Raw genomic sequence first — 57,671 nt, forward strand, 5'->3', positions numbered from 1 at the left:
CGACGGCACGACGGACGGGAAGTCCGTCGACAGCATCAAGCACCCGGACGGCAGCACCACCACGCTGAACCCGGACGGGACGCTGACCACGGCGTACCCCGACGGCACGATGTCGGTGCTCAATCCGGTGACCGGGACCCTGACCACGACCTCGCCAGACGGCAAGAGCACCACCAGCCCGGTCGACCGGGGCAAGCCGGTCACCAACCCCGACGGCAGCACCACGGTGATGAACCCGGACGGCTCGCTGACCACCAAGTACCCCGACGGCACCGTACAGACCATCGAACCGGACGGCACCGTCACCACCACCAAACCCGACGGGACCGTCGACACCACGCAACTGAACCCCGCGCAGGACACGGTCACCGGGCCGGACGGCTCCACCACGAAGCTGAACCCGGACGGCACACTGACGCGGACCTTCCCGGACGGCTCCACGGAGACCGTCGACCCGTCCAAGGGCACGGTCACCACCACCGCACCGGACGGAACGACCCACACCGACCCTCTCGGCACCGGCAAGCCGGTCACCAACCCCGACGGCAGCACCACGGTGCTGAATCCGGACGGCTCGCTGACCACCAAGTACCCCGACGGCACCGTACAGACCATCGAACCGGACGGCACCGTCACCACCACCGACCCCGACGGCACGGTCACGACCTCCGACCTCAACGGCACCCCGGCCGGCTCCGGCGACTCCGGCGACTCCGGGAAGACCGACACCGCGGGCGGCTCCGGTGCGGGCGGCGACACCTCCGGGCTGAACGACGGCCTGCCCACGTGGAGTCCGTCCAGCCTCGACGACCTCGGCTCCGGGCTTCCCGATCTCAGCGGCGGCGGGTTCTCGACCACTCCCCTGAACCAGGACCTGGCCGGTCTCGGCGGAACCGGTGACACCGCGGCCGGAGGCACCGGCGCCGACTCGTGGGAGGAGTACGACAGCACCCCGTACGACGGCGGCTCGCTCGGCGCCCCCACCGGTGAGGCGGCCGATGCGACGGGCGGCTCCACGGCCGGTCAGCAGAGCTCCGGCGGAGTGCCGCTGAACCCGATGGCGTTCGGCGGCATGGGCGCCATGGGCATGGGTGGCATGGGTGGCATGGGTGGCGGGGGCGGCACCGGCGGCTCGAACGGCGAACGCGTCCGCTCGGTGCTCAGCGACGGCGACGGCGCCGCGCTGCGCCGCCGGCCGAGGTCCCGGGCCGCGTCGGCCGACGACGAGGAGGACGTGGTCATCACCAGAGGCGGACGGCCCGTCACGACCTCCACCCCCTATGTCCCGATGGGCATGCCCGGCGGTCAGGGCGGCCGGGCCACCGAGTCCGGCGACCGCGTGCGGGCCAACTGGGAGACCGAGGAGGACGACGACGTGTGGGGCACGGACGAGGGAGGCGCTCCAGCGGTGATCGGACGATGAACGCGGACCGGACGAGGAACGGAGGCCGGGCGGTGAACCAAGACCGGACGGTGAACGACGGTCGTGGCAGAGACAAGCCCCAGGACCCGGTGGCGTCGATCGAGCAGCGGCTGGCCGAGGCGATGGCCGAACTCGAGGCCACCCAGGAGGCGGTGGCCAGGGCGGAGGCGGAACTGCGGGAGGCCTCCTGCACGGTGCGCTCCCGGGACCGCGCCGTCGAGGTCACGGTCGGCCACCAGGGTGAGCTGACGGGACTGCGGTTCCTGGACGGCAAGTACCGGACCATGACCGCCGGTGAGCTCGCCGGCAGCGTCCTGGAGGCCGCGGAGCGCGCCCGGACGCAGATGGCCCGGCAGGTGATGGAGACGTTCGAGCCCTTCACCCGGCCGAGCGACGCGGTACCGGAGATGACGGGGATGGACGTCGACTGGCGCGCGATCTTCGGCCCCGCCGTCCTGGAGGACGGGACGGAACGGCCGGGTCACCGGGCGTCCGACCGGCTGCGCGACGAGATCCACGAGGACGCGGAGGACGAGCACGGTGTCTGACGTGAGCGGCGGCTACACCGCCAACGCGGAGGAGGTCCGCAGGGCGGCCGAACTCATCAACAAGATCGCCGCCATGTCCGGTTCCATCGTCTCCGACTTCGCCGACGGCGCGGCCGCGACGAGCGGCTGGGAGGGCGACGACGACTACGGCAAGTCCCTGCGCCCGAACCTGGAGGCGGAGCGTACGTCGACGCTGGACACCGGCAGGGCGGTGGCCAAGGCGATCGAGGCCGCCTCCCACGGCAGCCTCGAGAACGCCCGGAACATCCTGCAGACGCAGGACGCGAACCTCGGCGCGATCCACCAGGCGAAGAACAACACCGTCAGCACGACCACCCGGCACTAGCGGAAAGAAACGATCCAGCGTGGCGATCCAGGCCTCGAACTCCGTCAACAACATGCTCTTCGTCCTCATCGGCGAGAAGCTGATCCAGGCGAACGAGGACCTGGCGCGGGGGAGCCACGCCCCCTACCGCAGGCTGGCCAGGAACCTGGAGGAACTGTCCGACCTGATCGAGAAGTCGATCGGCAGCGCCGCCCGGGCGCTGCCGCCCCAGGCCGGGCAGAACTACGTGCGCGCGATGCGCATGTTCGTGGACGAGGGCGGGACCGCTCATCTCAAGCAGTTCTCCAAGCAGCTGGACGACATCGCCGACGGCCGGGTCCGGACCTCGTACCAGATCATGGAGACCAAGTGGCAGATCATCGCCGAGGTGATCCGCCTGATGGCCGAACTGTTCGTGGTCTTCGCCCTGTCGGTGTTCAGCGGCGGGGCCGCGGCCGGCCGTGCGGCCGTGGCCAGGGCCCGCAGCCGCGTCGTGATCCTCACGCTCATGGAGACCCTCCTGCGGCGCACGCACATGATGCCCGTCCTCAGTGAGGCGCTGGAGGAGGCGTTCCAGTCGTTCGCGGTCCGGCTGGGCATGATCGCGCTGACCTCCGGCGAGTTCGCCCCCAAGGACTTCGACTGGAAGGCGATCGCCGCGGACGGCGTCATCGGCGGTATCGCGGGCGCCTTCATGGCCCCGATCGCCAAGGGGGGCCAGAAAGCCTTCGACGCGGTGAAGAAGAGCTTCAAGGGAAGCAAGACGGTCAAGAACGTCGCCGACGACGTCCTGCCCAAGGTCGGCGCGAAGACGCCCCCCACAGCGGTCAACCACCTGCCGGACCGGAAGAAGGGCTCCGGGGCCTGGGTGCCGACGCCTCCGCCGGGACAGCACCTGTCCGGCGGGAGCCAGGCCCTCGGCGAGGCCGGCGCGGAGTCCGTGGCCGAGTTCCTGGGCGGCGGCCTCATGTACGGCAACTGGTCAACGTCCTGGTCGTCGTTCGTCGGGGCGGGCCTGAGCAACAGGTCCGAGCACGTGCTGCACACCGGTGCCGTGGGCTCGGGTACGTGGATCAACAGCAAGTTCTCCGGCTCCCAGCCCGTCGGGCCGGTCAACGGGCCCGACGCCGGGCTCGACGCCGGGGGCGAGGACGAGCAGGGCACCGTCCCCGGGTCCCCGCTGGGCGGTACGCCCGCACGCACCGGCGGCGGATCTGGCTCCGGGTCCGGCTCCGGGTCCGGCTCCGGGTCCGACCCGGCGTCGGCCGTGCCGACCGTCGGCGCCGACTTGACGAACCCGGGTCACATCGACCCAGCGGTCCCTTCCGTCCAGGTCGGAGGCCCCGGGACCCTCGGCTCCGTCGGGGTGCCCGCGGGCGGCGTTCCCCAGGGCACCGCGCCCGGATCCCCCACACCGGGGACCACCACACCCGGTACGGCGTCGCCCCAGCCGGGTACAGCGTCCCCGCAGCCCGGTTCGGCGTCCCCGCAGCCCGGCACGACCGGCGGGACCGGCGGGACCGGCGGGAACCGGACACCGGCCGCGGGCGGCGCGGGCACGCAGCCCGGCACCGGATCCGACGAGGACACCGAGGGCACGCCGACGCACGTCACCGGACCCGCCGACAGCGCCGAGGACACGCCCACACCCGTCACCGGGCCCGACGGTGCCACTCCGGTCGCCCCGGCCGCGACGCCGTCCGGCGACGCGGCCCCCGGCCCCGATGCCGCCTCCCCCACGGCTCCGGCCGCCGCGCCGCACAGCACCGCGCCGGCCCCTCGGCCCGCTACGGTGACGGAACCGGCGGCGCCGCGCCCGGTCCGAGGCACCGCCGGTTCCGCCACCGATCCCGTAGTGACGGACGACGCCCCCACCACCGGGGACGACACGGCCACCGACGACACGCACACCGAACCGGCGCAGACCGAACCGGCGCAGACCGTCGGGCAGACCCCTGCCGACCCCGACGGCACCACCACACCCGCACCCGTCACCACCCAGGCCGCCACTCCGACCACCCCCATCGGCACACAGGGCCCCTCCGGCGTCCCCACCGCCGTGCCCACGACGGCCCCCGACCGCACCGCAAGCACCGCCCCGGCCGCCGCTGCCAACCCCACGCCCGCACCACCACGCCGGACCCCGCCCACCACCACCGACTCCGACTCCACGGCGAACGACCCGACGGCGACCGACCACCCCTCCACCGCGGACGACACCGTCACCGACGACACGCGCGCCGAACCGGTACGCACCGTCGGGCAGACCCCGGCCGACCCGCACGCCACCACACCCGAACCCGTCACCACCGAGACCGAGTCGGCCGACCAGGTCCACGACCCGGTCCCGGCTCCAGCCCGGGTCTCCACCGTCTCCGGCGGCGGCACCCCGGCCGCGAGCGGCTCCGCCTCCGAGGTCTCACCCGTCAGCGGGCGGACCGTGCCCACCACGCCGACGGCCGACGTGGCGCCGGCGGTGGACTACCACATGGTGAGCGGCGACGACTTCGACCTCTTCCCCTACCCGGAGAGCCGCGAGGGCGAGCAGGTCTGGCGGTTCTCGAACCTGCCGCCGGAGCAGGTGTTCCGGGAGGGGTTCCACCCGGACGACCCGGCCAACGTCGTGCCCGTCATGGACTGGGTGACCGAGAATCCGCCCGCGCAGTTCGTGGCCACCACCCGCAACCGCGAGCTCTGGTACGGCGACCGCCGCTACCGCTACCAGATCGACACCGCCCGCAACGCGGACCCCACCGGCGTCGACGTCGATGCGACGCTCGGCATGAACATCGGCGAACAGGAGATCGCGTTCACCGGCCCGATCGCCGGGCCTGCGGTCGTCAGCGTCTTCGACCGCGAACTGCACCGCACCGGCACCTGGAACACCGCCACCGAATCGGTCGACTGGACCACCGGTGAACTGCTGGCGTCGGGCGAGGTGGACACCGAGCGCTGGATACCCTTCGGAGGCGACGGGAACCCCGAGGCGTTCACCTTCACCCCCGCCACGCCCGGCACCCGCACGGTCAGCCGCCTCGTCGACGGCGAACTCGTCGAGTTCGACGCACCGTGGCAGGTGAGCCGCCCACAGGGATCGGGCGAGCGGACACAGGCCGGCTACACGTGGGCCCACTACCGCGGCGCCACCCCCATACAGGACACCATCCACCTCAGCCGCCGGATCCACCTGGCCGCCCAGGACGCCTCCCCCGAACAGCTCACCGCCCTGCACAACGGCCTGCGCACAGCCCTGGACGACCTGGTCAACCGACGCGACTACCGTCTGCCCGCCCTCCAGCCCGACCGGATCACCGGCCCCGCCCTGCCCGGTCCGCTGCTGCGCGTGGACGTGCGCTTCGTCGACTCCCCGGCCGACGCCGACTCCGTAGTCACCGTCCACGACGGCCTGCCCACCACCGGGCAGTCCATGGTCCAGAGCGCCTGGTACACCGGCGTCCACCCCGCCGCCTACGTCCACGAGATCGTGCACGGCCTCGGCGTCATCGACGACAACCCCGACCCCCGCGTCCTCCTCACCCCCGGCGGGCGCGGCGAACAACACCTCACCGAAGGCCAGTCCAGCCTCATGGACACCTTCACCGACCCCGCACGACAGGACTTCGTCCTCACCACCGACCACCTCCGGCAGATCGCCGACGTCCTCAGTCCACATCTGCACCGGAGCGCGAAGGGGACCGGGGCCGCTCCGGAACTCCCGGTCACCCAGGAGGCGGTCGCACCGTCCACCGAGCCGGAGGTCGTCTCCGAGCCGGTGGACGGGGAAGCGGCGCGGCACCCAGGCCCCGACGGGCTGCCGGCGGTGAACTACGCCATGGTCCCGGACCCGCGCCAGTTCGTCGTCGAGGTCCGCGGGGAACGCCTGTTCAGGTTCTCGGGCAAGGCGCCGGAAGTGGTGTTCGAGAACGGATTCTCCGCCGACACCTCCGAAGCCGGTCCGACGCTGATGAGGTACGCGCAGCTGAACGGCCCCGCTCCCTTCGTGTCCACAACGCGCGACATCGACCTGTGGTTCAACCAGCGCCGCTACCGCTACGAGATCGATTCGAGCCGCAACCCGGACCCGGTGGGCATCGACCTGAACGCCACCCTGGAGGCGGAGCGCCTGGGCGGTTTCGTCGCAATTCACCAGATGTCACCCTTTCCGCACGAACAGGAAGTCACCTTCACGAACGCGGTCGCACCGATGGCGATCGCGAGCGTCTACGACCGGGAGCACAGGCGCACGGGTTTCTGGAACCCGAACGCCAGACACGTCGAGTGGCTGCCGGGCGACCGTCACTCCCCGGTCCCGGTGGATACGTCCCTCCTCGACCCGGATGACCGTTCCTACGTGGTCACCAGCGCCATCGGGGAACGCCTGTGGCGGTTCTCCGACGAGGCGGAGAACCCGGAGCTGGTCCTGCGGGACGGATTCCGGGCCGCCGGCTCCGACGAGGCGCCACGGCTGGTGGACTGGGTGGAAGGGGACCGGTCTGCTCACTTCGTCCTGACCACGCGGAATCACGCACCGGGCCGCGGCACACAGCGCTACCGCTACGAGATCGACCCGACGTGGAACTCCGTACCCGTTGGGGTGGATGTCGCCGCCACCATTCGCAGGCAGCAGCAGGCGGGAGTGGTCCCGGCCGAGTGGACCCACCCCCGGCTGGCGGATGAGGTGGTCTTCCCCGACAGCATCGACTCCTGGGCCGTCCTCAGCGTCTATGACACGGTCGAGAACCGCACCGGCCGGTACGACCCGGACACGGACACCGTCGAGTGGACCGACGGGCAGCACCAGCAGGTGCAGAAGGGGCGGGTGCAGCAGCTGCTCGACGACCTGATGGGTTCTCTGCAGGCCATCTGGGAGGCGGTGCGCACCCGGGGCCGGGCCGCCCTCCAGTGGTTCACGGGGCTGCTCGCGGCCGTGCGCGAGCGTCTCCACGGGCTGACGCGCCCCCACGCCGTGGCGGCCTCGGGCGACGGGCCGGAACAGACCGACGGGCCGTCGCCGTCCCCGTCGGCGGGGCAATCGCCCGCCCCGGCTGCCGGCACCCCGCGTCCGACGGCCGCGGAGGACACGGGACCGGAGACGGCCGCCGACGGGCACACCGCACCGGTCGCCGGTCCCACGCCGGACGACCAGGAGACGCTGCCGGAGGGTCCCCGGCCCGAGACCGAGAGCCGGAACGCCGGCACCGCCGTGCCCGGTCCGCCGGCGGCCACGGGATCCACTCCCGTGGCGACCACGGAATCCACTCCCCTTGCGACGGCGACGAACGACCCCGACGTCGCGCCCGCTGTCGACTACCGGCTCACCGGGGACGGCACCCGGGCGGCGGACGGACAGCGCGGGGACGATGCCGTTCCCCAGGACGACGGACGCGACGGGTCCGCACGGGAGGACACCGCCCAGGCCGGGCGCGAGAGCGCCGTCACGGCCGCACCGCCTGCTGAACTCACCCGCGCGCGGGCCGCGTTCGAACAGCGCGTCGGGGCCCACCACCACGCCGATCCGGCGGCGCTCGCGGCCGCGCGCTCGGCCGTCGTGCGGCTGCGCGAGGTGCTGCACGCCGCCTACCCGTCTCCCCGGTACAGCGCCGAGGTCGTCGACTCGTCGTTCTTCACGACCGACCCGACCAGCGCGGGGCAGACGGTCCTGGCCGCGGCGACCTCCAGCACGGACGCCCTCGACCGCCTGGTCGCCGAGGGATCGGTGCGCGAGCTGATGACGGCGTTCTTCAACGCCGCCGGGAAGAAGGCGCTGTACGAGAGGGACGCGGAGGTTCCCTCGCTGACCGCCGTGCTGCGGTCGGTTCTGAGCCCCGGTGACGTTTCCTCCGCCACCCACACCGGCATGCCGCTGGCCGACCGGCTGGGTCTCGACCGCGACGCGCTGGAGACCTATGCCCGGTTCGTGCACAACGGTGCCCGGCACGAACTCCAGGAGTCGCTCGAGGCGGATCCCGAACTGCGCGGGCAGGCCTACCTGTTCGACGCGTCGGACCCCTTCGCCCTGGGCAGCCTGGCCGCCCACAGCACGACGGGCGCGGCCAAGGACCCCTGGGAGATGGTCCGCAGCCAGATGTCACGTGTCGCACGGCCGGCCTCGGAGCAGGAGACCGGACCGGCGAAGAAGACCCCCCGCGATTACACCTACCTCGGCGCCCGCCTGACGGACGGTGAGCGGACCTTCCTGAGCCGGAACGAGCGGCCGCTGTCCCTGGTCGGCTTCGACATCGAGGAGGTCCCTCTCGACACCCTCACCTTCGACCCGCTCACGGACGACCCCGACGTCACCGGCGTCCTGTCCCGCCCGGACGTCACCGCGGTCGAGATCCAGCGGGCCGCCGCGCCGGCGGACACGACGGCGGACCACGATCCCGGCGTACCTTCGGCGCAGCCGCGTCCTCCGGTGGAGCGGGTCTTCGCCGTCGTACGGAAACCCGTCACGGTCGAGGCACTCCGCGCCGGCGATCTGAAGGACGCCGACGAGCAAGGGCCGGAACTGCCCCTGAGCTGGGTCGAGGGGATCGCCTACTGGACCCTGGACGAGCGGTCCCGGTGGTACCGGCGCTGGCACGACGGGCAGGGGATGCCGCTGATCGCCGGCGTCTCCGGTACGACGCTGCGCATGCTCAGGGCCTTCCAGTGGCTGAACGTCCCGGCCACGAGCGCCGTCGACTTCCGCAAGGCCCTGATGGGCTGGATGCTCCCCGGCCAGGACCACTCGCTGTTCGAGATCGTGCGTGCCTCGCACCTTGCCGACGTCTCCTCGCCGCAGGAGGAGGCGGCGCTGGGCGCGGGCGTCACCGGCCTCTACACGATTCCCGGAGTCGTTCCCGCCGGGCTGGTCCCGCCCGGTGCCGGGGCGGCGACCGGGCCCGGCGATGTCCCGCCCACCGTGAGCATGGACATGGCGCACCCCGAGGACCGCCCCAACCTGCGCACCGCGGAGGGCGAGCAGGTGTGGCGGTTCTCCGGCGAGGACCCGGAGACGGTGTTCCGCGACGGCTTCCGCTCCGACGGACCCGTCGAGACCGGGCCCGCAGGGCAGGGTTCCGCCCGTCCGGGACAGCGGTCCGCTCCGTCGTCCCCGGCTGCCTCGTCCGCTGAGGCACCGGCAGGCAGCGAGGGGCCCACGGATACGGCGGACGCCTCCGGCACGGCCCAGGCCGGGGAGGACACCGACGGGGAGGACACCGCCGGGCAGGAAGCGGCCGCGGAGGAAGCGGAGACGCCGCGGGAGCGGTCGCTGCGCGCCATGGGACCGGCCGGGGACTGGGTGCTCAGGCGGGAGGCGGCCGGAGCGCACGAGGTGGAACGTCTGGAGGTGGGGCCCCCGGAGACGTCTCCCGACGGTAAAGTCCCGCGGCCCTGGGTGGGCGCGCTCGGTGGGGCGCTCGACATCAGGAGGTTCGAGGCGCGCCGGTACCGGCTGCCCTCGGGCGAGTTCGCGACCAGCGCGGTGGTCCGCGTATATCTGCAGAGGTCCTTCGGAGGCTCCTCCTTCGCCTCCGACGAGCAGTTGGAACGTCTGCGGGAGTCGGCCCGGGCAGGCGTCGACGCGATGTGGAACACCGGCCACCGGCTGCCCGACGGGGACGTCTTCCGGCTCGACCTGGAGTTCGTCGCCGATCCCGGCACCGCCCATCACACGGTCACCGTGTACGGCCACCTGGAGCGCGCGAACCACCTGGAGTGGGGAGCGAACACCAGGCCGCGCACCATCGCGCACGAGGTGGGGCACCTGCTGGGCCTGGAGGACGAGTACCGGGAGAGCGACGAGTACGGCCGGCGCGCCGTGTACCTCGACGGAACGCTGATGGGGGCGAGCCACATCGACCCCACAGGACGCTTCCTCGTGGACACCGACCTCATGTCCGAGGCCCGGCACTCGGGCCGGGGCGCGCAGCGGATCCCTCCCCGTCATCTGCGGCAGCTCGGTGCGGGCATCGAGCAGGCCCGGGAGCGGTGGGCCCGGGACAAGGCCTCGCTGGAGGGCACGCTCCACGACTGGGAAACCCCGGAACCCCCGGCCCGGGCCGAGGGGGCCGGGGACGACGCGACGCCGGACACGGCGGCCGTCCCCGGCGGTGCGGACCGGAGCAGGGCGGATCAGGACAGGTACCTGTTCCGGCCGGCTTCGCCGCCGGCCCGGGCGCGGTTCTCGCCGGATGTCCTGCGCGCGGTGCTGCACGGGGAGTCGCGTCCCGGACGCGGTGGCCGTCTGGCCCCGGGCGCCGGGTCGTCCCGCCCGAGGCCTCTCGTGCTGGACGGCACCACCCGTCCCAACGGCACCTACCGGGCCGAGTACCCGGGGGACGGCCCCTCGGGTGCCGAGGACCGCTGGCTTCCCGACGCCGGTGACCTGGCCGGGGTCCACCGGGAGCGCGGGCTGATGATGTTCCCCGCGCACTGGACGGAGGAGGACGCGGTCTACGCGGCCGAGCAGGCCTACCTCCACGCCCTGCGGGAGGGGGCCGTCCGGCCCGCCCCAGGCCGCGGCGCCACCCAGGTGTGGACCGGTGAGTACGCGGGCGTGCGGATCGAGGGAGACCTCGTCGGAGGCGTCTTCACCGGTTTCCGGCCCAGTGACGACCAGCCCGGCACGCCCGCCCCGGCCTACGCGCCGCCGGTGCCGCCCGGCACGCCGCAGAACGGCCCCCTCTTCGGGCAGCGGGTCGAGGACCTGGTCCGCTACGGCGACCGCCGCACCCTCAGCGGCGCCCACCACGCGCCCAAGGTCGACGAGACCCGGTACGGCCTGCTGATCGGCCCCGGTCAGGAGAACGGCAACGGCACCTACCAGGCCGAGGTCCGGTTCCTCGACCCCTCCGTGTCTCCGCACGACGCCGAGGGCGCGGCGGACACGAGCAACTGGCGCCCGCACCGGGACGGCGACCAGCACGTGATGTTCCCCGCCGACTGGGCGTCGCACGAGGTGCTGGACGCCGTCTCGGCCGCCCACGACACGGCCGTGGCGCGGGGCATGTCGAGGCCGGTCGACGACCGCGGCACCTATCACTGGGTCGGCACGGCCCAGGGGGTGCGGGTCGAGGGGCTGGTGCGTGACGGCCGGCATCTCGTGTTCCGGCCCACCGCGGTGCAGCCGTACCCGCGCTGGCCCGGCCGCGCGCCGGTCGGCGAGGCCCTGGACTCCGCTTCGGTTTCCGGTGCCGGGCGGTCCCTGCCGCTCGATGTCCGGCACGTGCTGTTGGACAACGGGCAGCAGGGCGTCGAGCTGGCGATCCGGTTCCACCTGGCCGCCGCGCCCGGCACCGACACCGCTCGGCTGGACTCCCTTTTCGACAGCCTGCGGAGGTCCACGGCCTCCTCCTACGCCCGGGCGTGGCGGAGGTCCGGGAGCGACGGCCCCCTGCTGCGGTTCGACCTCGTCCGGGTCGACAGTGCGGAGGAGGCACACCACTCCCTCCAGGTGGGTTCCGAGAACGTGGACGGCTTCTCACAGCAGCTCATGGAGCTCGTACCGGCATCGGCCGATCTGCGGCGACTCGCGGTCGACCTGCTGGACGACGGGGCGCCGGGCGCCGACCGGTGGCGGCTGCCGGCCGACACCGATCCGGAACTCGGACAGGAGGAACTGCGGCACGCCCTCGACGTGGCCGACCCCTTCGGCCGTCCCTCCACCCTGCATGAACCCGATCCCATGGAGCGGGGCGACTGGCCGTCGCCCCCCGTCCGGGAGGACCAGAGCGTGTCGGAGCCGGGCCGGCCCGGCTCCGACACGGCACAGGGCTGGCCCGGCTTCGACACGACACAGGGCTGGCCCGGCTCGGACACGGCACAGGGCTGGCCCGGCTCGGACACGGCACAGGGCTGGCCCGGCTCGGACACGGCACAGGGCTGGCCCGGCTTCGACTCGACGCAGGGCTGGCCCGGCCTGGTCACAGAACCCGGCTGGCCCAGCTCCGACACCGCGCAGGGCTGGCCCGGCTCGCAAGCGACGCAAGGCTGGCCCGGCTTCGACACGACACCGGGTTGGCCCGGCCTGGACCCGGAACCCGGCTGGCCCGGCTCGCAAGCCGCGCAAGACCGGCCCGGCTTCGACACGACACAGGGCTGGCCCGGCTTCGACACGGAATCCGGCTGGCCCGGCCTGGACACGAGCCGGCCCGGCGACGACAGCCCGCGCGGCAACGAGGGCACACCCGGCCTCAACGCGGGACGGATCTGGCGCTCCGGCGCGCGCTCGGCCCCCGTCGAGGGCGCACCGAGCGCGGCAGAGGACGCGGGAGACGCCGGGGACGCCGGGCCCGGGTTCGCCGGCGGTGTCGAGATCGGCCGTGCTGTGGTCACTCCGCCCCGCGAGCAGACGACGACCCTGGCCCCCTACATCACGCCCGCCCCGATCAGGCATTTCGAGGCGCGCCGGTACCGGCTGCCCGGCGGGGACTTCGGTACCAGCGCGGTGGTGCGTGTCTTCCTCGACCCCGCGGACGGCACGTCCGTGACCGAGCAGCAGAGGAACGAGGTCGCCCGGCGGGCGCAGCAGGGCGTCGACGCCCGTTACAACCGCGGCTCCCGTCTTCCCAACGGAGACCGGTTCCGGGTCTTCCTCGACTTCGTCGGGACCGCCGAGGAAGCACACCAGCACATCACGCTGCACCCCGAGATCAACCGGGTGGATGCCCTGAACTGGGCGCTCGACACCGATTCCGACGTACTGGCCCACGAGGTGGGACACCTGCTGGGCCTGCACGACGAGTACCGCGAGGTGGACGCCGGCCGGCGCCCGGTCTACGCGGACGGGGCGCTGATGGACGGCCCCGCGGGGGTGGACGAGTGGGGGCGTCCCGACCTGGACCTGGCGCACCCGCGTGAGGGCACGGCCGTCGGCCGCTGGTGGATTCCGCCGCGCCACCTGCGGCAGATCGGAGCGGCCGTGGAGAGGGCCCTCGCGGCCACCGGAGGACACGCCGCCGGCGATCCGTCCGCCGCCACGGAGACCGCGCCGACCGGAGAGGACGAGCTGCCGGAGCGTGCGCACTTCTCCCTCGAGGTCCGGCAGCTCGTGCTGCACGGAGACCTGCGACTGGACACGGGCGGTCATCTCCCGCCCAGCGGCATGTCGGAGCGGCCGGCCCCGGTCGTGGTGGAGGGGACGCTCAACCCGAACGGCACCCACCGCGCGGAGTACCCGGACGCCCCCGGGACCCGTCCCCGGCCGGCGAGCGGCGTCTCGCCGTACCTCGACGTCGCGGACCCGGCCGGCACCCCGCGGCGGCCGGGGGCCGGACACATGATGTTCCCCGCGCACTGGACGGAGGACGACGCCGTCTACGCCGCCGAGCAGGCGTATCTCGACGCCCGGCGGCGCGGCGGGGTCCACCGTGCTCCGGGCCGGCCGGGCAGCCATGTCTGGGTGGGTGAGTACGCCGGAGTGCGTATCGAGGGAGAGCTGCGCCACGGCGTCTTCACCGGGTTCCGCCCCTCGGACAGCCAGCCCGACGGGCCTGCCCCCGGCTACGTACCGCCGCCGGTCTCCGGCTCGCGGAACGGACCCGCCTTCGGGCAGCGGGTCGAGGACCTGTCCAGGTACGGCGACCGGCGCACCCGGACCGGCGTCCACCACAGGCCCGCGCAGGGCCTCGACCTGAATGGCCTCCGGATCGAGGACGGCCCACGGCAGGAGAACGGCACCTACCGGGCCACCGTCTGGTTCCTCGACCCCACCGTGCGTCCCGGCGACCCGCGGGCGGCCGTACCGTCCCGCTGGCGTATGCACTCGGACGGACCCGACCACGTCATGTTCCCCTCCGCGTGGAGACCCCGGCAGGTGCTGGACGCCGTGGCCAGGGCGCACGACGCGGCCGTGGCGACGGAGACGCGGAGGGAGCTGGAGGACGGCCGGACCTACCACTGGGTGGGCGAGGCCGACGGAGTCCGCATCGAGGGACTGGTCCGGGACGGGCGGCACGTCGCCTACCGGCCCACGCCCGTGCAGCCCCGCCTGAGGTGGCCCCGGCCCAATCCGGTCGCCGAGACGGCCTCCGTCCCTGCGGTCGTCTCCCGCGACGGGAGCGAGACGCGGTTCTCCGTCCAGCGGGTGCGGTACTCCGACGGTGCCCAGGAACACAACCTGTCCGCACGGCTCCATCTGGCTCCGGAGCCCGGTGTTCCGGCGCCCCTGCTCAACGCTCTGTGGACGTACATGGAGAAGGTCGCCGACAGGTACAACGACCTGTACTCGAGGATGACCCAGGCACCGGCGGTCCGGCTGTCGCTGCTGCGTGCGGACACCCCGGAGGGAGCCGATCACGTCCTGCGAGTGGCAGCCGACGGACTCGGGCAGCTGCTGGACGGGCTGCCGGGGCTCCTGGGCCTGCCGCAGACAGCCGCCGACCTCACCGCTCTGGTCCAGGACCTGGACCAGGTCGCGCCGGCCACGGCGTGGTCGCCACTCGGCGGCACCGAGCCGGCTACGGAACAACCGGTGGGCGAGACGGCCGCGGTGACCGTCTCCCTGCCCCGCGGCGGACGGACCGTCGACGCCGACGTCCGTCACGTGCTGTTCGCCAACGGGCAGCGCGGCCTCGACCTCACGGTCCGGATCCACCTGGACCCGGCGCACGGCACCGAGCCGACCGTGGCGGACCGGCTCTGGGACCGCATGCGCGCGGCCGTCGCCCGCGCCTACGGCGGCATCCGGCGGGCGGATCAGGCTCCGCTGGTCCGTGTGTCGTTGGCCCGCGTGGACAGCCCGCAGGACGCGCACCACGTGGTCCCGGTGGGGCTGGAGGGGGGCCCGTCGGCCGCGGACGACCTGCCCGGGCTCCTCGGTCTGCCCACGGCAGCCGGGGAGTTGGCGGGCGTCGTCCGGGCTCTGGATGCCGCCGCGCCGCCGTCCACCGAGTGGCTGCCGTCGGACGGCGCCGACCCGGCGCGGGCGCGGACCGCCCTCGCGCGAGCCCTGGAACTGGCCGACCCGTTCGGCGGGGAGAGGACGCTCCGTGAGACCGGCACCGCGGCGAACGGCACGCCGGGCGCGCGGGTCCCCACGTACATGCAGACCGAGATCGACGGGGTGCTGGCGAACGTCTTCGCTGCCGGGGCGCCGCTCACCGCGCACGACGAGGCGGGCTTCCCCGCCGGGTGGTCCCGCGAGGACGTGCGCTACGCCGCGTACATGGTCTCGAGGACCACGGACCCGCAGGCGGCCGTGCCCGACCCCGCGCACCCGGGGCGAACGAGGGTCCGCGGCTCGTTCGCCGGGGTGGAGATCGACGTCCTGTCCGAGAACGGCAGGATCGTCGACGTCCGTCCGGTTCCGGCAGCGGCGGAACCGGCCCGGAACGGCGAAGCCGGGCCGGACGCCCAGCAGCCGGAGGAGCAGGAGGCACCGGGTCCGGACGAGGAGACCGCGGCGCCCTCCACGGAGGCCGGCGGCCCGGCCGGGGAGACCGCCGCGGGTGCCGATGACGCGTCCGGCGGGACGCGGCACGCCACCGATGACGCCTCGGACCCGGACCCGGCATCCGCCGGGGTGGACCCGTCCGAGGCCCGGCGTCCGGCGGAGGACCGTCCGCCCCGCAACGACCCGTCGGACGGCACTCGGCGACAGCATCCCACCGCGCCCTTCAGCAGCGTCCTCAAACTCCTGTGGGCGAAGGAGCAGCAGAACCGGAACCCCTCTGCCGCCTGGGAGGCGTTGGCCGACGCGTTCAGCGACGGTGAGGTCGGGGTGAGCCCGGAAACGGTGCGCGACTGGCGGGACGGCAGGTCCTCCCCGGACCAGGCGATGCGCGAGCGGATCGCCGCGTACGCCGAACGCGTCATCCCCGAGGAACTCCACACCTACCGGACCACCCTGTCCCACCTGACCGAGCTGGTCCGCGCACTGGAGTCACAGACGGCCGTGGCCGGGCGACTGGGTGTGACCCGCCAGACGGTGGGGTTCTGGCTGGACGGCACGCGCATGCCGGACGCCGTTTCCGCCCTCAAGATCAACAACCTGCACCAGCAATTGCCGGCTCCCGATGAGGAGGTGTTGTCCGGAGGACGGCAGGAGGAGCCGTCCGGCGGTGTCGTCGCGGCCGATGCATCCCTCCAGCCACCGGCAGGCGGGTCCGTGAGCACACCGGACGCACAGCCGGAGGAGCACGAACCGGAGGACGGCGCCGCACCAGAGCCGAGCGCTGACGAGGAGCAGTCGGGAGCCGGCGACGAGGCCAGTCAGCCGCAAGCCGGCGACGAGGCCGGTCAGCCGGAACCGGAGGCCCACGACGCCGCCGCCCCGCGCGAGCGGACGCCGGGCCCCTCCCGTATCGAGACGCAACTCGACACGCACCGCCCGCCCCGCGTGGACCGCGCGATGCCGGCGCCGTCCGCCGAGGACGGACGGGTGGTCTTCACCGACGGCAGCCGGCTGCCCGAGTACCTGACGTCCGGATACGGCGAGGGGGACGACCGGTCCCGCAGCTACGGCCACAGCCGGGTCGCCCTGCGCGGTGCCGACCTGGTGGTGGCGGAGATCGCCGGGCGTCTCGGCGGACCGAACGCCGAGCCCGGCCTGCGCGCGGCGCTCGACGACCTGCGCCGGGCCATGGACGCCAGGCCGCAGGCGTTCACCGGTGACGGATACGAGTCACCGGCGTTCGGCGACGGGACCAGGACGGCGCTGCGGGTGGTCACCCGTCCGCACGGCAACTGGGAGCGGTTCACCGACGTCCACGCCACCCCCGTCAAGATCGACGCCGCCCACCGCAGCCAGACCGGCGACGGCCGGACCGGCGTGGGTGGCAGCAAGGCGAAGGCCGGGCTGGGCCTGACGGTCGGCCCGCCGTCGGGAGTGGCCGGGTTCGGCCGCGTCAACTTCTCGCTGGGCGTCGCCGAGTCCCACGAGCACGCCCTGCAGGACCAGACGCTCAGCCAGGTGGAGAGCCGGGCGGCGGAGAGCTCGCACCTGCACCTGGACGACGTGCGCTACGAGGTCTCCGTCGTCGGTGCGGCCGCGGACCCCCCGGCGGGGCAGAACCAGTTCGCCTTCTCGGTGCGCAACGGACTGACCGTGCGGCTCGCCGACAGCGCCACCTCCCCCGCCGAGCCGGGGCGGGTGCCGCAGCGGATGACGCTGGACGAGCACGCCGACTACCGGCTGGTGCACACGGAGGGCTTCGGACCGATCAGGCCGTTGCGGGACCGGCTCGTGGCGGAGATCGGCGCGGAGCCCGGCACCGCGGCCCACGCGTACCTCTCCGCCTTCTTCGGCGCGGAGTACTTCCAGCGGGCCGCCGACCGGCTGGCCAGGGGCGGCGTCGCCACGGAGGTGCTGTTCGGCGAGGACGGCGCACCGCTCGGCGCGTTCACCGTGGAGCGGGTCGAGCCCGGGGAGGCCGTCCTGCTCACCGAGAGCCAGGTCTTCGAGATGCGCAACACGCTCCAGCAGACCGCCAGGAACGAACGGACGTTCTCCCGCTCGGCCACCCTGGGCGTCGAGGTCACCGTCGGCCCCAGCGCGGAACTGGGGATCCTCGGGAAGGCCATGGCCGGAGGCGTCATCGGCCGGGAGCACACGGTCACGGACAGCAGCGCGTTCGGCGGCTCGGGCGCCCACAAGGTCGTAGGCCGGGCGAAGAACGTGCCCACCGTCCTGTACCACGTCCGCAAGACCGTCCACGTGCGGCGGAGCGGCAGCGCGGAGACCGTCCGGTTCGAGACCTGGAGCCTGGACCGGATGACCCACACCGAGGCCCGCCGGCTGGCCGGCTGGGACGACGGCACCACCCTGCGCGCCCGGCACGGCAACGAGCCCCGCCCCCCGGCGTACCTGACCGGCGACCGCCCCGCCCTGCTGGGCATGAGCAGGCCCGAGGAGTTCCGCTGGGAGGACGGTGAGGTCCCGGCGGGCGCGTCGAAGGGCTGGCTGGAGACCTTCGCCGACCAGGTGGTCCGGGCGGCCGCGGAGCGGTATCCGGGCGTCCTGGCACCCCTGGAGGAGTTCACCGATCCGGCCGACGCCCGCTGGCGCGACCGGGAGCACTTCGTCATGGCACTGCAGAACACCCTGCGGGTGCGCAACGCCCTGTCCCACCACAGCGTCGCCGGCAACCTCGGGGTGATCACCACCACCGGGCTGACCATCCCGCTGGACGTTCCGCGCGCCACCTGGACCCGCTCGCGGCTCACCCTCCGCGTCGGCGGCGAGCTGACGCAGCGGCGCTACGAGGGGACCCAGAACGACCTGATCCTGCGCACCAGCGCCCCGGGCACCGAGCGGCTGGACGGCTCCTCCGCGGTGAACGACACCACGAGCTGGGGCCTGGAGGCACGGAGCGGGGTCACGGACCACGCCACCGTCTCGGGCCGCGCGATCTGGGGGCGCAGCCGGGGCCGCGGCACGCAGTACGGGGCGAGCGTGTCCTTCGAACCGCTGGCCGCCAGCGCCCGCCCGTCCCACCTGCACAGCTACCGGCTGAGCCTGACGGTGGCCGTCGAGGGCTTCGCCCGCTACCGCTCGGTGCCGAGAGCGCTGTCGCTGGGCGCCCTCGGCGCGCGGCCCCAGGAGAGCCGGGACCTGATCGGGGGCGAGGCGGGTACGCCGTTCACCGGCCGCGTCGTACTGGCCGTGCCGGACGAGCACACGCTCCCCGCCCTGGACTCCGTACCGGAGGACCGGGCGGTGGAGGAACCCGCGCCCGTCACGCACGGTTCCGACTCCGTCGGGGAGAGCCGGCCGTCGGACGCCGGCACCGAGCCCGCGGCGGACGAGCAGACGGCGGCGGACGCGGAGTCGGCGGCGGACGCGGAGTCGGCGGCGGACGCGGAGTCGGCGGCGGACGCGGAGACCGCCCCGGACGCCGACTCGACACCGGACGCGGAGACCGCCCCGGACGCCGACTCGACACCGGACGCGGAGACCGCCCCGGACGCCGACTCGACACCGGACGCGGAGACCGCCCCGGACGCCGACTCGACACCGGACGCGGAGACCGCCCCTGCCGTCGGCTCGACGCCGGACGCGGAGTCGGCGGCGGACGCCGAATCGGTCGTCCCCTCGCAGGAGTTGAGCCAGGCGCGGGCGCGCGCCCTGCTGGACGGCGTACCGGACCTCGGTGAGGAGGCGGCGGGCGAGGCACGGGAGTGGGACGTGTTCCGCGGCCACGCCCATCAAACCGTCAGCGTGGGCTCGCCCCTGGCGCTCGCCGGTGCCGCCCAGGACCTCATGGCAGGGCTGTCCGGCGGCGCCTGGCACTTCACGCGGACCGGGGCCGTCCCGCACGACGCCATGGTGCGGCTCTTCCAGTCGCACGCCCTCACCAGCGGCTTCGACCAGGCGTCCGGTCCGGCCGGCTCCCGGGCGACGTTCTTCGCCGAGGGCCTGCTGCGGCACCGCGTGGCCGAACTGGTGCACCAGGTCCGGGTCCAGGACCTGCGCGTGATCTCCAAGCCCGCCAAGATGGGCACCGAGCTCGCCATCGGCAGCGACCTGAACATCGCGGGGTCGGTCACCACGGGCAGCAGCTTCGCGCTGGCCCTGACCGCAGGCGGCAAGTACGGCACGCGCCCGGGCGGCACCGAACTCACCTCGACGCACGGCCTGCGCTACGGCCGGGGCAGCTCGCGCACCGAGACCACCAGCGTGATCCGTACGGTCACCTCGGACGCCAACGCCGACGACGGCGGCCACAAGGTCCTGGTGGCCGGTGACACCCGGCACGACATCGCGGGTGCCGTCCGCCTCGAGGGGCTGCTCCGCCCGGTGCTCACGCCCTTCCACCGCGGCGGTCCGGCCGGCGTCCGGCTCATCCTCCCGGACAGCTACCTCGGCCACCTCGGGGAGAAGACGGCCCACCGGCTCGGACTGCTCCGGGACGGCCTGGGCACGGTGCCGCTGTACACGGCGCACGAGTGGACCGCCACCACGTGGTGGCACGACCACCCGTTCGGCTCGTACCCCGTCAACGCCCTTGACGCCACTCAGGTGCTGGCCGGGTTCGACCGGCAGCTGCGGGCCTGGCAGGTCGGGGACGCGGACCGGGAGCGGGTGCGCTCCCTGGTGACCCCCCGCGCCCTGCGGGCCCTGCGGGAGCAGATGACCAGCGGCGGCAGCACGGGACGTACCCGGGTCGGCCGCTGGATCATGGGAGTCCGCCTCGGCAGCCGCATGGGCAGCCTCCGCGTCGAACTGGTCGCCGAGGAGTCGCGGTTCGACGGCCTCGACCACGGTGTGAACATCGAGGACACCCGCGTCGCGACCGTGACGGAGTCGCGCGGCGGCTCGACGGGCAGGTCCAGGGCCTACGGGATCGGCATCAACGAGACCGTGCTGACGGTCCCGTCGAAGCGGGACCCGCGGCCGGGCGAACTCGCGTCGGTTCCGGCGACGTTCGACGGGTCGGTCGTCACCTCCGAGCAGACGTCGAGCGGCCTCTCCCGCACGCAGACCCGGACGCAGCGGTTCTACGCCCGCGAACCGCACGCCCAGTACCGCACCGGATACCGGCTCCGGCTGACGCTGGACACCGGGCAGGGCACGACGATCCACGAGGAGAACACGGTCGGGACGCTGCGCGAGTACGTACCGCTCAGCATGACCGCCCCGGCCCGGCAGTCGGCGCCGACGGACGACCCGCTCGGTCCGCCCGCCGTGGCCCGGCCGCCGCGGACCGTCACCCGGTGGACGCCCGGCGCCACCGTGGGCGAGGTCGAAACCTGGCGGTCCACCGGGCTCCCGGACGGCACCCGCGGCCCCTTCCGGCCGCCCGTCGTCGGCTGGATGGTGCGCAGGGTCGTGGGCCTGGACATCCTGCGGCAGGCCGCCACCCTGGCACTGGGCGAGGCGTACGGGACTTCCGTGGCCCCCGACGGCGACGGTCCGCGCGAGCTTTCCGGGGCGGAACTGGACGCGGCCGCGGAGCGTGCGTCCCGTACCGGGCTCACCCGCCCCGGTACCGCGGCGGCGCTCGCGCTCGACAACGCGACCCGGGACGCCGCGCTGGCGGCCTTCTTCGAGGAGAGCGGCACCGCCGAGGGCTACACGGTCCCCGGCCTGAACGCGGAGGGGAGCGCGCACGGCGACTTCCGTCTCTACTCCAGGCCGGACCTGGGCCGGGCCACCCTGCTCGCAGTGGTGCCGGAGAGCACGATGGAGATCGCGGAGCGGGACACGGGCGCCGCGAGCCAGGCCCGGTCCCGCACCAGCGGATACGACTCCGGCGTCGGCGCGATGGCGTCGGTGGCCGCGAAGACCGTCGGGTCGGTCGTGCCCTCCGGGAACCTCGCGGGACCCAACGTCTCCGCCACCGACCGCTGGACGCGGGGCACCGCGGACGGCGCCCAGCTCACCGAGAAGCCGGCCGGCCGGAGTTTCGTGTTCGCGGTGCCGACCGACTGGCTCGGCGTCGCCGAGGTGGAGCGCTCCCGTCATCTGTTCGGCCGGGTCCGCCGCGTCCGGGCCGTCGAGGCACGGACGCAGCTGATCACGGTGGTGCACGAGGACACGGCCCGCGAGCTGGGCCTGATCGACGACGCGAACTTCCCGTCCCGGGTCGCGGACGCCTGGACCCAGGTCACCAAGGCGTCCAAGGCCTGGATCGCCGCCGACGAGGCCTACTGGAAGAAGCGCCGCACGCTCGCCGACCAGCCGGAGACGATGCCGGGACAGGCCGGCGGCGACCCGGTGGACGTGGTGAAGCAGCAGCTCCTGCAGCCCCTCCTCGACGAGGCCGAGGCCGCCGCCGCGGAGTTCCACCGGGTCCGGGCCGCGGCGGACCGGCTCACCCGCTGGCACCAGCTGCCCGCGGAGCCGGTACGGTCCGGTGAACCGGAGCGGCGACAGGGCCTCACCGAGCCCCCGCCGGTGGTGTACCGGGCGCCCCGGCCGGCCGGTGAGGGCCCCGGTGCGCCGGCCGCCCGCTTCACCTCACCCGACGGGATGCCGGACCGGCTGGTTTCGCCCGAGGGCGTCTTCTACACGGTCCATGACGTCCCCGCCGACGGCGACGGGTTCTTCCACGCCCTGGCCGAAGGGGTGTACCACGCCTCCCCGGAGGAGTTCGGGCACTGGGCGACGGCGGCGGACCGTCAGGAGATCGTGCGCGACCTGCGGGGCCGGCTCGCCGACGAGCTGGACGACTCGCGCGACGACGACGATCTGCTGCACTTCACGTCTCCCGACACGAAGGACAGGTTCGACGACGCGGAACTGCGGGAGAGCGGGGTGGCCTTCGCGCCGGAATCGCCCGAACGCCGCGAGTTCGAGGCCTCGGGCCACATGCCGCTGCACGCCGAGCTGCCCGCCGGACAGCGCGCCGCCCTCGCACGGGCGCAGCTGCTGCGTTCCGGTGACGCGGCGAAGGACGCGGGCTGGGACCACGGCGCGGCCGACCTGCTGCCCGCGCTGGCCGCGCGGCACTTCGGGGCGCGGATCACGGTCGTCCGCGAGGACGGCACCTTCCAGGACTTCACGCCGCCGCCGTCCGGGGCGCCGGCCGCAGCGGACGCGGAGCGGGAGGAACTGCCGCGCGTCGTACTCCAGTTGAAGGACCGGCACTACCGGCCGGCGCTCCCCGCCGGAGAGGACCCGCGCACGCCCGCGCTGCCCGCGCCGTCGCCCGCGCCGTCACCCGCAGCGGACACCGTCCCCGAGGCCGTCGCGCCCCAGGCGGGCCGGCCGCCGCGGCCCGCGCACGGCTCCGTGCCGTGGACGGCGGGCTCCGGCGCCTGGCGCCCCGTCTTCACGCCGGGGCGGGCGCCGTCGCTGACCGGCCCGGACGGCACGGTCCACACCCTCGTCGCACCCGAGGGCGACGGCAACGGCTTCTGGTCCTCCGTCGCCGACGGCCTGCCGGGACTCACCGGCGAGGAACACGCTCTGCTGCCGGCCCGCCCCGAGGGCACCCCGGGCGCGATCGCCGGGAACGGGGTCTGGGACGACGCCACCGAGCAGGAGGCGGCACGGTACGCGGCAGACGTGCTCGGCGCCGACGTCACCGTGGTCGGAGAGGACGGCACCGTCCGCACCCGCGCCACCGGCGACCGAGCGGACGGGCGCTCGGTGGTCCTGTACCGCAGAGGCGGGGAGTACCTGCTGGCCCGACCGGACCGCGGGACCGGCGACGGTTCCCCGGCCGCGCGGCGCCACGGGACCGGTCACGCCGTCGGGTCCGACAACGGGTCCGAGGCCGCACGCGACTCGGCGGACGCCGCCGCGCTGGACGGGGCGGCGGAGGGTTCCGCTGCCACTCGGCCGGACGGCGACGCCACCGACACCGGACCCGGCGCGCGGACCCCGGACGCCCCCTCCGAAGCCGAAGCAGCCCCGGAGGCCATGGCCGCTTCCGAGCCCGCCCCCATGCCCGAAGCCACGACCGTCCCCGAAGCCGTGACAACCCCCGAAGCCATGGAGGCCCCGGAAGCCACCACGACCGCCGAAGCCGCAGACACCACCCAGGCCGAAGCAGCGCCCCAGACCACGGCGGCCTCCGAGGCCAAGCCCGTCCCCCAAGCCACCACAGCCCCCGAAGCCATGGAGGTCCCCGAAGTCGCGGAGGTCTTCCCGGTCAGCGTCGGCTCCGAAGCCACGGACGTCCACCGGAGCGCGGACCTCACGCAAGCCGCGAACGGCTCCGGCGGAAGCTCCTCCGCGCCGGAGCCCGACGCCGGGCTGGACGTCGCCGCGGAGCTCCGTGCGCTGCTCGGCTCCCCCGAGCTGCTGGCCACACCCGTGGGGCAGCACGACGTGGAGGGGCTGGCGTACGCGCCCAAGGCCGCGGCCTTCTGGCAACTCTCGCCAGGACAGCAGCGGCTTGACGAGCTCGGGCTCGGTCCGGAGGCTCTCGAACGCCTGCTGCGCCGTAACCCTGCTCTCTTCCCCCCTGAAATACAGGCCGCCTACACCCGGTTGAGCGCCCGCCGACAGCCCGGGGCGTCTCACCGGGACGGACCGGCGGACCCGGTCGAGCCAGCTGCCACACCGTCAGCCGTCTCCACACCGGCAGCCGCTGCCGCGGCGTCAGCGCAGGCGCCCGCCACCGCAGCTCCCCCAGCAGGCGCCTGACGGCACCTCGGCCACAGGATCGCCCTCGCCCTGCACACCGTCCCTGTCGTACCCGAGAAGGAAACATGACCCCTTCACAGCCCCAGGAACCGCAGAGAACCCCTGACCGGGCCGGCTCGCCGGCACAAGGACCGGACGCCGCCGTGGCCCGGACCGCCGAGGCCGGCGAAGCGACCGGGGCCGCGTCACCCCCGGCCGCCGCGGCAACCGCGGCCACCCCGGAGCAGTCGGCCGCCCCGGCCACCGCCGCCCTCGCCGGTCCCGGGCCCACGGCGCACGGCGCGTCCGGTCCGGCGGCCCGGCGCCCCGAGGCCACCGGCGAGGCCGCAGAGGAACCGGAGGCGGCCGGTGCCGCCCCCGAGCCCGGCGCCGCTCCCGAGGCCGGTGCCGCGGAGGCGGGGACCGCCGCCGCGTCCGGCGGCGAGGAGCCGGAGGAGGCCGAGGCGGCCCCCGCGGGGATGCCCGAGCCGGCGCCCGCCGCCCCCGCGGGACGGCCGCACAAGAGCCTGCTGGCCGGAGCCGCCATGGTCGGGGCGCTGCTGCTGGCCGTGCCGTTCCTGGTGGGCGGCGAGGACGACGGCAGCCGCGCCCAGGCGGCCGGAGCGACCCCCGGTACCGTGCTCGGCGGCCCCGGCGAGGACGGTTACGGTGCCATCGGATCGGCGTCCCCGACCACCGGAGCCGGACCTGCGGCGCGCGGCGCGTCCGGCAAGGACTCCGGGTCGCACGACGCCGGGCGCCCGGACACGCACGCCCAGGCCGACCAGGTCGCGTCCACCGGCGGAAAGGGCGCGCAGGGCGGCAACAGCGGCAGCGGCGGCAAGCACACGAGCGCCGAGAAGGCCACCGGCCACACCACGGGCGGCCAGGCCGGCGGTTCCACGTCCGGGAAGACGGACACCACCAAGACCACCTCGAACAAGACCTCGTCCGGCACGAGCGACACGACGTCGTCCGGCGGCGGTTCCTCGACGCCCCCGGGCGTCTCCATCCGGAGTTACGCCTCCGGCCGCTGCATCGACGTCACGGGCTCCGGGGGCGACGGCACACCGCTGCAGATCTGGGACTGCACCGGGGCCTCGCAGCAGACCTGGCGGTTCATGAAGGACGGCACCGTGCGCGCGCTGGGCCTGTGCATGGACGTCGCCTGGGGCGCGACCGGCAACGGCGCGGTGATCCAACTGGCCAGGTGCAGCGGCAACCCCGCCCAGCAGTTCCGGCTCAACGCCGCGCACGACCTGGTCAACCCGCAGGCGGACAAGTGCGTCGACGTGAAGGACCGCGGCACCGGCAACGGCACCCGGCTCCAGCTGTGGGACTGCAACGGCGCGAGCAACCAGAAGTGGAGCGCGGGCTGACCGGCCGTACCTGACCGGCCGTACCCCCCGATCGCCCGCCCCCACGGCACCACCCCGGCAAAGGAATCCGACATGACCGCATCGCAGCTCCGGGAACTCGTGGAGTTCGCCCGCCGGAACTCCCCCTACTACCGGGACCTCTACGCGCGGGTGAAGACGGACGAGAACCTGCGCCCGGAGGATCTCCCCGTCGTCGACCACTCCGGTTTCTGGGCGGCCAACACCACCCACGACAACCAGGTGCTGACGAGCCGCCAGCTGGAGGGCATCGTGTTCCGGACGGGCGGTACCACCAGCCGTCCCAAGCTCACCGTCTTCACCCGCGCCGAACTGCACGCCATGGCGCGGCTGTGGGCGGACGGCTGCACGGCGGCCGGCCTGCGTCCCGGCGACCGTGTCGCCAACCTCTTCTACGCCGGAGAGCTCTACGCGAGCTTCCTGTTCAACACGCTCGCCCTCCAGGAGGCCTCCGTGCCCGCGGTGCACCTGCCGATCGCGGGCAGCCCCTCACCCGAGATCGTGGCGGAGACCATGGCGGAGCAGCAGGCGACCGTCGTGCTGGCCACCCCTACGACCCTCACCCGCGTCGCGGCACACCTCGTCGCCCGCGGGGAGTCGCTGGCGTCGGTCCGCCTGTTCCTGTTCAGCGGTGAGGCCTTCCACGCGGATCAACGGCCTCTGATCACGAAGGCGTTCCCCCGCGCGGACGTCCGCTCGCTGGGGTACGCGTCCGTGGACGCCGGTGTCCTCGCCGCCCCGGTCGAGGGAGAGCCGGACACGCGGGTGCATCGCGTGCACCGGCCGCACAAGCTGCTGGAGATCGTCGACGAGCACACCGGCGAACCGGTCCGCGAGCCGGGCCGGCCGGGACTGCTGCTGGCGACCGACCTGGTCAGGCGTCTCATGCCGGTCATCCGGTATCCCGTGGGCGACGTGGCGGAGTGGGTGGACCACGAGGACGGGCGCTTCCGCCTGCTGGGGCGCTCCGAAACGGGTGCGCGGGTCGGACCGATGACCGTCTACCTCGAGGATCTGCGGGCCGTGGTCGACGAGGTGTCGGGCGGCCGGCTGATCTCGGGTATGCAGGCGGTGCAACGGCGCCGCGATTCCAAGGACGAGCTGGTCCTGCGGATCGCCGGCGAGATCGGGGACCCCGAGCGGTTCGCCGCCCTGGTCGTCGCACGCTTCGACGAACTCCGCCCGGCCTTCGGTGAGCACGTCGAAGCGGGAATGATCCACCCGCTGACGGTCGAGCACGTTCCGCTGGAGGAGCTCGCCGTCAACCCGCGCAGCGGCAAGCTCGTCCGGCTGCTCGACCAGCGCTCCGGCTGAGCGGGAGCGGCTTCCGCCTCCGGTGCCGCCGGCCCCTCGGCGCGGGAGGCGGGCGACGGCGGGCCGGCCGGCCGGAGGCGGGATGCCGGCCGACCCGCCGTCCGGTCACGCGGGCACGTGCCGTGCACGTACCGCCCAGCCTCCGGGGGCCCGCCTCCCGGCCCCGCCTCCGCCGTCACACCTCCGCCGTCACGCGGCCCGGCGGCCGGTCAGCGGCCGGGGCGGGCGGGGCCGGGGTCCAGGGCCGGGTCCATCGAGGCGGACACCTCGGCCACCTCCTCCAGTTGGCGGAAGGAGATGTTCAGCGCGTGCAGAAGGCCCAGGGTCTGGACGAAATTTCCCGGCCACTGGTTCTTTTCCTCGGCCCTTGTGTAGTCGTGGACCTGCATTCCGATGTCCCGGGCCAGTCTCGCCACGGTGAATTGCCGGGCGAGCCGGAGTTCCGCCAGGGTGCGGGGCTGGTCTATTCCCATCAATTCGATGGTCCGGCACCACAGCACGTCCGCCAGCGCGAACAGTTCGCCCTCGGTGGGGCGATGGGTTCCGCTCTCCCAGGCGGCGACCGTGTCGGTGTCGACGGGAGCGCCGACCAATTCCATCTGCCGAGCCACGTCGAACGTCGAAATACCCAGTCGCTGACGTGCCGAGACGGCGACTGCCGGGCGGAAGGGAGGCCGATCCATTACTCGGTCTTTCCTTAGTGTGGGGGAATGTGCGGGCTTGTGCTCACGGGTGTCGCGTGGTTGCCGCACCCCCGGGCGCACCGTCGACCACGAGGTCGTCCGCGCTCGGTGACCGCCGGGAGGAGGAACCTGCACGAGAGTAGGGCCCAACTACCGTGAGAACGCTCTCAATTGAGGGACATCTGAGCTATTGGTCCTCCAGACTCTGCACGTTCGTACACCGGCACCGCCTCTGCGCCGCCCGCGACGCCCGGGAGGAAGCCGGGCCGCTCACCGGCCTCGGGCGTCGGGCGCCTTCCCGCAGGCGGGAGGGGTGGTCCCGGTCGGCTCGCCGGCCGCCGCGGCCCGGGTGTCCAGGTCCGGTCCCGACGGCAGCATGGACAGCAGCGGAGAGGGCAGCGCGACCGCGTCCCCTTCCCCGTACCCCAGCGCCTTCAGCGCGTCGCCGGAGGTCACCCGGTACTTCACGCCGTCCTCGGCCACGAGGTACGCCGTGCCGCCCACCGCCGTGCCGCCCGCGCCCAGCGTGCGCACCAGGGCCGCGTGGCCCGGCCGGACCACCACGGCGTCCACCGGCAGGCACGCCGCCGCCGACTCGCCGGGCGCCGACTGGGCCGCGGGGGCCAGCCCGTCCCGGCTCACCAGGACGGTGCTGACGCGCACCACCCCGTCCACGGCCTGCACCTGGGCGCAGGCCGTGAGCCCGTCCGGCACGCCGGCCACCCGGGGCGGGGAGTCCGGGAGCCCCGCGGAGCCGGCGGACCCGGACGACCGGACGCCGGGGGCGAGGTGGTCCCGGAGCACGTCCGCGCCCAGCGGCTCGGCCTTCGGAGAGCGGCCGCCGTAGGCCTTCTCCCGGGTCGCCGGATCCCCGAGGACCAGCGCCGCCCCGGTGGCCGTGAGCGGCGTCAGGCCCTCCTTCCGCAGCAGGTAGTACTTGGGGTCCGAGCCGGGCACCCGCACCACGTACACCCGGCCCACCGTGCCGCGTGCGCCGCCCAGCGACGGCCCGGCGTAGCCCCGGCCCGGCACGGCGGGCGGGGCGAGGTCGGGGCCGGGGACCATCGCGTCCAGGAACGCGGCGGACACCGGGCGCGGTGTGACGGAGCCGTAGCCCAGGGAGACGGCCGCGCCGGAGGCCCGGTCCAGCCGGAGCCGGCTGCCCCGCCAGACCAGGTAGGCCGTCCTGTCCGGACCGCTCACCAGGAGCGCCTGGTCGTCGGCCATCGGCCGGCTCCGCACGGGGGCGCCGGCGACGAGGGTGGTCACCGTGGCCGAGGCGGAGGCGGAGGCGGAGGCCGAGGCGGAGGCGGAGGCGGAGGCGGAGGCGGAGGCGGCGGACGCGGCGGACCGGGGGGCCGAGCAGACGTGCCAGGCGCCGCCGTCCAGGTCCTTCGCGCTCGGTACGGAGTCCGGGGCCCCCGGTATGCCGACCGGGGTTCCGACCGGCGTGCCGCGCAGCGAGGCGCCGCGCACGTCGGTGGTCTTCAGGTCGCCCGCGCCGATCAGCAGGGCGGAGGCGTAGTTCCGCACCGGCCGGAGGCGGCCGTCGAGGTACAGGTAGCGGCCGCCGGTGTCCCGGTTGACGATCAGGGTGTCCGAGGCCCGCCACGAGTCGTCGCCGCCGGGCGAGATCAGCCCGTACACCACCGCGCCGGCCCCGACGAGCGCGGCGACGAGGACTCCGACGGCCGCGCCCCGCGTGGTACGGGCCAGCGGGCTCTCCGGGGCGTCCGGGTCGGCGAGCAGCATGCCGGAGGTGAGCCTGCCGATGGCGAAGGCATGGGCCTGGACCTGGTCGCGCTTGGACTGCATGGGATGGCGTTCCCTTTCCGTTCTCTGTGCGGTTCGGCCGTCGTCGACGAGGGAGCGGAGGCCGCCTTCGGCGACGTACCGGGTGATGGCGGCTGCACGACATGCGACCCGCCGGGCCTGCGCGGCGGTCAGCCGCCCCGGGGGAGGGGCATGCGCGGCGGTTCAGCCGCCCAGGGCCCGGAGGTCGCCGAAGACCCCGAGCACCCACAGCGTCAGCGGCAGCAGGGCGATCGCCAGCAGCGACTGCAGCAGCTCCGCCGCGCGGCCCCAGTACGGCAGCATCCGCCGGCCCGGCACCGTCCAGGAGGCGACGGCCAGCACCGCGGCCAGCGCCAGAAGCCCCGCCACGAGCCCCGGGCGGTCGGCCGGGGAGAGCCGCGCCGCGGTGGCGACGGCCAGCAGGAACCCTCCCCACAGGCCCGGGATCACCAGCGCCAGCCGCTGCCACACGTTGACCATGCCGCGTCCGTGCAGCAACAGCAGCAGCGACAGCACGCCCGCGGTCAGCCCCGCCGGAAGGCCGGACTGCCGGGCGAGGGCGGCCAGGCAGCCGGCGCAGACGGCGCCGGTCGCCGCGTACAGGGCTGTCATCCAGGCGCCGGCGAGTTCGGTCCGGGTGGCGACGTCGCTGCCGTTGTACGGGTCGATGCCCTCCTGCAACTGCTGGGCGCTGGTGGGCAGCGGGGGCATCCGCAGGCCGGCGAGCCGGAACGACAGGGCGGGCACGAAGGCCCCCAGGAGCACGGCCACGGCGGCCATCGCGGCGCCCGCGCCGTCCACCGGCACGCCGGCGACGCTCACCAGGGCCCCCGCGCAGGCGGAGGCGACCGCCACCACGGCCGTGGCCATGAAGAGCGGGGTGTACACGGCCGTCGCGGCCACCGCCAGCGTCGCCGCGCCGGCGGCCGTCGCACCCGCGGCCAGCAGCCGCGCGCCGAGGACGTGGTGCGCGTGCGGGCCGGAGAGGTCGCCGCCGGGCAGCAGCCAGCCGGCGAGTGCCAGGGAGGGCACCGCCAGCAGGCCGAGGGTCGCGCCCGCCGCCGCGTCCCCCACCGCCCGGCCGGCCGAGGCCGCCCCGGCCAGCAGCAGCAGACCGGCCACGGCGGCGGTCACCGCACGGGCGACGACCGGGCCTCCGGGCCAGGCCAGCACGCCCAGCGCGGTCAGCACGCAGACCGCGACGGCCGCGCGGAACAGCCGGCGGCCGGCCTCCGGGCCCCAGCCGTGCAGCCGTTCGCGGGTGACCTCGGCGATCCCGTCGACGAGGTCGTCCAGCCGCACCTCGGGCAGCGCGTCGGCGTGCGGACGCAGGTGGAGCACCTCGCCGTCCTTCAGGTCGAGCGACTCCAGGGTGGCCTCGTCGTCCAGCGGTGCCTCGCCCAGCCGTTGCAGCACCCAGCCACCGTGTTCCAGGCCGTTCTCCTCCAGTTCCTCGCCGGAGTAGCGCAGTACGGCGGGCAGCAGGTCGGCGACGGGAACGTCGGCGGGGACGGCCAGGTCGATGGTCCTGGCCGGGGCACGGACGGTGAGGTGGCACAGCGACGCCACCGGGCTGTCAGTCATTGGAGGGCCACGCTTTCCAGGAATGTCATCGACGTACTTGGTATTGGCAGTTGAACGGATGCAGACTACTGACACCCCGAAGCATTCGTGAACGCCCCGGGGATTTCGCACTCTTGGCCCGGTCCATGAGTAGCGCGCCACGGTTAGGAGCCCGTTCTTGAGCGTCGTCCTATTCCGCCGCCCTGCCCGCAGGCGCGGGCCGGAAATGCCCGAGGGTGAATTGGCCCTCCAGGAGCCGCCGACCCTGCCGGAAACGGTTCCGGACAATTCGGCGGTCTGGACCTACCTGCCGATGGGCATGATGTCCGCCTCCATGATGCTGGCGTTCCTGCGCCCCGGCGGAAGCGGGGGTGCGCTGATGTACGTGGCGCTGGGCGTCATGGTCGTCGGCTCCGCCCTGATGGTGGTCGGCCAGGTGATGCGCAGGAGCGGCGAGCGCAAACAGCGGCTGCGCGGCGAGCGCCGGGACTACCTGCGCTACCTGTCGCAGACCCGGCGCAAGGTCCACCGGGCGGTCGTGGAGCAGCAGTTGGCACTCGCCTGGCGTCATCCCGAGCCCAGGACCCTGCGTTCCATGGTGCGGACCACGCGGCTGTGGGAACGGCGCGCCCGGGACGAGGACTTCGCCGAGGTGCGGGTGGCCGTCGGGGACCAGCAGCTGGCGATGCGGCTGGCGCCGGTGTCCGCCAAGCCGGTGGAGGACCTCGACCCGATGTGCGCGCACGCGCTGCGCCGGTTCATGCGGGCCTACAGCACGGTGCCCGAGCAGCCCATCGCGCTGTACCTGCGGTCCTGGGCCCGGGTGCTGCTGCGCGGCGACGAGGCGGCGGTACGCGGCCTGGTGCGGGCCGCGCTGTGCCAGCTGGCGGTGTTCCACGCCCCGGAGGACCTGTGGATCGCGCTGTGCGTCAGCGACGAGCGGCGCGCGGAGTGGGACTGGGTCAAGTGGCTGCCGCACAACCTGCACCCGTACGAGCACGACGGCGCCGGGCCCACGCGCATGGTGGCCGGCGACCTGGGCGGCCTGGAGGACCTGCTCGGCGTGGAGTTCACCGAGCGGCCCGCCTTCGACCCGGAGGCGGTTCCCGGCCGTGACGAGCCGTTCACCGTGCTCGTGGTGGACGGCGGCCGGGTGCCCGCCGGGCACCGGCTCGACGGCGCCGGCCTGCGCAACGTCGTCGTGCTCGACCTGTCGGAGACGCTGCGGTGGCGGCCGGGACGCACCACGCTGCGGCTGGACGTGCGGCCGGACGGGATGCGGCTGGTGCGCACCGACCGCAGCCGCAAGGAGCAGTCGACGCTGCTGGGCCGCCCCGACGCGGTCGGCCCGGCCGGCGCCCGGGCGCTGGCCGGGATGCTCGCGCCGTACCGGATGGGCCTGACCGCCGAGAGCGCCGAGCCGCTGTCCACGGACACGGAGCTGACCGCCCTGCTCGGCATCTCCGACCTGCGGCGCCACGATCCGGCGGCGTTGTGGCGGCGCAGCACGGGCTCGGCCCGGCTGCGCGTCCCGGTCGCGGTGGGCGCCGACGGGGCCCCGGTCGAACTGGACATCAAGGAGGCGGCGCAGGGCGGCATGGGCCCGCACGGCATGCTGATCGGCGCGACCGGCTCGGGCAAGAGCGAGCTGCTGCGCACCCTGGTGGTGGCGCTCGCGCTGACGAACTCCTCGGAGACGCTGAACTTCGTCCTGGTGGACTTCAAGGGCGGGGCCACGTTCCTCGGTCTGGAGGAGCTGCCGCACACCTCGGCGGTGATCACCAACCTGGCGGACGAGGCGGCCCTGGTGGAGCGGATGCGGGACGCCGTCCACGGCGAGCTGATACGACGTCAGGAGCTGCTGCGGGCGGCCGGCAACTACACCTCCGCACTGGACTACGAGAAGGCCCGCGCCTCGGGAACGCCGCTGGCGCCGCTGCCGAGCCTGTTCATCGTGGTCGACGAGTTCAGCGAACTGCTCGCCGCCCACCGGGACTTCATGGACCTGTTCGTGATGATCGGCCGGCTGGGCCGGTCCCTCGGGGTGCACCTGCTGCTGGCCTCGCAGCGCCTGGACGAGGGACGCATGCACCAGTTGGAGAGCCATCTGTCGTACCGCATCGGCCTGCGCACCTTCTCGGCCATGGAGAGCCGTGGCGTGCTGGGCGTCCCGGACGCCTACCAGCTGCCGTCGCAGCCGGGCGCCGGGTTCCTGAAGAGCGGCGTGGAGGCGCTGACCCGGTTCCGGGCGGCGTACGTGTCGGGGGCGTACCGGTCGCGCGGGGGCGCGGTGGTCCGGGCCCGGGTCGCCAGCCAGGTGGTGCCGTGGACCGCGGACTACGTGGTGCCGCGCTCACCGGCCGCGCTGCCCGAGCCGGAGCCCGAGGCGGCGGAGGAGGACGAGAACGCGCCGTCCCTGCTGTCGGTGGCCGTGGAGCGGCTGCGGGACGCCGGACCGCCGGCGCTCCGGGTGTGGCTGCCGCCGCTGGACCTGCCGCCCACCCTCGACGGACTGCTGCCCGGCCTGTCGGAGGACCCCGAACGCGGACTGGTCTGCGCCGACTGGCCGGGACACGGCCGGCTGCGGGTGCCGGTGGGTGTGGTGGACAAGCCGTTCGAACAGCGGCGCGACCCGCTCGTGGTGGACCTGTCCGGGAGCGGCGGGCACATCGCGGTGGCGGGCGGTTCGCAGAGCGGCAAGTCGACGGTGCTGCGCACCCTGATCGCCGCCCTCGCGCTCACCCACACCCCCCGCGAGGTGCAGTTCTACTGCCTGGACCTGGGCGGCGGAACGCTGGCCGGGCTGGCCGGGCTGCCGCACGTCGGCGGCGTGGCGAACCGGCTCGACGCCGAGCGGGTGGGCCGTACGGTGGCCGAGGTGAACACTCTGCTCAACCAGCGTGAGCAGTTCTTCCTCGACCACAGCATCGACTCGATGGCGACCTACCGCAGGCGCCGCGCGGCCGGCGAGTTCGCGGACGAGCCGCACGGCGACGTCTTCCTGGTGGTGGACGGCTGGGGCACGCTGCGCCAGGACTTCGACGCGCTGCTCCCCACCCTCAACCAGATCGCCACGCGCGGCCTGAACTTCGGCATCCACCTGGCCGTCGCCACGGCGCGCTGGCTGGAGCTGTCCCCCCAGGTGCGCGACCAGGCGGCGACCCGGCTGGAGCTGCGGCTGGGCGACGCCATGGACTCGGTGGTGGACATCCGCAAGGCCGGGACCGTGCCGCGCAGCCCGGGACGCGGCCTGACGACGGACGGCAAGCTGCACTTCCTGGCCGCGCTGCCGCGCATCGACGGCCGGGAGAGCGCCGACGACCTCACCGAGGGGGTGGCCGGGCTGGTGGAGCGGGTCGCCGGGTGCTGGCCGGGCCCGGCCGCGCCGCCCGTACGGACGCTGCCGCACCGGCTGTCCGTCTCCGAGCTGCCGGAGCCGGAGCTGGGCGACGGACTGCGCGTTCCGCTGGGCCTCGACGAGGAGACCCTGTCGCCGGTGTGGCACGACTTCAGCCGCACGCCGCACCTGATCGGCATCGGCGACACGGAGAGCGGGAAGACCAACCTGCTGCGGCTGGTCGCCTCGGCGGTCACCGCCCGCTACAGCCCGAACGAGGCCCGCATCCTGGTGGTGGACTACCGCCGCACGCTGGTCGAGGCGGTGCCGGAGGAGTACCGCCTCGGGCACGCGGTGTCGATGGACGCCCTGCGGGAACTGGTCGACGGCTCGGCCAGGGCCATCGCGACCCGGCTGCCCGGACCGGACATCAGCCCGAGCCGGATGCGCCTCGCGGACTGGTGGACGGGTCCCCGGCTGTTCGTGCTCGTCGACGACTACGACATGGTCGGCGGCGGCTTCTCCGTGGGCCACCCCTTCGACCCGTTGTCCGACCATCTGACCCTGGGGCACGAGGTGGGGCTGCACATGGTGGTGATGCGGTCCGCGACCGGCGCGGGCCGGGGCCTGAACGACCCGCTGCTCAGGCGCCTGGACGAGGTCAACACACCGGGAGTGCTGCTGTCCTGCCCGCCGTCCGAGGGCTACCTGTTCGGCACCGTCAAGCCACGCAACCTGCCGCCCGGCCGGGCCCAGTACATCGCCCGCCGCAAGGGCACCCTCATCCAGACCGCACTCCTGGACGAACCGGACAGCGAGGACCCGGCCGGGGCGTGACCCCCGGCCCGGTGAGGGGCGGCCGTGCGGTGAGCCGCCCCTCACCGGTCGCCGGTCGCTGCGGTGTCGTCGCCGCCCGGATCGACCGGTGGCAACACCCACGCGTACCGGACCGACTGCTCGGCGACGCCCGCGCGTGCCGGACCGACTATTCGGCGACGCCCTCGCGTGCCGGACCGACTATTCGGCGACGCCCTCGCGTGCCGGACCGACTGCTCGGCGACGCCCACGCGTACCGGGCCGCCGGCCGGACGGCGATACCCGCGCGTGCCACGACGCGGCCGGACGGCTCCACCGGGCGCCATGCCTGGGCGGCACCCAACCGCTTCGGCTGCAAGCTCCGTTGCCGCACCTGCCCGGCATCCGCCGCCGACACCCCGGCGATCAACCGGACAGCCGCGCCCGAACCCCACGGCCACACAGCACCCGTACCGCCTTGACGGCGAGGACCTTTTCGTCCCCGCCAGGCGTCCATCGCCGACACCCCGCGATCAACCAGTCAGCCGCACCGGAACACCACGCCCGCGCAGCACCCCAACCGCTCTGGCGACGCGGCGCGTTGCGGCTTCTGGGCGGCGCCGGCCGCCGCCGCCCACCAGGACCGGCTCGGTGCCGCTGGGCCGATCGGCCCGCCCTTTCGTCCGCCGGGCGGTGACGAGCGGGCCCGGTGTGGCCGGCGCCGGGCTCGTCACTCCACCCGCACGGCTGCCCCGCACGGCCGCGCCCGGCGCCAGGCCGGCGCCAGGCCGGCGCCAGGCCGGGGCCAGGCCGGGGCCAGGCCGGGGCCAGGCCGGGGCCAGGCCGGGGTCAGCCCGCCGTCGAGGCGTCCTTCCCGGGTGGGCGCCATCGGCGGGCACGGCCCTTCGGGATGATCACGGCGGCCCAGACGGTCACCAGGATCAGGCCGGCGGCGGCACCGGCCGGCCACAGGGCACGTCGCGTCGCCCGGGCACCGGCCTCGTCCGTCTGGAGACGCACCGGCCGGGAACGGTCGGCCGGCGCCGGGCCGGGGGACGCGCCCGGCACGAAGGTGAGCGCACCGTACGGGTCGAGGCGGGGCACGTCCGCCGGGTAGGCCGTCGTGACCAGTCTGCGCGCCGTCTCGGCGGCGGACAGGTCCGGATGCGCGGACCGCACCAGGGCGGCCGCCGCGGCGACGTACCCGGCGGCGAGCGAGGGTCCGGAGCCGATGAAGTGGCCACGCCCACGGGGACCGATGCCGAGGACGCCGTCGCCCGGGGCGGCGAGGTCGGCGTGGCGTGGCGTGAACGCGCCCTCCGGCCGCTGTCCCCGCACGTCGACGTCGACGACGGACAGCACGCCGTCCGAGGCCGCCGGCCAGTAGTCGGCGGGCGGCGCGGCGGAGGACGTGCCGTCGCGGGGGGCGTCGGGAGCCGCGGCGGCCACGATCAGGGCGTCGTGTGCGGCGGCGTGGGCGAGGGCGCGCCGGAGGGCGGCGGAATCGCGGGTGAGAGCCGGGGACACCACGATCACCCGGGCTCCGGCGTCCACCCCCGCCCGGATGCCGTCCGCGACCGAGCCGTCCGTCGCCGCGCCCCGCTTGTCGGTGCCCCGCACGGCCACGACGCGTGCCTGCCGGGCCGCTCCCGAGAAGCCGACGCCGTCCACGGGGGCGGCGGCGATCAGCCCGGCCACGAAGGTGCCGTGGCCCACGCAGTCGTCACCGGCCCCGCCCACCGCGGTGACCCGGCCCGCCAGGGCGGGCGCCTCCATCGAGACCCCGGTGTCGACGACGGCCACCGTCACCCCGGCGCCGGTGCCGAACTGCTCTGTCCTGGACAGCTGCAGGTTCACCTGTTCCCAGGGCACGGCCTCGGCCACCGTGGCGGAGCCGCCGGTGCAGTCGGCGCCGGCCGACAGCCGGGACGGCATCACGGGCAGCCGTACCGGATCCCCGGACGCGGCCGGGGACGCGGTCGCCGGCCCGGCCGCCACCGCCGACGCGGAGAGCAGGGTGACGAGGGTCAGCACCGCCCGGCGGAGCCCCAGCCGGCGCATGCCGCCGGTGCCGCTTCCGGCGCCGCTTCCGGGCCGGGCCACGGGGCCGCCGCGCCGTCCCACAGTTCGGGTCATCCGGACACCGCCCGGCCGCCCGGCGCCACGTCCTCGGGAAGCAGCAGCCGCAGATCCTCCAGCCCGGGGGCGGCCATCGTGCTCAGCCGCCCGGCCTGACGCGTCATCATGCCCTCCAGGACCTGACGGGCGAGCCGCGCGTTGCCGAAGGACCGGTCGCGCGGGAGCGACTCGAAGTACGCGCGCAGCACCTGGCCCGTGCCCGGCCCGCACTCGTAGCCGGAGGCGGCGGCGTGCTGCCGCACGATGGTGACCAGTTCGTCCGAGGAGTAGTCGGCGAACTCCACCCGCCGGGAGAAGCGCGAGGACAGGCCCGGGTTGGAGGAGAGGAAGCGTTCCATCTCCTCGGTGTAGCCGGCGACGATGACCACCGCCTGGTCCCGGTGGTCCTCCATGAGCTTGAGCAGGGTGTCCACCGCCTCCTGCCCGAAGTCCGACCCGGAACCCGGCCCGCCGGGAGTCAGCGTGTAGGCCTCGTCCACGAACAGCACGCCGCCCAGGGCGCGTTCGAAGGCCTCCCGGGTCAGCTGCGCGGTGTGGCCGACGTACCGGCCGACGAGGTCGGCGCGGGCCACCTCGACGAGCTGACCGCGCGGCAGCACGCCCAGCGAGACGAGCAGTTCGCCGTAGAGCCGCGCCACCGTGGTCTTGCCGGTGCCCGGCGGCCCGGTGAAGACCAGGTGGTGGCTGATGCGGGGCGCGGGCAGCCCCGCCGCCTCGCGCTGGCGGGTGACGGACAGCAGGTTGACCAGGTCGGTGACGTCGCGCTTGACGGCCGCCAGGCCCACCAGGTCGCCGAGGCGGGCCAGCGGGTCGCCGCCCGGGCCCGCGCCGGCCTCGTCGGCGACCGCGCGGGCGGCCTCCTCGCCGATGTCCTCGGGGAGGAGCAGCTGGAGGTCCTGGTCGGTCATGTCGGAGAGCGTGGCGAGGCGGGTGGCCTGGCGGTCCACCATCTCCTCGAACACCTGGCGGGCGGCGCGGCCGTTGCCGAAGGCCGCGTCCCTGGGCATGCGTTCGAAGTGCACGGCGAGGGCCTTGCGGGTGGCGTCGTCGAGCACGTACTGGTGCCCGGCGCACATGCTCTCCACGATCGCCACCAGTTCCGGCACCGCGTAGTTCTCGAACTCCACGGTCCGGGAGAAACGCGAGGCCAGACCCGGGTTGGAGGCGAGGAAGTCCTGCATCTCGGCGGAGTACCCGGCGGCCACGACCACCACGTCGTCACGGTGGTCCTCCATGAGCTTGAGGAGGGTGTCGACCGCCTCCCGGCCGAAGTCGGCGCCGGAACCGCGGCCGTCGGAGAGCAGGGTGTAGGCCTCGTCGATGAACAGGACGCCGCCCAGGGCGCGGTTGAACGCCTCGGTGGTCTTGATGGCCGTACCGCCGATGACCTGCGCCACCAGGTCGGCCCGGGAGACCTCGACCAGGTGTCCGGAACGCAGTGCGCCGAGTTCGGCGAGGACCGCCCCGTAGAGCCGGGCCACGGTGGTCTTGCCGGTGCCGGGCGGACCCGCGAAGACGAGGTGCCGGCCCATGGGCGGAGCGGACATGCCGAGCTTGGCGCGGCGCTGGGCCATCCGGGTCAGGTTGACCAGCGTGCGCACCTGCTGCTTGACGTTGTCCAGTCCGATCAGCGCGTCGAGGGCGCCGAGGGGGCCGTCCGCCCGGGTGAGCCGGGCCTCCTCGCCGTCCTGCCCCGCGGTGTGCGGGCCGCCGTCGGTCCCGTCGGCGCCCCAGGCGTCCGGCCTGCCGTTGCCGGTGCTGGTCAGTCCCTCGACGGCGAGCCGCTCACCGGGCCTCGACTGTACGAGTCCGCCGCCGCCGTTGTCCCGGACGGTGCAGTTGACGACGGACACCGGTTCCGTCGACTCGACGCACAGACCGTCCTGCGTACTGCCGCTGATCTCGCAGGAGTTGAACGAGCCGCGGCCGCCGTCGGCGACCAGGACGCCGTGCCGGCCGCTGCCGGCCACCCGGAGCCGGGTCGCGGTCAGCTCGCCGCCGCCCTCGACGGCGACCCCGGACTCCTCGGCCCCGCTGATCTCCAGGTCCCGCACCGTCATGATGCCGCCGGCTCCGACCGACACACCGCCGGCGGCGGGCGCGAGGACCGCTCCGCCGCCGACGTAGACGTTGCCGTCGTCCTCGGCCCGGACACCGCAGCGCCCGGCCCGCTCGACCGTGCAGTCCTCCAGCCGGCCCCGGCCGTCCTTCAGGACCTCCACCCCGTGCCCGCGCGGCGCGTTGACACGGGCCCGCCGGATCAGCGGGTTGGCGCCGGTGCGGATGGAGACGCCGGCGCCCTGGGCGTCGGTGACGTCGAGCCGGTCCAGTTCGGCGGCCGACTCCTCCTCCAGCAGCACCGCGGTGGTCGCGCAGTCCTTGACGGTCAGGCCGACCAGGACGGGCGAGGAGTGCCCGTTCACCCGGAGGGCGGGGGCCTGGGCCGCGTCCAGCCAGCAGTCCTCGTACGTCCCCCGGGAGCGGTCGGTGACCAGCAGCCCGCTGCCCTTGGTGCGTGCCGTACGGCAGCGGCGGACCACCGGGTCGCTGCCGCCGCTGACCACGATGCCGGCGCCGGTGGTGGCGGTGACCCGCACGTCCTCGAGTTCCGTCCGGGACTGGCTGACGAGCTGGACCCCGGTGCTGGTGTCGTGCACCACGGTCCGCAGCACCCGCGTGGTGCTGTGTCCCTCCAGGGCGACGGCGGGCTTGTCGGTCGAGGAGATGTCGCAGTCCTCGACCGAGGCCTGCGCCTCTCCGTTGGCGAGGACGCCGTTGCCGCGGGCGTCGCGGACCGTGCAGCCGCGCAGGGTCAGCCGCCCGCTCTCGCCGACGACCACGCCGGAGGTGCCGAGGTGCTCGATGGTGCAGGACTCGACGGAACTCTCCACCACGGCGGTGACCACGACCCCGGCGCCGCCGGGATTGCTGACCCGGCAGTCCCGCAGGGCGAGCGAGCCGCCGGCCCGGGCCAGCAGCGCCGTCCAGGCGGAGCCGGTGACCTCGCACCCCTGCATGGCGACCTGCCCGCGCGGCGCGTCGATGACCGGGAGTTCCTCGTCGCGTCCCTGGAACACCAGGTCGGTGAGCATGGCGGCCTCGGCCTTGAGCACGAGCGCGCTGCCCCGGCGCGGCGCTATCCGGACACTGCCGCGGGCCTGCTCCGCCACGATGGTGACCGGGGTGGTGATGGTCAGGTTCTCCGCGTACGTCCCGGGAGCCACGCTGACGACGGCGCCGCTGCGTGCCCTGGCCAGCGCCTCACCGATCGTCCGAAAGCCGTCGGGTCCCTCCGGGCTGACCGTAAGTACCTGGCGTGACAAGCGCGTTCCTCCTTCTCGGCCCCGCACGGCACAAGTCCGCCCCGGATTGCCTTTGCATGACCATCATGCCGGGCCCCCGCCCGCCCATCCGCCCGGATCCCCAGCAAGTCACCTGCTCCTGAGGGTTACTTGAGCTTCAGAGCGCTTGATCTTGGTCAGCTTCCGGCGACTTGCGCGAGACGTGACACATCTCACACCCCGCTTGACCGAGCGGCCCCTCTCCCCGGCCGGCGAGGGGCGCCGACGGGCCGAGCGTCCGGCAGCGACGACGGTCACGAGGATCACGACGCCTTGCCCGCCGACCAGCCGTTCAGTCGCCCCTGCGGACACCCCTCCACTTGTGTACACGCGTGACACTTGGTACCTTCGAGCGCATGACGCACCCACTGCCCATAGAGTCGATCCGCGATGTCCGGGCACACCTGGCCGAGGTCGTGGAGCGCGCCGATCGCGACGATGTACCCACCGTGATCACTCGGCGGGGAAAGCAGGTCGCTGCCGTCGTGTCCATCGAGGTGCTGCGCAAGTACCAGGAATGGGAAGAGCGCGAGATCAACCGGATCATCGACGAGCGCATGGCCAGTCCGGAGCCCGGCATCCCGATCGAGGAGGTCATGAGGGAGACGCTGGCGCGCAGTGAGTGACTACCGCACCGTCTTCCGGCCCGAGGCGCAGGCCGAGTTGCGCAAGATCCCGCGGGACATGGCCCTGCGTATCCTGGTCAAGCTGACCGAGCTGGAGAGCGACCCGCTGGGCTTCAACACCACGGCCCTCGTCTCTCAGCCTGACCGACGCCGCCTCCGGGTCGGCGACCACCGCGTCATCTACACGATCGACAATGGCGAACTCGTGGTGTGGGTCGTCCACGTCGGACACCGCTCCACGGTCTACGCCTCCTGAACCCTGCTCTCGGGTCACCCGTCGACCCGACCGGATGCCCTCATCGCGAGCGCTCCTGCGGGATCCGCGGTCGGTCAGCTGGGAGCCGACGACGTTCACGCCCTGCCCGGTCCGGCTGGCCGCCGGACGCGGCGCAGCCGGCCGTCGGGTCATCCGCCGGATCGGCGTGAACGGCGGTCGCGCCACCGGGTGACCAGCCACAGGACGTTGACTCCGCCCAGGGTGACCAGCACTGCCGCCGAGTCGGTGTTGCGCGCGACGCCGTGGTCCGGGCCCAGCCCCCGGGCGGCCCGGACCAGCAAGGTGATGTCGGCGGGAAGGGTGACGGCGGCCATGAAGGCCAGGCAGGCCACCGTGCCGGCCACGAGGACCACGCTGTAGAGGCGGACGGCCCGGCGCTCGTGCGGCGGCAGCCGGGTGCTCGGGTCATCGGCGTCTGCCGTCCCGCCGGGACGTGGGAGCCGTACGGCCCGCCGGAACACGTACCGGGCGTAGGCGAGCCCGTCGCCGTACAGGTTCCGGCACCGGGTGAGGTCCTGGAGGACGAAGTACAGGTCCGTCCGGGTGAACACCATGAGCTGGAAGGGCAACGGCATCAGAGCCAGCAGCAGGGCCGCGGCCAGCAGCCGGTGGGCCGTCGTCCCGGTGTCCGTCACGGCGAGGCCGATGACCAGGGCCGACGCGACGGACAGGTTGAGGGCGATACCGGCCAGATAGGCCGTCAGGCGGTGGCGTCGCGGGGCGAGTTCGATACCGCTGATGTCGGTCTGCATCACCAGGAACTGCAGCCGGGTGCCCAGTCGCATCCTGCCCGGCACGCCCACGGCGCGTGCGGTGACCAGGTGCGCCAGCTCATGGGCGAACAGCAGCGCCCATCCGGCCGCCGCTCCGCTGAGCAGCACCAGACTGCCGTGCGGGCTCCACAGCAGATCGCGATAGCCCGGAAGCAGGTCGGGACGGCGCACCAGGACGGCGACCGCGGCCGAGAGCAGCACTCCGACGAGCAGGGGAAGCACCGGGGACAGGGCGAACCGGACCTGCTGGGGGCGCAGCCACGGCAGTGACGCGCGGGGAGGTTCGACGTCCGGGACCGGGCGGTCTCCGATCCGGGCCACGAATCCCAGAGCGGCCAGATCCCTGATGAAGTCCGTGATGTCGAACTCCTCGCCGGTCTCGGCCCGCAGGGTCCGCTCCGTACGGGCCACGCTCAGCCCCTCGCCCAGCAGTTCCACCGCACGTGCCCCGGCCGCCGGCATGGCGACGAAGGTCCGGGTGCTCATACGGCCCACGATCCACTCGTCCCCGTCCCGCCGTACCCCCAGGTCATGCAGCAGGACGTGGGTCGACGGCTCGATCCGGGGAAGGTCCTCGGCGTCCTGTACGTCCTCCATGTCCTCCACGCCCTTCGCCGCGGCGTCCGTCACGAGGGCTCCCGCCGTCCGGGGTCCGCCTTCGGCCGTGCCCGGCAGGCGGGGCAGTCGGGGCGACGCTCGGACCGCTGCATGATCGGGTCGCCGGGCATCATGAGGTTGAGGCCGAACCGGCATCCCGGATCGATCTGCGGGATCCCGCACAGCAGCATGAGAGCGGCATGGGCGAGCAGACTGCCGGACAGGCCCGCGGTCACGGCGTTGACCGGGTTCCACGGCATACGGGGCGAGGCGGCGTTCTCGTCCTGGCCGGGCGCGAGGCGCAGATCGCGCCGCTCGATCTCGGTGCGGCGCAGGCACTCCCAGCACCCGCCCCGGCCGGGGCTGAAGACCCCGACGCTCACCAGCGGACCGCGATAGCCCGCTTCGGCCCAGGGCGTACCGGAGGCCAGGCAGACCTGGTTGGCCCATCGGCGGATCACGGCAGGGCGGTCGGCGGCCAGCAGCAACACGTCGTAGGCCGGCCTGTCGCCGCAGCCGCCGGAGGTGCCTCTCAGCAGGTCTTCGAGATCGGCCGGTCCGCGCACTTCACGTCGCTCGCCGGTGACCGCCGCATCCGAGTTGAGGGCGCGGAGCGCGGTCAGCGCCGCGTCGATCTTGGGCGTTCCGAGGTCGCTCTCACGGAAGAGGGTCTGCCGGTTCAGATTGGACAGTTCGACGACATCCGGTTCCACGCAGTGCAACCGCCCCACACCGGAAGCCACCAGGTCGCGCGCGGCGGCTCCGCCGGTGCCGCCGACGCCGATCAGCAGGACCCGGGAACGGCGCAGCCGCACCTGCGGTTCCCAGGCGCTCTCCCGGGGGCGGAGGTCCATCCAGCGCAGCAGGGTCATGCCCCTGCTGTACCGCTCGCGTTCCCGCTCGGACAGCTCCGCCGGCGGCGCGGCACCGGCGTCCTCCACGTAGCCGGCCATGGTCAGATCCGTCATGGCCTGGACGATGTCCGGGTGCGGCAGCCGCAGCCCCGGGTGCCGACGGGCCACCTCGGCGACCACGCCCCCGGCGTCACGTGTCCCGTCCATGGCGTCGACCAGCGTCCACACCCAGCCGTCGGGATCCCTGATCTCGGCACCGATGCCGTGGACGACGCTCCCGATCCGCACGTGGCCGTCGACGGTCCGATAAGCCCGGTGCTCCGGCTTGATCCGAGGCCGCCGCATCTCGGGTACCGTCATCTTCGCGCCACGCACGTCATTCCCAACTACCTTGACTGCAAAGGACATTGACAAGAGTTGCCCGCCGAGCGAACGCTGGCAAGAGCACGTCGGCCGCTGCGGTTCGACCGCAGCGCGCAAGCACAGCGCATCACCGCCACCACCGGAAGGACACGACATGAGCAACAAGATCGAGATCCGTCCGCTGGACAAGAAGGAGACCACCAGCGACAGCGGGGGCAACGGCGGCGCCTGATCCGACGCGGATGATCAACCGTTACCTCACGGTCGCGGAGGTCGACGAGTCGGCGCGACGGCTGGTCTCCCGGTTTCCGGGGGCCGGCCGTCTGCGCCGGATCGGGACGTCCCGCGGCGGCCGTCCGATCGTGATGCTCTCCGTGGGCCACGGGCCGCGCCACATCCTGGTGGTCGCCCGCCCACACCCCGACGAGCCGGTCGGCGGCACGACCGCGATCGCCCTCGCGGAGCAGGTGGCGCGCGGCACGTCGCGGTCCCCCGCGACCGACCCCGCCGTCGTCACCTGGGACATCGTTCTGTGCCTGGACCCGGACGGCGCCGCGCTGACCCGTCGGATCGAAGCGGCGACGGCCGGAGCCGCCCCCACCCCGGAGAGCTATTACCGCACCGCCTACCGCCCGGTCGCCGCGGAACAGCCCGAGTGGGCGCCGATCGAATCGCGGCAGCTTCCGGAGAGCCAGGCACTGTTCCAGGTGATCGACGAACTACGGCCGTTCCTCCAGTGTTCGCTGCACGGCGTCGAAGCGGGCGGAAGCTGGGTGCAGCTCACCCGTGGCCTGCCCGGACTGGCCACCCCCTTCCAGACGTCCGCCGCGCAACTCGGCATTCCGGTCCAGCACGGCACGTTCGACGCCCTGTACTGGGAGAACCCCAGCCCCGGGATCCACGTCCTGCCTCCGCCCGACAGCACCGCCCGACTGGCGGCCGGGTCCGAGAACATCGGGGCGTCCACCTGGTGCGCGCCCGGACGGTACGGCGGCGTCACGGCGATCGTCGAAGTGCCCATGTGGGCGACCGACCTGGCCGACGACCTGTCCCCCCACCCCGACGCCGCCTCGCTGCTGCGCGGCCTGTCCTGCCTGGTGAGGGACGGCGGACAGCAGGTGACCGCCGTCCTCGACAAGGCGCGCGGGTTCCTTCCCGCGGCCCAGGACAGCCCGCTCGGACGCGTGCTGGAGTGGATGGCCGGCGGTCTGTACGACATGGTCGCCGAGTCCTGGGAACCGCTCATCCGGCAGGCGGCCGACGATCCCCGGCGGATCACCACAGCCCAGGTCAGCGCCCTGGACGTGGTGGCCCGCCGCCAGCCGCTGCGCGCCGCGGGCCTTCTTCTGCGACTGCTGGAGACGGCGGACGACGCCGCCGCCCCCGGGCTGTACCGCGATCTGGACGAACTCTTCACCGGGTGGTGCAGGGACTTCGAGAAGGCCCTGGTCCTGCGCTGGGTGCCCGTACACCATCAGGTGGAACACCAGACCCGCACGGTCATGGCGGCCGCCGAGGCCGCACTGGCGGACCTCTGCTGAGAATCCGCACGCGTTGAGAGGTGCATGCGCACGTCGCGCTCACGGGGCGCGGACGGCTGCACCGTCCGACGAGGGTGCCCCACTACGCGGCCAGACGACGGATCCCCGGCCTCGCCGGACGCACCGCCGTGGCCTGGATCCCGACGACCTCGACGGCGACGCCCCACGCCTCGAGCATCTTGGCCGTCTGCACGAGGGTGACCTGGGAGAACGGGAACAGCGTGTCGGCAGTGAGGTCGGTTCCGTCCTTGAGCAGGATCGCGAAGACGACCCTCGCCGGCCGGAAGCCCTCCGGCAGGGGCCGACCGGGCCGGGCCGCGGCCACCTTCCGGGCGAACCCGTCCATGGCCTCCGACGAGTGCAGCAAGGTCTGAACGGCGACCACGGCCTGGCCGAACAGATGGCTCAGCGCGTCGGAGCCCTTGGCCCGCTTCACCATGACCAGGACGTCGTCCGGGCTCAGCAGGTCGCAGATCTCCACGCCGTTGCCCCGGTGCAGCGCGGTCCGGATGTTGTCCCGGTCGAAGCAGACGTACCCGGGCCGCAGGTCGGGCACCGACTCGTTGTAGTCCCGTTCCCGGTCCCCGAGCGCCCAGGCCGGGAGGTCGACCGAGGGCGTTCCGGTGATGAGCCGCTCCACCTGCGAACGGATCGCCTCCAGGTACGCCTCACCGATCTCGTACCACTGCCCGTCCAGCAGGAAGAACCGGCGGGCGCCGAGCGACACCTGCGCTTCGATCCAGCGCAGCACCTGCGACGTCCGGATGACGTCGCCCTTCTCCGCCCGGGTGTGCGAGTAGAGGGTGACCGTGCCGTCCCGGAGCGCGGCGAAGCGCGTACCCGACCTGTGCACGCGGGCGCGGTTGAGGACGTACTCCAGGCTGAAGTCGTCGGTGAGGTGCGCCTGCTTGCTGTCGACCTTGGTGGCGAACGCCTGGGCGGCGGCGTAGTCGTCCCAGTGGTCGGAGGGGACGGCGACCGTGATGCGTCCGTCCGGCGGCTCGCCGAGCATGTCGTCGAGCCGCTCCTTCAGCAGCCCGACGAGGTCGTCGTCCTTGACGGGGACGATGTGCTCGACGAATTCCAGCTCCGGACTCGGGGCCTCGTCCCTCAGGACACGGGCGATGGCCCGGATGTCCGCGACCAGGTCCTCGGCCTCGACGCCGAGGCGCAGCCGCAGCCCGGTACCGCCCTCGACACTGGTGATCTTCGTACGGCTGTCCTGGGCGATCGTCAGCTCGATCCCCTCCAGCCGGCCGCCCAGCCGCCGCACGATCTGCGCGTGCTCCTGGACACCCAGGCTCCAGACCGGAGTGCCGCCGGGCACCAGGGTGATGTCGGTACGGCCGCCGCCCGGCGTGTGCGAGACCAGGTCCCGGATCTGGGCGGGATCCACCCTGCGGGTCACGAAGCTCAGCCCGAACCGCCGGTCCTTGACACGGTCGGGCACCAGACGGAAGCCCTGGTCGTAGCCGATGGCGTACACCTCGCCGTCGACCGCGAGCATCAGCAGCCCGGCCGACCGGTTCACCGGCCGCGACACCTCGCACCCCGTCGTGCGGCTGATCTCGCTGCACCAACTCGCCACCGGCTGCTCGAAGCTGCCCGTGACCAGCAACGCGGGAACACCCAACCGCTCCTCCGGGAAGGCCAGTTCCGCGTCGACGGCCGCGAGACGCTCCGGGTCGAGGACGTCGAACATCGCGTCGGCCGTGGGAGCGACGCCCGTGAGGCGGTACAGGGTGCGCTTGGACGTGCTGGAGGTGCTGGAGGTGCTGGAGGCCATGGCGCCGCTCCATTCCGAGGTGTTGAAGGCAGAGGGAAGCCCGAGAGCCCCGGGGAAGCAGGGAGGGCCGGTGAAAGCACATCCAGTACAGCGACAACTGAAAGCACTGTCAAATGCTTCACGTCGGTTGGATGTCGGTATAGAGTGGGACCGTCCCGCACGCCCTCCCCACGTCACCGGCAGGAGCCCATGAACCAGCAGGCCAGCGCCCTCGTGACCGCCGCCGACATTTCCCGGCTGGCCGGCGTCACCCGAGCCACGGTGAGCAACTGGCGTCGCCGGCACCCGGACTTCCCCGCCCCGGCGGGAGGCACGGACACCAGCCCGACCTACGACCTCGACGCCGTACGCGCCTGGCTCTCCGCCCGTGGCCAGCTCCCCGAGGACACGCCGGCGGACGAACTCCGCACCGCGCTGCGCGCCCACCCGGGCGACGGCGAACTGGCCCTGCGCCTGCTCCCCGCGGTGCTCGCCGCCGCCCGGTTGGGCCGGAGAGAGCGCGAGGCCCTTCCAGGACTACGTGACGACGCACTGCTGCGATGGATCCGGTCGGCCGCGGACGCCGACGCCGACGGTATCCCCGGAATCGCGAGATCCACCTGCAGCGCCGACGTGACCGGGCCGCTGAGGGCCTTGGTGCGATGCATCTCCGTGAACGGCGCCGAGGCTGCGACGAATGTCCTGGCCGAACGCCTGCTTGAGGACACGGGCGCCACCGGCACCTATGTCACGCCGCGCCCCTTGGCCGACCTCATGGCCCGACTCCTGGTCGACAGCGCGGGCGCCTACCCCGCGAGCGTTCTCGACCCCGCGTGCGGCACCGGATCGCTGCTCGCAGCGGCGGCATCCGCGGGCGCGACCGAACTGCACGGCCAGGACATCCTGGTCGCCCAGGCCGCCCAGGCCGCAGTGCGGCTACGCCTGAACGCCCCCGAGGCGGCGATCACCGTACGCACGGGGGACAGTCTCCGCTCCGACGCCTTCCAGGGCCTCACCGCGGACGCCGTCCTGTGCAATCCCCCGTACGGGGTCCGTGACTGGGGGCACGAGGACCTGGCGTACGACCAGCGCTGGGCCTACGGCGTGCCGCCCAAGGGTGAACCCGAACTCGCCTGGGTCCAGCACTCCCTGACCCACCTGGCTCCCGGCGGCCGTGCCGTGCTCCTCATGCCGCCCGCCGTCGCGGAACGCACCGCCGGCCGGCGTATCCGGGCCCAGCTCGTACGCGACGGAGCCCTCCGCGCGGTCGTCTCACTTCCCCAGGGCGCGGCCACCCCGCTCCACATCGGTCTGCACCTGTGGGTGCTCGAACGGCCCGACCCCCAGGCTGACGCCCCGAAGACGGTCCTGCTCGTCGATGCCGCCGCCGAGAACCGGGACCTCGACTGGGCCGCCGTCGACGACACGGTGCTCTCGGCATGGCGGCCGTACCTCGCCGACCAGGACGGCTTCACAGGAGCCCCAGGTGTCTCGGGCGCCGTCCCGATCCCCGATCTCCTCACCGAGGCCGTGGACCTGACTCCGGCCCGGCACATCCGGACGGCCTCCCGGCAAGCCCTCCGCCCCGCCCTGCTGGCCCGGCAGGCATCGGACCTGTACGGCCAGCTACACCAAGTCGCAAGGGACCTGACCGGCCTCAGCGCCGACGGCGACTGGCCGCCGGCCGACGACCGCCCCCGCGACTGGCGCACCGCTACGGTCGCGGATCTCCTACGCGGCGGCGCTCTCAGTCTCCTTCGCAGCGCGCCGGCAGGCCGCCGCACCCGTAGCGGCCAACCGCAGCCGCAGCCCGATCCGGAAGTAGGCGGACGACCGGCACTCACGGCCGCCGACGTACTGAAGAACCGACCCGCCTCCGGAACGGAAGCGGACCTTCACACCGGCGTCACCCTTCCCCTGCTCCGGGAGAACGACGTACTGCTCACAGAGATGCTGCGGGTGGGGCGTGCCGCCGTGGCCCGGGTCGTCGAGCAGGCCGAGGCAGACTGCCTCCTTGGTCCCCACCTGCTGCTCTTCCGCCCGGACCGGCGCCGGCTCGACCCCTGGTTCCTGGCCGGGTTCCTCGCGGCGGAGCAGAACGTCAACGCCGCGGCCACCGGTACATCCATCATCCGGGTGGACCCCCGACGGCTACGCGTTCCGCTGCTCCCACTCGCGGAACAGCAGCGCTACGGCGCCGCCTTCCGCCACCTGCACGAGCTGCGCACCGCCGCCCGCCGGGCAGACCAGGCCGCCGAGGACGTCACACGTCTCCTCAGCACCGGGCTCACCGGCGGCGCGCTGTTGCCGGACGGTCACGGATCGGCGTGAAACCTGCGGCCCGGCATCGTGAACGGCCAGACTTGACGTCTCTGTCCCACTGGGACGGCGAAACTCCGGAAGGACAGCGTTGAACAGCAGTAAGCACACGGAACTGGCGAACCATGCGTGGTCGGTCGCCGACCTCCTGCGCGGCGACTACCGGCAGCACGACTACGGCAAGGTGATCCTGCCGTTCACCGTGCTGCGGCGTCTGGAGTGTGTCCTCGCGCCGACCAAGGACAAGGTCCTGGAGGTCGCCGCCCGCTTCCAGGACCAGGACATCAACCCCGACCGCTTCCTGCGCAAGGCGTCCGGCCACAGCTTCTACAACACCAGCACTTACACGCTGAAGGCCATCGCGGGCGACCCCTCGCACGCGGCGAAGTACCTGAACGAGTACTACGGCGCCTTCTCCCCCAACGCCCGGGAAGTCCTGGAGCGGTACGACTTCGCCCAGCAGATCAAGCGGCTGGACGCGGCGAACCTGCTGTACCAGGTGGTCGGCCGGTTCGCCGACCTCGACCTGCGGCCGGTGAAGAGGGACGAAGACGGCAATGTCGTACTCGGCGAGGACGGCAAGCCGGTCGAGATCGTCTCCAACCACCAGATGGGCTACATCTTCGAGGAGTTGATCCGGCGCTTCGCCGAGCAGTCCAACGAGACGGCCGGTGAGCACTTCACGCCCCGGGAAGTCATCCGGCTGATGGTCAACCTGCTCGTCGCGCCGGACAGCGACGCGCTGGCCCTGCCGGGCACCGTGCGCACGGTCATGGACCCGGCCTGCGGCACCGGCGGCATGCTCAGCGCGGCCGAGGAGCACATCACGGCCCTCAACCCGGATGCCACCGTCAAGGTCTTCGGCCAGGAACTCAACCCCGAGTCCTGGGCCATCTGCCGGTCCGACATGATGATCAAGGGCCAGGACCCGGAGAACATCAAGTTCGGCAATTCCTTCAGCGACGACGGCTTCAGCAACGACGACGCCAAGAGAGACAAGAACACGCCCACCACTTTCGACTACCTGCTGGCCAACCCGCCGTTCGGCGTGGAGTGGAAGAAGGTCAAGAACGTGGTGGAGGACGAACACGAACGCCTCGGTGAGAGCGGGCGGTTCGGCGCAGGCCTGCCGCGCATCAACGACGGCTCGCTGCTCTTCCTCCAGCACATGATCTCGAAGATGAAGCCGGTGGACGCCTCGGGGTCGGGCGGCAGCCGCATCGCGATCGTCTTCAACGGCTCCCCGCTGTTCACGGGAGCGGCGGAGTCGGGCGAGTCCAGGATCCGGCAGTGGATCCTGGAGAACGACTGGCTGGAGGGCATCGTCGCCCTGCCCGACCAGCTCTTCTACAACACCGGCATCTCCACGTACTTCTGGGTGCTCAGCAACCGCAAGGCCAGGGACAGGCGCGGCAAGGTCGTCCTGCTGGACGCGCGCGACTACTGGCGCAAGATGCGGAAGTCACTGGGCGACAAGCGCAAGGAACTGGGCGAGCAGCACATCTCCGAGATCACGCGGCTCTACACGGAGGCGCTGGCGGTCCTCGACGCGGCGGAGAGGGGCGGCGGCCACGACCTGGCCGACCGGGCCGGGAAGATCAAGGTCTTCCGCAACGAGGACTTCGGATACCGCCGGATCACCGTCGAACGGCCGTTGAAGCTCCGCTTCGAGGTGACGGAGGAGACGCTGGCGGCCATCACGGCGTCCAAGCCGATCACCCGGGCCACGGACGCCGAGGCGTTCGCAGCGGCTTTGCGCCCGCTGGTCGGCAAGTCCTGGACGACGAAGTCCGACGCGTGGATCGACCTGAAGGACGCGGTCGTCGCGGCCGGCCTGTTGTGGCCGACGGGCGCGCCCTTCGGCAAGGCGCTCCGGGAGGCGGTCGGCGTCCGCGACCCGGAGGGCGAGGTCCAGCGCATCAAGGGCCAGCCGGAGCCGGACCCGGAACTGCGGGACTACGAGAACGTCCCGCTGGAGGAGGACGTGGAGGCGTATCTGCGGCGCGAGGTCCTCCCGCACGTCCCGGACGCGTGGATCGACCACAGCAAGACCAAGATCGGCTACGAGATCCCGTTCACGCGGCACTTCTACGTGTACAAGCCGCCGCGGCCGTTGGCGGAGATCGACGCGGAGCTGAAGGCTCTGGAGGCCGAGATCCAGGCGCTGCTCGGGGAGGTCACGGAATGAGCACGGTGCGTCTGCGACACCTCGCTGATGTCAATCCATTGACGCCCGCTTTCGATCGTCTTGCGAACGATGAGGAGCTCACTTTCCTCCCCATGGAAGCTGTATGGCCGGGAGAAAGACTGGACATCTCACGGCGTCGGGTCAAAGCATCCGTTGCCACTGGCTACACTCGCTTTCAGAACAGCGACGTACTTGTGCCGAAGATCACCCCCACGTTTGAGGCCGGACGGGCTGTGCTAATTCACGGTCTCCATCGAGGCGTGGGCACGGGAAGTACGGAGCTTCACGTGCTACGCCCCGGGCCACTCATTGACCCGCGGTTCCTTTTGTACGTAGTGAATACACACAGCTTCCTCAAAAAGGGAGAGGCGGAGATGTACGGCGTCGCGGGACAGCAGCGTGTTCCGGATGCCTTCCTGCGTGATCTGCTAGTAGATCTACCTCCACTGGAGGAACAGCGCCACATCGCCGACTTCCTCGATGCCGAGACCTCCCGCATCAACGCGATCACCAATGCAATGCGATCAGAGATTTCCTTGCTTATCCAACGCCGAGTGCAGACCATCGATCGGATTTGGGAGCACGCCAAGAGCGCCCCTCGCATGAGACTCGGATATGCGACCAGCCTCGTGACAAGCGGATCGCGCGGATGGAGTGACTATGTATCCGATTCGGGCGCACTCTTCTTCCGCAGCGCCAATCTTCGACCTGACAGCATCCAACCAAAGCTGACAAATGCGGTCTACGTTCAAATTCCCGCCCTTTCCGCAACAGAGGCTATCAGAGCACGTATCGCTGACGGTGACGTCCTGGTGGGTATCACAGGCGCAAATTGCGGCTGGGTTGCACTGGCGGATGGCGCGGTCGCTGGCGGATACGTAAGCCAGCATGTCTGTTTGGTGCGCCCGGACGAGCACCGAATCAGCGGCGAGTGGCTCACTTACCTTATTGCTTCGCCATCAGTACAGGACAGGCTTATGGGCAGTCAGTACGGCGGGACCAAGACCCAGCTGTCGCTTCCGGATATTCGCGATCTACGCGTACCCGTTCTTCCTATCACAGAGCAGAAGAAGCTGAGCGGCGAGATAACTCGGCAAGTCAGCCGGATCGATAACATGCGCAGCCTAAGGTCCCGTCAACTCGATCTCCTCGCCGAGCGCCGCCTAGCCCTGATCACCGCCGCCGTCACCGGACAGATCGACGTGTCCACTGCCAGTGGACGAGGGATCGAGGAATGATCGCGTCATGAGTCCAGCCGCGCCCCACCGCCCGATGCCGTTCATCACCCGCGTCCGCGTCGACAACTACAAGTCCATCGCTCATTGCGACGTGACTCTCGGCCGGTTCACCGTGTTGCTCGGGCTGAACGCCGCAGGCAAGTCAAACTTCCTCGACGCTCTGCGCTTCGTACGTGACGCGCTGACGAACGGCCCGGCTGAGGCCGTGGCAGCGCGCGGCGGATGGGAGGAGGTGTTGCGCCGGGTCCCTGAGCCGGCGACCTCCTGCACGATCGGTCTGGAGTTTCACCTGCCACCGTTCGCCGACACGCAGGCCTGGGTGGGGCGGTACGAGATCACCCTCGCGCCGCCGACCGCCCCCAAGGCGGGGCGAGAAGCAGGGCCCGGTGTCCGTGTCCGGCGTGAGTTCTGCGAGATTCACCACCCTGGAGCCAAGGACGGGGCGGGCGCTGAGCGCTTCTCAAAGCGGGAAGCCGGGAATGAACGTCGTCAGAAAATGCTGACGCTTTCACGCCTGAGTGAGACCGAACCGTTCGCTGACCTCCATACAGCTCTCACGGGCATGTTCTTCTACAACCCAGACCTGTCCAATCTCCGCAAGGCCAGCCCGAACACCCCAACCGCCGGAGCCCTCGTTGAGAACGGCAGCGAACTCGGCCCAGCCTTGGCGGTCTTGGGGGATCAAGAGCGTGAGCGCATCTCGCAGTACCTCGGGGTGATTGTGCCCGGAGTCGTAGAAGTCGGCCCTACGGACCCCTCCGCCGACTACATCGCGGCCCGGATCAGCTTCGCCACCGACGGTGAGACGGAACCGCACGTCTTCCGGGCCGAGTCCATGTCGGAAGGGACCATCCGAGCCATCGGTCTGCTGACCGCCCTCTTCCAGCCCGACGCCCGCGAAGGCTGGATTCCGCTCATCGCCGTCGAGGAGCCCGAGTTGGCGCTGCACCCGCTCGCGGCCGGGGCCCTCTACGACGCGCTCACGGAAGCCAGCGAGTACGTACAGGTCCTCGCCACCACGCAGAGCGCGGAGTTGTTCGACCGCAAGGAGGCCGATCTGTCGGCCATCCGCGTGGTCGCCGCCGAGCATGGGGTGACGGTGATCGGCGAAGTGGACCCGGTCAGCCGGTCGATCGTCGCCGACGGCCTGGCCACCACGGCCGAACTGCTGCGTTCCGACCAGTTGCGCCCAGTCGTCGAACCCCCAGCCCAGCCGGAGGGTGAGGAGTGAGCCACCCGAGGGTCACGATCGCCTCCGTCGTCGAGGGCGAGGGCGAGATCAGCGCACTGCCCGTCCTCCTGCGGCGGCTGATGTACGAGGCGGAGATCTGGGACGCGGACATCCAGCCGCCCTTCCTGGTCGACCGCGGCCGGCTCGTCCGACCTGGCGGGCTGGAAGCCGCCGTGGAGGCCCAGGCTCGACGCGTCCCCGCCGACCACCCGGGCGGCATCCTGGTCGTGATCGACGCCGACGACGACTGCCCGGCAAGCCTCGGGCCTTCGCTGCTGGCCCGCGCCCAAGCGGCCCGCCCGGACCGCCGGACGGCCGTCGTGCTGGCGAACCGGGAGTTCGAGGCGTGGTTCCTCGCGTCGGCGCCCTCGCTCGGCGGCCGGGCGGGTCTCGCCGAGCACCTGGAGGTCCCGGCCAACAGCGAGACGTTACGCGACTGCAAGGGCTGGCTGACCCACAACCGGCGCGACGGAGTGCGGTACCGCCCCCGCGTGGACCAGGCGGCACTGACCCAGGACATGGATCTCGACCTCGCCCGCGCCAACTCGCCGTCCTTCGACAAGTTCTGTCGCGACATCACCTATCTGGTCACCGGAAAGCGGGGGGAATAGCCGCTCATGTCCGTCCACGACGAAGCAGCCTTCGGGAACGCCATAGCCGCCGCCCTACTGGAGCGCGGTTGGCGCGAGGGAGACAAGCAGTACTACCAACCCCACCTCGGCCTGGACACCGCCCAGCTCTTCGAGTTCGTCGGCAAGACCCAGGCCGACGACTGGGCCGAACTGATCGCCCTCTACGGCGGCGATCCCAACACCGCCCAGGCCGGGTTCACCAAGCGCGTGGACCAGGCGATCACGACCGACGGCGTGCTGGACGTGCTCCGCAAGGGCGTGAAGGACCACGGTGTCCTGATCAGGCTCGCGTACTTCAAGCCGTCGCTCGTCGCGTCGGACGCCGTCCTGGACGACTACCGAGCGAACCGGCTGACCTTCGTCAAGGAGCTGGAGTACGCCGCCAAGCAGGCGGACAAGGGCAAGCGCCTCGACCTCACCCTCTTCCTCAACGGAATCCCGCTGGCGACCGCCGAGTTGAAGAACGCCCTCACGCGCCAGGGCGTGGAGGCCGCCAAGGAGCAGTACCGCACGACCCGCGACCCCAGCGAGCTGATCTTCGCGCGGCGCGTGATCGCGAACTTCGCCATAGACACGGACTTGGTGTTCGTCGCGCCGGAGCTGCGGGGCAAGCCGACGCGGTTCCTGCCGTTCAACACCGGGTCGGAGGGCCCGGGGAGGCCCGGCGGCGCGGGAAACCCGGCGCCCACCGTCCCCGGGACGTACGCGACCTCGTACCTGTGGGAGCAGATCTGGGAGCGGGACACCTGGCTCGATCTGATCGAGCGGTTCGTGCACCTCAGCAAGGAGAAGGGCCCGGACGGGCGGACGCACAAGAAACTGATCTTCCCGCGCTACCACCAGTGGGACATCGTCAAGAAGCTCGCCGATCACGCGTCCCGCCACGGCGCCGGTCACAACTACCTCGGCATGGCCTCCGCCGGCTCCGGCAAGTCGAACACCATCGGCTGGCTGGCCCACCGCCTGTCGTCACTGCACACGCCCACCGACCCGGCCGAGATCGACCCCGACGCTCTGGCCGCCGGACTCAAGCCGGGCGCACCCGTCTTCGACAAGGTCGTCATCATCACCGACCGCCGCAATCTCGACGCCCAGCTCCGCGACACCGTCGGCAGCTTCGAGAAGACCGCCGGTCTAGTAGTGAAGATCGACGAGAAGCACGGCGCGAAGTCCGACCAGCTCGCCAAGGCACTGTCCCGCGAGACCGGGAAGATCATCACGGTCACGCTGCACACCTTCCCGGCCCTCATCGACTACCTGCGCCGCAGCCCCACCGAGATCCAGGGCCGCAACTTCGCGATCATCGTGGACGAGGCGCACTCCTCGCAGTCCGGTGACGCGGCCACCGCCGTACGCGCGGCTCTGGGTGACCTGGGCCTGGATTCCGACTCCGACGAGGCCGGGGCCACCGAGCTGGAAGCGGAGGCCACCACCGACGCCAAGCTCGTCCGGAAGGCAGCGCAGCGCGGGAAGGCCGCGAACCTGTCCTACTTCGCCTTCACGGCCACACCCAAGGCCAAGACCCTCGAACTCTTCGGCACGCTGGAGAGCGTGGGCGGCAAGCCGACGTACGTCCCCTTCCACACGTACTCGATGCGCCAGGCCATCGAGGAAGGCTTCATCCTCGACCCCCTGCGCAGTTACGTCACGTACAACACGTACTGGAAGCTGGTGAACAAGAACCCGGACGAGCGCGAGGTGGACCCCTCCAAGGCGAATCCGCTGCTCGCCCGGTACGCGCTCACGCACGACTCCACCGTGACCCAGCAGGCGCAGGTGATCGTCGAGCACTTCCGCACGCACACCGCCGGCCGGCTCGGCGGACGCGCCAAGGCCATGGTGGTCACCGCCTCCCGGCACAGCGCCGTGCAGATGGCCCACGCGATCAAGAAGTACGTCAAAGACCAGGCCTACGCAGACCCGGGCGTCCTGGTCGCCTTCTCCGGCACCCTCACCTACGACGGCGAGGAGACGACCGAGCCGAAGGAGAACGGCGGCCTGCCCGAGTCCGCGCTGCCGAAGGCGTTCGCGTACACGCGCAAGGACGACAAGGCCGTGCGCACCGGCGGGAAGGCGACGCAGCGGGAGTACCGCATCCTGGTGGTCGCCGAGAAGTATCAGACCGGCTTCGACCAGCCTCTCCTCACCACGATGTACGTGAACAAGAAGCTCGCGGGCATCAGCGCCGTCCAGACCCTCTCCCGCCTGAACCGCACCGCCGACCGCAAGTCGCAGGCGGACCTGGCCGTGCTGGACTTCGTCAACGACGCCGAGGACATCAAGGCGTCCTTCCGCCCGTATTTCGAGGAGGCGAACACCCTTCCCTCCGACCCGAACCTCCTCTACACGGCGCAGAGCAAGGTCATGCAGCCCGACATCCTCGTCGAGGAGGAGATGCGGGAGTTCGCCGACGCCTACGTGGCGGCCGAGGAGAAGGCGGCGGGCTCGGTGGCCCGCTGGGAGAAGCTGCACGCGGAGCTGTACCGGCATCTCGGGCCCGCCGTCGAACGGTTCACCGAGCTGCTGGACCGCAAGGACGAGGCCGGCGACCCGGACGAGGAGGCCCGCGAAACCGCCGAGGAGTTCCGCGCCGACCTCAACGACTACG

25 protein-coding genes (2 of these 25 cut by a window edge) are annotated in these 57,671 nt (G+C 72.8%); 17 read left to right on the forward strand and 8 right to left on the reverse strand.

Annotation, left to right across the window (positions count from 1 at the left end):
* From ACH4ZX_RS05520 to ACH4ZX_RS05545, 6 genes are all read left to right on the forward strand, one after another.
* On the forward strand, positions 1 to 1,423 hold the 3' end of the coding sequence (locus ACH4ZX_RS05520; protein ID WP_398267890.1) for an AAWKG family protein. Its footprint begins 1,610 nt before the window's first position; the window shows 1,423 of its 3,033 coding nt (coding positions 1,611-3,033); the start codon falls outside the window, past its left edge; the stop codon is at positions 1,421 to 1,423.
* A gap of 122 nt (positions 1,424 to 1,545) precedes the next feature.
* Positions 1,546 to 1,971 carry a YbaB/EbfC family nucleoid-associated protein gene (locus tag ACH4ZX_RS05525; protein ID WP_398268389.1) on the forward strand — a complete coding sequence of 142 codons (426 nt, stop codon included), beginning with the start codon at positions 1,546 to 1,548 and terminating at the stop codon, positions 1,969 to 1,971.
* Positions 1,964 to 2,317 (forward strand): hypothetical protein, encoded by a 354-nt coding sequence (locus ACH4ZX_RS05530; RefSeq protein ID WP_398267893.1) that lies wholly within the window; start codon positions 1,964 to 1,966, stop codon positions 2,315 to 2,317. Before ACH4ZX_RS05525 ends, ACH4ZX_RS05530 begins: the two co-directional genes overlap by 8 nt.
* 19 nt (positions 2,318 to 2,336) lie before the next feature.
* On the forward strand, positions 2,337 to 24,317 hold the full coding sequence (locus tag ACH4ZX_RS05535; RefSeq protein ID WP_398267896.1) for an EndoU domain-containing protein: 21,981 nt from the start codon (positions 2,337 to 2,339) through the stop codon (positions 24,315 to 24,317).
* A gap of 65 nt (positions 24,318 to 24,382) precedes the next feature.
* Complete coding sequence (locus tag ACH4ZX_RS05540) at positions 24,383 to 25,675, forward strand: ricin-type beta-trefoil lectin domain protein (RefSeq protein WP_398267899.1); 1,293 nt, start codon at positions 24,383 to 24,385, stop codon at positions 25,673 to 25,675.
* 72 nt (positions 25,676 to 25,747) lie between these two features.
* A complete protein-coding gene (locus ACH4ZX_RS05545; RefSeq protein WP_398267902.1) occupies positions 25,748 to 27,007 on the forward strand; it encodes a phenylacetate--CoA ligase family protein in 1,260 nt (419 codons plus the stop codon).
* Positions 27,008 to 27,216: 209 nt separating this feature from the next.
* Here the strand turns inward: ACH4ZX_RS05545 and ACH4ZX_RS05550 are convergent, their stop codons facing one another.
* From ACH4ZX_RS05550 to eccD, 3 genes are all read right to left on the reverse strand, one after another.
* On the reverse strand, positions 27,217 to 27,618 hold the full coding sequence (locus tag ACH4ZX_RS05550; RefSeq protein ID WP_398267905.1) for a helix-turn-helix domain-containing protein: 402 nt from the start codon (positions 27,616 to 27,618) through the stop codon (positions 27,217 to 27,219).
* A gap of 342 nt (positions 27,619 to 27,960) precedes the next feature.
* The gene (gene eccB, locus ACH4ZX_RS05555) at positions 27,961 to 29,505 is read right to left on the reverse strand and encodes a type VII secretion protein EccB (RefSeq protein ID WP_398267908.1); all 1,545 of its coding nucleotides are present in this window, start codon (positions 29,503 to 29,505) and stop codon (positions 27,961 to 27,963) included.
* Positions 29,506 to 29,667: 162 nt separating this feature from the next.
* A complete protein-coding gene (gene eccD, locus ACH4ZX_RS05560; protein WP_398267911.1) occupies positions 29,668 to 31,068 on the reverse strand; it encodes a type VII secretion integral membrane protein EccD in 1,401 nt (466 codons plus the stop codon).
* A gap of 205 nt (positions 31,069 to 31,273) precedes the next feature.
* Between eccD and eccCa the strand changes: the two genes are divergently transcribed.
* Positions 31,274 to 35,221 carry a type VII secretion protein EccCa gene (gene eccCa, locus ACH4ZX_RS05565; protein WP_398268392.1) on the forward strand — a complete coding sequence of 1,316 codons (3,948 nt, stop codon included), beginning with the start codon at positions 31,274 to 31,276 and terminating at the stop codon, positions 35,219 to 35,221.
* 807 nt (positions 35,222 to 36,028) lie between these two features.
* On the opposite strand, the gene ACH4ZX_RS05570 is transcribed toward eccCa, so the two are convergent.
* Together ACH4ZX_RS05570 and ACH4ZX_RS05575 are read right to left on the reverse strand one after the other, a co-directional pair.
* Positions 36,029 to 37,240, reverse strand: a complete 1,212-nt coding sequence (locus ACH4ZX_RS05570) for a S8 family serine peptidase (protein ID WP_398268395.1) — start codon at positions 37,238 to 37,240, stop codon at positions 36,029 to 36,031.
* Between the two features lie 71 nt (positions 37,241 to 37,311).
* Positions 37,312 to 40,641, reverse strand: a complete 3,330-nt coding sequence (locus ACH4ZX_RS05575; RefSeq protein WP_398267914.1) for a right-handed parallel beta-helix repeat-containing protein — start codon at positions 40,639 to 40,641, stop codon at positions 37,312 to 37,314.
* Positions 40,642 to 41,015: 374 nt separating this feature from the next.
* Here ACH4ZX_RS05575 and ACH4ZX_RS05580 point away from each other — a divergent pair, with 374 nt between their 5' ends.
* Entirely contained in the window at positions 41,016 to 41,285 is a 270-nt protein-coding gene (locus ACH4ZX_RS05580; RefSeq protein ID WP_398267917.1) for a type II toxin-antitoxin system Phd/YefM family antitoxin, read from the forward strand.
* Positions 41,278 to 41,541 carry a type II toxin-antitoxin system RelE/ParE family toxin gene (locus ACH4ZX_RS05585; protein WP_398267920.1) on the forward strand — a complete coding sequence of 88 codons (264 nt, stop codon included), beginning with the start codon at positions 41,278 to 41,280 and terminating at the stop codon, positions 41,539 to 41,541. The genes ACH4ZX_RS05580 and ACH4ZX_RS05585 overlap by 8 nt, the downstream gene beginning before the upstream one ends.
* A 149-nt stretch (positions 41,542 to 41,690) precedes the next feature.
* On the opposite strand, the gene ACH4ZX_RS05590 is transcribed toward ACH4ZX_RS05585, so the two are convergent.
* On the reverse strand, positions 41,691 to 42,932 hold the full coding sequence (locus tag ACH4ZX_RS05590; protein WP_398268398.1) for a hypothetical protein: 1,242 nt from the start codon (positions 42,930 to 42,932) through the stop codon (positions 41,691 to 41,693).
* A 29-nt stretch (positions 42,933 to 42,961) separates the two neighbouring features.
* The gene (locus ACH4ZX_RS05595; RefSeq protein ID WP_398267923.1) at positions 42,962 to 44,146 is read right to left on the reverse strand and encodes a HesA/MoeB/ThiF family protein; all 1,185 of its coding nucleotides are present in this window, start codon (positions 44,144 to 44,146) and stop codon (positions 42,962 to 42,964) included.
* A gap of 31 nt (positions 44,147 to 44,177) precedes the next feature.
* Here ACH4ZX_RS05595 and ACH4ZX_RS05600 point away from each other — a divergent pair, with 31 nt between their 5' ends.
* Both ACH4ZX_RS05600 and ACH4ZX_RS05605 read left to right on the forward strand, forming a co-directional pair.
* Positions 44,178 to 44,381 (forward strand): hypothetical protein, encoded by a 204-nt coding sequence (locus ACH4ZX_RS05600; protein ID WP_398267926.1) that lies wholly within the window; start codon positions 44,178 to 44,180, stop codon positions 44,379 to 44,381.
* Between the two features lie 13 nt (positions 44,382 to 44,394).
* A complete protein-coding gene (locus ACH4ZX_RS05605) occupies positions 44,395 to 45,690 on the forward strand; it encodes a M14 family zinc carboxypeptidase (protein ID WP_398268400.1) in 1,296 nt (431 codons plus the stop codon).
* Positions 45,691 to 45,772: 82 nt separating this feature from the next.
* Here the strand turns inward: ACH4ZX_RS05605 and ACH4ZX_RS05610 are convergent, their stop codons facing one another.
* Positions 45,773 to 47,476, reverse strand: coding sequence for a TIGR04141 family sporadically distributed protein (locus ACH4ZX_RS05610; protein WP_398267929.1), 1,704 nt, complete (start codon positions 47,474 to 47,476; stop codon positions 45,773 to 45,775).
* 189 nt (positions 47,477 to 47,665) lie between these two features.
* Here ACH4ZX_RS05610 and ACH4ZX_RS05615 point away from each other — a divergent pair, with 189 nt between their 5' ends.
* The 6 genes from ACH4ZX_RS05615 to ACH4ZX_RS05640 all read left to right on the forward strand — a co-directional run.
* Positions 47,666 to 49,786, forward strand: coding sequence for an N-6 DNA methylase (locus ACH4ZX_RS05615; RefSeq protein WP_398267932.1), 2,121 nt, complete (start codon positions 47,666 to 47,668; stop codon positions 49,784 to 49,786).
* 79 nt (positions 49,787 to 49,865) lie between these two features.
* Complete coding sequence (locus tag ACH4ZX_RS05620) at positions 49,866 to 51,962, forward strand: N-6 DNA methylase (protein ID WP_398267935.1); 2,097 nt, start codon at positions 49,866 to 49,868, stop codon at positions 51,960 to 51,962.
* A complete protein-coding gene (locus ACH4ZX_RS05625; protein ID WP_398267938.1) occupies positions 51,959 to 53,200 on the forward strand; it encodes a restriction endonuclease subunit S in 1,242 nt (413 codons plus the stop codon). The genes ACH4ZX_RS05620 and ACH4ZX_RS05625 overlap by 4 nt, the downstream gene beginning before the upstream one ends.
* A gap of 7 nt (positions 53,201 to 53,207) precedes the next feature.
* The gene (locus tag ACH4ZX_RS05630) at positions 53,208 to 54,431 is read left to right on the forward strand and encodes an AAA family ATPase (protein ID WP_398267941.1); all 1,224 of its coding nucleotides are present in this window, start codon (positions 53,208 to 53,210) and stop codon (positions 54,429 to 54,431) included.
* The gene (locus ACH4ZX_RS05635) at positions 54,428 to 55,042 is read left to right on the forward strand and encodes a DUF4276 family protein (protein WP_398267944.1); all 615 of its coding nucleotides are present in this window, start codon (positions 54,428 to 54,430) and stop codon (positions 55,040 to 55,042) included. The genes ACH4ZX_RS05630 and ACH4ZX_RS05635 overlap by 4 nt, the downstream gene beginning before the upstream one ends.
* A 6-nt stretch (positions 55,043 to 55,048) precedes the next feature.
* Positions 55,049 to 57,671, forward strand: partial view of a type I restriction endonuclease subunit R gene (locus ACH4ZX_RS05640; RefSeq protein WP_398267947.1) — the 5' portion only. Its footprint extends 578 nt past the window's final position; only the first 2,623 of its 3,201 coding nucleotides appear in the window; it begins with the start codon at positions 55,049 to 55,051; its stop codon lies beyond the right edge, outside the window.

This window comes from Streptomyces sp. NPDC020490 (genome assembly GCF_044335305.1).
Classification (GTDB): Bacteria; Actinomycetota; Actinomycetes; order Streptomycetales; family Streptomycetaceae; genus Streptomyces.

Coding starts and splice junctions, on each gene's coding strand:
- ACH4ZX_RS05580 (WP_398267917.1), top strand. CDS start 41,016: ATGACGCACCCACTGCCCATAGAGTCGATCCGCGATGTCCGGGCACAC.
- ACH4ZX_RS05615 (WP_398267932.1), top strand. CDS start 47,666: ATGAACCAGCAGGCCAGCGCCCTCGTGACCGCCGCCGACATTTCCCGG.
- ACH4ZX_RS05570 (WP_398268395.1), bottom strand. CDS start 37,240: ATGCGCCGGCTGGGGCTCCGCCGGGCGGTGCTGACCCTCGTCACCCTG.
- ACH4ZX_RS05630 (WP_398267941.1), top strand. CDS start 53,208: ATGAGTCCAGCCGCGCCCCACCGCCCGATGCCGTTCATCACCCGCGTC.
- eccD (WP_398267911.1), bottom strand. CDS start 31,068: ATGACTGACAGCCCGGTGGCGTCGCTGTGCCACCTCACCGTCCGTGCC.
- ACH4ZX_RS05540 (WP_398267899.1), top strand. CDS start 24,383: ATGACCCCTTCACAGCCCCAGGAACCGCAGAGAACCCCTGACCGGGCC.
- ACH4ZX_RS05610 (WP_398267929.1), bottom strand. CDS start 47,476: ATGGCCTCCAGCACCTCCAGCACCTCCAGCACGTCCAAGCGCACCCTG.
- ACH4ZX_RS05595 (WP_398267923.1), bottom strand. CDS start 44,146: ATGACGGTACCCGAGATGCGGCGGCCTCGGATCAAGCCGGAGCACCGG.
- ACH4ZX_RS05545 (WP_398267902.1), top strand. CDS start 25,748: ATGACCGCATCGCAGCTCCGGGAACTCGTGGAGTTCGCCCGCCGGAAC.
- ACH4ZX_RS05625 (WP_398267938.1), top strand. CDS start 51,959: ATGAGCACGGTGCGTCTGCGACACCTCGCTGATGTCAATCCATTGACG.
- eccCa (WP_398268392.1), top strand. CDS start 31,274: ATGCCCGAGGGTGAATTGGCCCTCCAGGAGCCGCCGACCCTGCCGGAA.
- ACH4ZX_RS05590 (WP_398268398.1), bottom strand. CDS start 42,932: ATGGAGGACGTACAGGACGCCGAGGACCTTCCCCGGATCGAGCCGTCG.
- eccB (WP_398267908.1), bottom strand. CDS start 29,505: ATGCAGTCCAAGCGCGACCAGGTCCAGGCCCATGCCTTCGCCATCGGC.
- ACH4ZX_RS05525 (WP_398268389.1), top strand. CDS start 1,546: ATGGCCGAACTCGAGGCCACCCAGGAGGCGGTGGCCAGGGCGGAGGCG.